40 protein-coding genes are annotated in these 57671 nt (G+C 59.2%); 24 read left to right on the top strand and 16 right to left on the bottom strand.

Annotation, left to right across the window (positions count from 1 at the left end; genetic code table 11):
- Positions 1-39 precede the first annotated feature (39 nt).
- Genes ACKWJN_RS16090 through ACKWJN_RS16055 form a run of 8 tightly spaced genes read right to left on the bottom strand, consistent with a single transcriptional unit; the run spans position 40 to position 7377 of the window.
- Entirely contained in the window at positions 40-1005 is a 966-nt protein-coding gene (locus ACKWJN_RS16090) for a PDR/VanB family oxidoreductase (RefSeq protein WP_408598598.1), read from the bottom strand.
- Complete coding sequence (locus ACKWJN_RS16085; RefSeq protein ID WP_408598597.1) at positions 1002-2051, bottom strand: Rieske 2Fe-2S domain-containing protein; 1050 nt, start codon at positions 2049-2051, stop codon at positions 1002-1004. The genes ACKWJN_RS16090 and ACKWJN_RS16085 overlap by 4 nt, the downstream gene beginning before the upstream one ends.
- 28 nt (positions 2052-2079) lie before the next feature.
- A complete protein-coding gene (locus ACKWJN_RS16080) occupies positions 2080-2826 on the bottom strand; it encodes an ABC transporter ATP-binding protein (protein ID WP_408598596.1) in 747 nt (248 codons plus the stop codon).
- A complete protein-coding gene (locus tag ACKWJN_RS16075; RefSeq protein ID WP_408598594.1) occupies positions 2819-3586 on the bottom strand; it encodes an ABC transporter ATP-binding protein in 768 nt (255 codons plus the stop codon). The genes ACKWJN_RS16080 and ACKWJN_RS16075 overlap by 8 nt, the downstream gene beginning before the upstream one ends.
- Positions 3583-4551 (bottom strand): branched-chain amino acid ABC transporter permease, encoded by a 969-nt coding sequence (locus tag ACKWJN_RS16070; protein WP_408598592.1) that lies wholly within the window; start codon positions 4549-4551, stop codon positions 3583-3585. The genes ACKWJN_RS16075 and ACKWJN_RS16070 overlap by 4 nt, the downstream gene beginning before the upstream one ends.
- Positions 4551-5414, bottom strand: a complete 864-nt coding sequence (locus ACKWJN_RS16065; RefSeq protein WP_408598590.1) for a branched-chain amino acid ABC transporter permease — start codon at positions 5412-5414, stop codon at positions 4551-4553. Before ACKWJN_RS16065 ends, ACKWJN_RS16070 begins: the two co-directional genes overlap by 1 nt.
- A complete protein-coding gene (locus ACKWJN_RS16060; RefSeq protein ID WP_408598588.1) occupies positions 5411-6577 on the bottom strand; it encodes an ABC transporter substrate-binding protein in 1167 nt (388 codons plus the stop codon). The genes ACKWJN_RS16065 and ACKWJN_RS16060 overlap by 4 nt, the downstream gene beginning before the upstream one ends.
- Before the next feature lie 29 nt (positions 6578-6606).
- Entirely contained in the window at positions 6607-7377 is a 771-nt protein-coding gene (locus ACKWJN_RS16055) for a GntR family transcriptional regulator (RefSeq protein ID WP_408598586.1), read from the bottom strand.
- 193 nt (positions 7378-7570) lie between these two features.
- Here ACKWJN_RS16055 and ACKWJN_RS16050 point away from each other — a divergent pair, with 193 nt between their 5' ends.
- The 12 genes from ACKWJN_RS16050 to ACKWJN_RS15995 all read left to right on the top strand — a co-directional run bounded on the left by ACKWJN_RS16050 (position 7571) and on the right by ACKWJN_RS15995 (position 19968).
- The gene (locus ACKWJN_RS16050) at positions 7571-8542 is read left to right on the top strand and encodes a Bug family tripartite tricarboxylate transporter substrate binding protein (protein ID WP_408598585.1); all 972 of its coding nucleotides are present in this window, start codon (positions 7571-7573) and stop codon (positions 8540-8542) included.
- 67 nt (positions 8543-8609) lie between these two features.
- Positions 8610-9980 carry an MmgE/PrpD family protein gene (locus ACKWJN_RS16045; RefSeq protein WP_408598583.1) on the top strand — a complete coding sequence of 457 codons (1371 nt, stop codon included), beginning with the start codon at positions 8610-8612 and terminating at the stop codon, positions 9978-9980.
- Between the two features lie 13 nt (positions 9981-9993).
- Positions 9994-10908 carry an L-threonate dehydrogenase gene (gene ltnD, locus ACKWJN_RS16040; RefSeq protein ID WP_408598582.1) on the top strand — a complete coding sequence of 305 codons (915 nt, stop codon included), beginning with the start codon at positions 9994-9996 and terminating at the stop codon, positions 10906-10908.
- The gene (locus tag ACKWJN_RS16035; RefSeq protein ID WP_408598580.1) at positions 10905-11810 is read left to right on the top strand and encodes an alpha/beta fold hydrolase; all 906 of its coding nucleotides are present in this window, start codon (positions 10905-10907) and stop codon (positions 11808-11810) included. Before ltnD ends, ACKWJN_RS16035 begins: the two co-directional genes overlap by 4 nt.
- Before the next feature lie 43 nt (positions 11811-11853).
- Entirely contained in the window at positions 11854-12834 is a 981-nt protein-coding gene (locus tag ACKWJN_RS16030) for a TRAP transporter substrate-binding protein (protein WP_408598578.1), read from the top strand.
- Between the two features lie 110 nt (positions 12835-12944).
- Positions 12945-13457 (top strand): TRAP transporter small permease, encoded by a 513-nt coding sequence (locus ACKWJN_RS16025; protein ID WP_408598576.1) that lies wholly within the window; start codon positions 12945-12947, stop codon positions 13455-13457.
- On the top strand, positions 13454-14746 hold the full coding sequence (locus ACKWJN_RS16020) for a TRAP transporter large permease (RefSeq protein WP_408598574.1): 1293 nt from the start codon (positions 13454-13456) through the stop codon (positions 14744-14746). The genes ACKWJN_RS16025 and ACKWJN_RS16020 overlap by 4 nt, the downstream gene beginning before the upstream one ends.
- A 12-nt stretch (positions 14747-14758) precedes the next feature.
- Positions 14759-16039: a 3-oxo-tetronate kinase gene (gene otnK / locus ACKWJN_RS16015; protein ID WP_408598572.1), complete on the top strand. Its 1281-nt coding sequence runs from the start codon at positions 14759-14761 to the stop codon at positions 16037-16039.
- A 17-nt stretch (positions 16040-16056) separates the two neighbouring features.
- Positions 16057-16752, top strand: a complete 696-nt coding sequence (locus ACKWJN_RS16010) for an aldolase (RefSeq protein ID WP_408598570.1) — start codon at positions 16057-16059, stop codon at positions 16750-16752.
- A gap of 78 nt (positions 16753-16830) precedes the next feature.
- The gene (gene otnI, locus ACKWJN_RS16005) at positions 16831-17667 is read left to right on the top strand and encodes a 2-oxo-tetronate isomerase (RefSeq protein WP_408598568.1); all 837 of its coding nucleotides are present in this window, start codon (positions 16831-16833) and stop codon (positions 17665-17667) included.
- Positions 17668-17756: 89 nt separating this feature from the next.
- Positions 17757-19190 carry an aldehyde dehydrogenase family protein gene (locus ACKWJN_RS16000; protein ID WP_408598566.1) on the top strand — a complete coding sequence of 478 codons (1434 nt, stop codon included), beginning with the start codon at positions 17757-17759 and terminating at the stop codon, positions 19188-19190.
- A 16-nt stretch (positions 19191-19206) separates the two neighbouring features.
- Positions 19207-19968 (top strand): SDR family oxidoreductase, encoded by a 762-nt coding sequence (locus ACKWJN_RS15995; RefSeq protein ID WP_408598565.1) that lies wholly within the window; start codon positions 19207-19209, stop codon positions 19966-19968.
- A 2-nt stretch (positions 19969-19970) separates the two neighbouring features.
- On the opposite strand, the gene ACKWJN_RS15990 is transcribed toward ACKWJN_RS15995, so the two are convergent.
- Genes ACKWJN_RS15990 through ACKWJN_RS15975 form a run of 4 tightly spaced genes read right to left on the bottom strand, consistent with a single transcriptional unit; the run spans position 19971 to position 40277 of the window.
- Positions 19971-21188 (bottom strand): glycosyltransferase family 4 protein, encoded by a 1218-nt coding sequence (locus tag ACKWJN_RS15990; RefSeq protein WP_408598564.1) that lies wholly within the window; start codon positions 21186-21188, stop codon positions 19971-19973.
- A gap of 18 nt (positions 21189-21206) precedes the next feature.
- Positions 21207-22802, bottom strand: coding sequence for a hypothetical protein (locus tag ACKWJN_RS15985; RefSeq protein ID WP_408598563.1), 1596 nt, complete (start codon positions 22800-22802; stop codon positions 21207-21209).
- A gap of 22 nt (positions 22803-22824) precedes the next feature.
- Positions 22825-27147: a beta strand repeat-containing protein gene (locus ACKWJN_RS15980; protein ID WP_408598561.1), complete on the bottom strand. Its 4323-nt coding sequence runs from the start codon at positions 27145-27147 to the stop codon at positions 22825-22827.
- A gap of 41 nt (positions 27148-27188) precedes the next feature.
- Entirely contained in the window at positions 27189-40277 is a 13089-nt protein-coding gene (locus ACKWJN_RS15975) for a beta strand repeat-containing protein (protein ID WP_408598560.1), read from the bottom strand.
- Positions 40278-40676: 399 nt separating this feature from the next.
- Between ACKWJN_RS15975 and ACKWJN_RS15970 the strand changes: the two genes are divergently transcribed.
- From ACKWJN_RS15970 to ACKWJN_RS15955, 4 genes are read left to right on the top strand one after another with little or no spacing between them, the layout of a single operon-like run.
- Complete coding sequence (locus ACKWJN_RS15970; protein WP_408598559.1) at positions 40677-42395, top strand: type I secretion system permease/ATPase; 1719 nt, start codon at positions 40677-40679, stop codon at positions 42393-42395.
- Positions 42392-44119 (top strand): type I secretion system permease/ATPase, encoded by a 1728-nt coding sequence (locus ACKWJN_RS15965; protein WP_408598558.1) that lies wholly within the window; start codon positions 42392-42394, stop codon positions 44117-44119. The genes ACKWJN_RS15970 and ACKWJN_RS15965 overlap by 4 nt, the downstream gene beginning before the upstream one ends.
- A gap of 25 nt (positions 44120-44144) precedes the next feature.
- Positions 44145-45482, top strand: coding sequence for an HlyD family type I secretion periplasmic adaptor subunit (locus ACKWJN_RS15960; RefSeq protein ID WP_408598556.1), 1338 nt, complete (start codon positions 44145-44147; stop codon positions 45480-45482).
- 4 nt (positions 45483-45486) lie between these two features.
- The gene (locus ACKWJN_RS15955; RefSeq protein WP_408598554.1) at positions 45487-46860 is read left to right on the top strand and encodes a TolC family outer membrane protein; all 1374 of its coding nucleotides are present in this window, start codon (positions 45487-45489) and stop codon (positions 46858-46860) included.
- Here the strand turns inward: ACKWJN_RS15955 and ACKWJN_RS15950 are convergent.
- The 4 genes from ACKWJN_RS15950 to ACKWJN_RS15935 all read right to left on the bottom strand — a co-directional run bounded on the left by ACKWJN_RS15950 (position 46848) and on the right by ACKWJN_RS15935 (position 51058).
- Complete coding sequence (locus ACKWJN_RS15950) at positions 46848-47666, bottom strand: amidohydrolase family protein (protein WP_408598552.1); 819 nt, start codon at positions 47664-47666, stop codon at positions 46848-46850. The two genes, ACKWJN_RS15955 and ACKWJN_RS15950, sit on opposite strands and share 13 nt — an antisense overlap.
- Positions 47667-47681: 15 nt before the next feature.
- Positions 47682-48521, bottom strand: coding sequence for a shikimate dehydrogenase (locus ACKWJN_RS15945; RefSeq protein ID WP_408598550.1), 840 nt, complete (start codon positions 48519-48521; stop codon positions 47682-47684).
- 8 nt (positions 48522-48529) lie between these two features.
- Positions 48530-49669: an ABC transporter substrate-binding protein gene (locus ACKWJN_RS15940; protein WP_408598549.1), complete on the bottom strand. Its 1140-nt coding sequence runs from the start codon at positions 49667-49669 to the stop codon at positions 48530-48532.
- A gap of 132 nt (positions 49670-49801) precedes the next feature.
- Positions 49802-51058: an ATP-binding protein gene (locus tag ACKWJN_RS15935; RefSeq protein WP_408598547.1), complete on the bottom strand. Its 1257-nt coding sequence runs from the start codon at positions 51056-51058 to the stop codon at positions 49802-49804.
- Between the two features lie 212 nt (positions 51059-51270).
- Here ACKWJN_RS15935 and ACKWJN_RS15930 point away from each other — a divergent pair, with 212 nt between their 5' ends.
- From ACKWJN_RS15930 to ACKWJN_RS15895, 8 genes are all read left to right on the top strand, one after another.
- Positions 51271-52065 carry a transporter substrate-binding domain-containing protein gene (locus ACKWJN_RS15930; RefSeq protein ID WP_408598545.1) on the top strand — a complete coding sequence of 265 codons (795 nt, stop codon included), beginning with the start codon at positions 51271-51273 and terminating at the stop codon, positions 52063-52065.
- A 13-nt stretch (positions 52066-52078) separates the two neighbouring features.
- Entirely contained in the window at positions 52079-52750 is a 672-nt protein-coding gene (locus ACKWJN_RS15925; protein WP_408598543.1) for an amino acid ABC transporter permease, read from the top strand.
- Positions 52743-53393: an amino acid ABC transporter permease gene (locus ACKWJN_RS15920; RefSeq protein ID WP_408598541.1), complete on the top strand. Its 651-nt coding sequence runs from the start codon at positions 52743-52745 to the stop codon at positions 53391-53393. The genes ACKWJN_RS15925 and ACKWJN_RS15920 overlap by 8 nt, the downstream gene beginning before the upstream one ends.
- On the top strand, positions 53380-54135 hold the full coding sequence (locus tag ACKWJN_RS15915) for an amino acid ABC transporter ATP-binding protein (protein WP_408598539.1): 756 nt from the start codon (positions 53380-53382) through the stop codon (positions 54133-54135). Before ACKWJN_RS15920 ends, ACKWJN_RS15915 begins: the two co-directional genes overlap by 14 nt.
- Before the next feature lie 300 nt (positions 54136-54435).
- On the top strand, positions 54436-55428 hold the full coding sequence (locus ACKWJN_RS15910) for an ABC transporter substrate-binding protein (RefSeq protein WP_408598537.1): 993 nt from the start codon (positions 54436-54438) through the stop codon (positions 55426-55428).
- Positions 55429-55442: 14 nt separating this feature from the next.
- Positions 55443-56300 (top strand): ABC transporter ATP-binding protein, encoded by an 858-nt coding sequence (locus tag ACKWJN_RS15905; RefSeq protein WP_408598535.1) that lies wholly within the window; start codon positions 55443-55445, stop codon positions 56298-56300.
- Positions 56297-57097, top strand: a complete 801-nt coding sequence (locus ACKWJN_RS15900; RefSeq protein ID WP_408598533.1) for an ABC transporter permease — start codon at positions 56297-56299, stop codon at positions 57095-57097. Before ACKWJN_RS15905 ends, ACKWJN_RS15900 begins: the two co-directional genes overlap by 4 nt.
- An 18-nt stretch (positions 57098-57115) precedes the next feature.
- A partial coding sequence (locus tag ACKWJN_RS15895; RefSeq protein ID WP_408598531.1) for an amidohydrolase family protein occupies positions 57116-57671 on the top strand: 556 nt, incomplete at its 3' end.

Here is a 57671-nt window from a genome sequence, read left to right as displayed (position 1 = left end):
TTTTCTGAAAGCATTTCCTAAAAAATATGTGAGTCAAAGTCACAAATCCAAAACCAACACGGGTGATTTGGAGCGAGAGCAACAAGGCGTGAACTGGTCGTTGGCCTCTTGTTCTTCAGGCGTCAAATACATGTCTTTGTGATCAGGAACACCGCTCAACACACGCACCAAGCAAGTGCCGCAGACGCCTTGTTCACACGCAATGGGCACATCAACACCTGCTTTGTGCAAGACCTCAACCACCGTTTGGTGGGCCCCCACCTGAAACTCTTGTCCTGAACTGGCGATCTTGACGGTGAACGTCGCATCCGAGGCGTCATGCACCACCTGGGCACCAAAAAACTCAAAATGCAATTGGTCTTCAGGCCAAGAATGCGCCCGTGCTGTGGCCAACACCGCATCCATGAAGCCCTTGGGTCCACACACATACAAATGCTGTCCCGCCTGGGGCGTTCCAATGACGTCAGCCAAACTCAGGGGTGGTTCTTGAGGGGCATCATCCCAATGGGTGTGCACACAAGCGGCAAAGGCTGAGGAGGCGAAACGTTGGGTGAATGCCGCCTTTGTGGCTGAACGCGCGAAATAATGCAACGCAAAGTTGGCACCTTCAGCCGACAGTTGCTCGGCCATCGACATCAAAGGCGTCACGCCAATGCCACCGGCCAACAACAGGTGCCGCTTGGCATCGGTCGCCAAAGGAAAGTGGTTCTTGGGCGCGCTGATCTCCAACACATCCCCCTCCTTCACACTCGCATGCACCGCCTCTGACCCGCCGCGTGAGGCGGGATCGCGCAACACCGCAATGACATAACGTTGTGCGTCACTGGGCGGATTGCACAGGGAATATTGGCGCACCAACCCCGACGGCAAATGCACATCAATGTGCGCGCCAGCCGTGAAGGCCGGCATGACCACACCAGGAACCGGCAACAACTCCAAAGAACAAATGCCGTCGGCTTCGTCGCGTTTGTGCGCCACGCGCACCTTCAAGATTTGCTGAGTCATGCTGCACCTTCAACAGCCACGCCCTGCTCTTGCGCGATCAAGCGGTCCAGCACGCGACGCGATTGCACACCGCCGGCATCGATGTTGAGTTTGAGCAACTCGCGCGTCGGGTAGGCCAACAGATTTTTTTGTTGCAGCTGCAGCATCTCTAAGTCTTCGCTGAAAATTTTGCCTTGGCCTTCGCGAATGCTCGCGGTCAGCTCTGCATCGTTGGGCTTGAATTTGCGGGCCATGCCCCAGTGGTACCAAATCGACGTTTCGGTTTCGGGCGTGATGAAGTCCACCACCACGCTCGAAGCCTTGACCTCTTCGGGCGCGTTGTAGCCACCCTTGCCAGCCAAGGCCACGCCCACTTCAATCATCACGTGACTCGGGGGCGAGAAGCGGCAAATTTGCCAACGGTCCACCGGCTGGTCGTCGGGCAGGTCATTGCCCCGCAAGGCCAGCTTCCAAAACGGAGGTGCCGAAATGTTGTCCATGAAACGGCTGGTCACCACCAAGTCGCCCTCGGTTTTGGTGGTGCAAGGCACTTCGTCAATCTCTTTTTGACCAATGCTGTTGGCGTGCACATAGGTCTCGTGCGTCAAGTCCATCAGGTTGTCAATCATCAGCCGGTAGTCACAGCCGATGTGGTACAGCCCGCCGCCGTAGGCCCAAGCCGGGTTGTCGAAAAACTCAAACACCGGCATCTGGCTTTCGTCAGCCAAACGCGCGTCGCCCGGCCACACCCAGACAAAACCGTAGCGCTCCACCACAGCAAAGCTGCGAATCGCAGGAAAAGCACGCACACGCTGCCCGGGCATCGACACCGTTTTGCCGTCACAGCCCATGACCAAGCCGTGGTAACCACACACCAACTGGCCTTCACACACAAAGCCCAAAGACAAGGGCGCGCCACGGTGCGGGCAAAAGTCTTCCAAGGCAGACACCTTGCCACCCTCGCCACGGTAGAACACCATGCTCTCGCCGCAGATTTTTCGCCCCAAAGGCTTGTCGGTGATTTCCGCGGTCGAACAGGCCACGTACCAGGTATTTTTCAAAAACATAGCGACTCCTTGATTCTTCATTCAGTGCTCAAGCCAACTGCGGGGCATCCACACGGGCCACGCCCAACAATTGGTCCAATAACTCGGGGGCAGCCAACAGGCTTTCTGCGCTGCCGGTGTGCACCACATTGCCATGGTCCAACACCACGGCGCGGTGGCTGATGGCCAAAATGGCCTGAGGATGCTGCTCCACGATGATGGCCGAGAGGCCTTCTTCGCGGGTGATGCGTGCAATCGCCCGCAGCAACTCTTCCACAATGATCGGCGCCAAACCCTCCAAGGGTTCGTCCAGCAACAGCAAGCGCGGGTTGAGCACCAAGGCCCGCCCCACCGCCAGCATTTGCTGCTCACCGCCTGACAGTTGTGTGCCCAAATTGGTCTTGCGCTCGGCCAAGCGCGGGAACATCTCGTACACCCGTTCTGGCGTCCATGGCTTGGCGCTGTGGCCTAGGCGCCCGGGGCGCACCACGGCGGTCAAGTTTTCGTGCACCGTGAGCGATTTGAAAATGCAACGCTCTTGGGGCACCCAGCCAATGCCGGCAGCTGCGCGCTGGTGTGAGGGCATGTCGCTCAAGACATCGCCACCCAACACAATGCGCCCACCGTGCTGGCGCGTGGCACCGGCCAAGGTGTCCATCAAGGTGGTCTTGCCGGTGCCGTTGCGGCCCAACAAAGCCAAGGTTTCGCCCTCAGCCAGAGAGAAGCTCACCCCATTCAAGACCACCGCTTCGCCATAACCGGCGCTCAAGTTGTCGACTTGCAGCAAATCAGACATGTGCATTCTCCCCGTGGCCCAAATACACCGCCTTGACTTGGGCGTCGTTGGCAATCTCCTGCGGTGTGCCCTCGGTCAACACCGCGCCGTTCACCAGCACGGTGATGCGATTGGCAAAACCGAACACCAAGTCCATGTCGTGCTCAATCAAGAGCACCGACACATCGCTGGGCAAGGCCGCCACGGTTTGCAGCAGCTCTTCGCGCTCGCCAGCGGGTACGCCTGCCACGGGCTCGTCCAGCAACAACACGCGCGGCTCACAAGCCAAGGCAATGGCCATCTCCAGCAAACGGCGCTTGCCATAGGCCAAATGTTCTGTGCGCTGGTTCATCACCTCACGCAAGCGGAACATGGCCAGCAACTCCTCGCAGCGCGCCACCACGGCCTCGTTGCTGCCCAACACTTGCCACCAGCGGTTGCCCAAGCCCCGCTGCTGAGACACCACCATGGCCAAAGTCTCCAGCGGCGTCATGCTGTTGAAGAGTTGGTTGATCTGGAACGTCCGCACCATCCCACGGCGCACCCGTTGGTGCGGCGCCAGGTGGGTGATGTCCTCCCCCTCCAGCGTGATGCGGCCTTCGGTGGCGGGCAACACCCCCGTCATCAGGTTGATCAAGGTGGTTTTGCCTGCCCCGTTGGGGCCAATCAAGGCGTGGCGCGCACCCCGCGTCACTTGCAAGTTCACATGGTCGGTGGCCGTGATGCCACCAAACCGCTTCACCAAACCCTCGGTCTTCAAGACGATCTCTGGCGTACTCATGCCGCACCGCCTTTCTTGGCAAACCAGGTCCAAGGCCGAATCAGGCGCTCACGCCCCACCAGCACCAAGACCACCAAAAACAAACCAATCCAAAACGTCCAGTACTGTGGCGTGATGCTGGAGATCACATCGTGCATGAGCTTGAACACCACCGCCCCCATCACGCCACCATACAGCCAGCCCACACCGCCAATCACCAGCATCAGCATCACATCGGCAGAGCGCTCCAAAGAGAACACATCCAACGAGGCAAACCCCGTGGTCTGCGCCATCAAAGCACCCGCGGCTCCCGCCATGCCCGCTGCCACGGTGTAGACCACCGCCAAACGCGCATGCACATGAATGCCAATCGCCATGGCACGCAAACGGTTGTCACGCACCGCCATCAGCGTGGCGCCCCAGGGCGAATGGATCAAGCGACGCGCCAACACAAACAGCAAGAGCAGCACTGTCAGCGAATACCAAGCGGCCGTTTGGCCCATCAAATCGAACTCAAAACGTCCCAGCACCGGGCCCAGCACCACGCCCTGCAAGCCATCGGCACCACCGGTCAACCAGTCCAGCTTGTTGGCCAGTTCCAACAGGATCAAAGCCATGCCCAGGGTCACCATCAAGCGTGTCAAATCGCTGCCCCGCAAAATCGTCATCGAGCACAAAGCGCCCAAGCCCGTCGCAGCCACGGTGCCCACCAGCAAACCCACCAAGGGGTCAGGCATCACCAGCTTGGCAAACAGGGCTGCGGTGTAAGCACCAAACCCCAAAAAGGCCGCATGCCCCAACGACACGATGCCGGCATAGCCCAACACCAAATCCAGCGACACACCAAACAGCGCGACGATGGCAATCTCGTTCACGATCAAGGCGTGCTGGGACAAGCCCCAAGGTGCTGCAAAAGCCAGCGCCCAAAACAGCGGCTCCCACGCCTTGAAGCGTGCGGTGTTCAACAAAGAGTCACGTGCAGTCATCACTTGCCTCCTTGGCGAACAAACAAACCTTGGGGGCGCCAAATCAAAATCACCAACATCAGCGAATACACAATGAATGCGCCCAACTTGGGCACGTAATATTTACCCGCCACATCGGCAATGCCCAACAGCAGCGCGGCCAGCAACGGCCCCGTGATCGACGAGGTGCCACCCACGGCTACCACGATCAAGAAATACACCATGAACTTGAGCGGGAACGTGGGGTCCAGACCCAACACCTCAGCACCCAAGGCACCGCCCAAACCGGCCAGCCCTGAGCCCACCGCAAAGGTGGCCGCAAACACCACGTTGACGTTGATGCCCAAACCTGCGGCCACCCGCGCATCGTCCACGCTGGCGCGCAAACGGCTGCCAAAACGTGTGGCCGACAGCACATACTGCAAACCCAAAGTCAATGCCGCACACACCGCAATGATGAACAAACGGTAGTGGCCCATGCCCAAGGCGCCGTCCCACAGCTCGGTGCGGCCTTTGAGCCACTCCGGCAGCTGCATGATCTGCTGCTGCGAGCCAATGAAAAAGTCCACCGACGACACGGCCATGAAAGCCAAGCCAATCGAAAACAGCACTTGGTCCAAGTGCGGCTTGCTGTACATGGGGCGATACAGCGTGCGCTCCAGCACCGCGCCCAACAAGGCCGTGCCGACAAAAGCCACCGGCAAACACACCAAGAACGGCACGTCAAAGCGTTGCATCAGCACCACCGTGAGGTAGCCGCCCGCCATGGCAAAAGCCCCGTGCGCGAGGTTGATGAAATTCATCAAGCCCATCGTCACCGACAGCCCCACCGCCAAAATAAAAAGAAGCATGCCGTAGGCGATGCCGTCAAACAGAATGGTCACTTGGCTTTTCCTGGATCTTTGACATCTTTGAGGGTCGAGAACTCTTGGTTGTAGAGCTGCCCATTGACCTTCTCCACCTTGCGAATGTAGATGTTGTGCACCGCGTCGCGGGTTTGCGCGTCAATGAACATCGGGCCGCGTGGGCTCTCAAAAATCTGGCCTTTCATGGCGTTGAGCAAGGCCTCGCCCGAACCGGCTTTGGTGGCTTTGGCCGCCTCGTAAATCACGCGCATGCCGTCGTAGCCCCCCACCGCCATGAAGTTGGGGCGCAAACCGTTGTTGGCTTTCTCAAAAGCGGCCACAAATTTTTTGTTCAAAGGCGAGTTGTGTGACGCCGAGTAATGGTGCGAGGTCACCACGCCCAAGGCCACATCGCCCATGCCGTTCAAGATGTCGTCATCGGTGATGTCGCCGGTGCCAATCATCTTGATGCCGGCTTTGTCCATGCCGCGCTCGGCAAACTGCTTCATCAAAGCCGCGCCCGCGCCGGAGGGCACAAACGCAAACAAGGCATCGGGCTTGAGGTCACGCACTTTTTGCAAGAAGGGTGCAAAGTCAGGGTTGCGCAAAGGCACCCGCAAGGTCTCCACCACTTGGCCCCCGTTGAAGGTCAGGCGGTCTTTGAAAAACTTCTCAGCGTCCATGCCGGGGCCAAAGTCGGACACCAAAGTCACCACGGTCTTGATGTTGTTGGAGGGGGCCCAATCGGCCAAAGCCACGGCGGCTTGGGGCACCGTGAAGCTGGTGCGCACGATGTAAGGCGACGCTTCGGTGATGCTCGATGTGGCGGCCGCCATCACCACCAGCGGTGTTTTCGATTGGGTGGCAATCGGCGCCGTGGCCAAGGCCAAAGGCGTCAGGCCAAAACCAGCCAGCACATTCACCTTGTCGTTGACCACCATCTCTTGCGCAATGCGACGGGTCACGTCCGGTGCACTGGTGTCGTCTTTGACGATCAGCTCCACCTTTTTGCCCGCCACCATGTCGCCGTTTTGCGCCATGTACAAACGTGCAGCGGCTTCAATTTGTTTGCCGGTCGAGGCAAAGGGCCCGGTCATGGGCAAGATCAAGCCGATCTTGAACTTGTCCTGCGCCAGCGCGCTGCCCACACAGGCCACCAGCGCTGCGGCTGTCACGGCGTTTAAGAAAACACGTTTGTGCATGGATATCTCCTGTTGAATTTAAAAAACCATCAGTGGGGTCGGCGAATCAACCGCCCCCCGGGAACCGAGTCGGGACTGTGCATGGCCTCGCGCAAATTGCGCTGCGCCAAGCGGGAATGTTCGCGCATGATGGCCTCGGCCCGTGCGCCTTCGCGGCAGGCAATGGCGTCCAACACTTGACGGTGCTGGTCTTGGGCCACGATCAACATGTCACGCGCTTGCGGACTGTTGGCCTGCGCCAGCACAAAGCCGGAAGGTGAGGCAAACGGCATGCTGGCCACCCGCTCAAGCTCGGGCCGCAAAAATTCACTGCCACACAAGTCGGCCAAGATCTGGTGAAAGCGCCCGTTCAGCAGCACGTAATGGGAGAAGCCCTCATCCGTCAACTGCGAAGCTTGCAGCACCGCATCAATTTGGTCCAGGCACGCGCTGGCTTGGGCCATGGCCTGCGGATCGGCGCCGCGTTGCGCCGCCCACTGGGCGGCCAAGCCCTCGATGGCGCCGCGCAATTCAATGGCATCGGCCGCGTCGCGCTCAGAAAACGTGCGCACCGCATAGCCACCGCTGGGCCAAGCTTGCAACAAGCCCTCTTGCGCCAAACGCATCAAGGCCGCACGAATGGGGGTGCGCGACACCCCCAAGCGTTCGGCCACCGCCAATTCGGTGATGCGTGCACCGGCGTCCAACTCGCCTGCCAAGATCATGTCGCGCAACTTAAGTTGCACTTTGACAGCCTGCGACCCACCCTCTTCTGGGGGCAGCACAAGCGACACAGCATTTGACGTAGACAAACCGTTCATGGCGCAGCATTGTATACATTGAAGTCAAATTTCCGCGTCAGACACCGCCATACCGGGGTAAACACCCGATTTATGTATTCAATCCAAGCCAAAATCGGGCGCTTCATGTCACCTGCGGTACTGCACATCACCGCTTGACTGAGCCAATCGGGTCACACTTGAGGCTTCGCCCCACCACCCGACGGAGAAAGCCATGAAACGACGCGAACTGATCGCGGCCCTGCCCCTGGGTTGGGCCCTGGCCAGCACCGGCCACGCCCAAAGCGCCTATCCCAACAAACCCATCCGCTACATCGTGCCCGTGTCGGCTGGAGGCGGCTCCGACATGATTGGCCGGGCCGTTTGCGAGCGCTTGGGCAAGGTCATGGGCCAACCCATCGTGGTCGACAACCATGGGGGCGGCGGCGGCATCATTGCAGCCCAAATGACCGCCAAGTCCCCGGCTGACGGCTACACCCTGATGCAAGGCTATGTGGCCACCCACGGCACAGCGCCTGCCACCCGCAAGCTGCCCTATGACCCGCTGAAAGACTTCACCGCCATTGGCATGATCGGCAGCACCCCCAATGTGTTGTGCGTCAACGCCGCCTTGCCCGTGACCGACATCAAGGGCTTTCTGGACTACGTGCGTAAAAACCCCGGCCATGTGTCCTACGGCTCCTCCGGCGCGGGCTCCCTCACCCACATGACGGCCGAGTTGTTCAAGCTGCAAACCGGCGCCTTCATGGTCCACATTCCCTACCGTGGCATTGCGCCTGCCACCACCGACTTGATTGCCGGACAAACCCAAGCCATGTTCCCCGGACTGGCCGCCGCCTTGCCGCACATTCGCGGCGGACGCATCCGCGCCTTGGCCGTGACAGGCGCGCAGCGTCACCCGCAGCTCAAAGACATTCCCACCATGGAAGAAGCCGGTCTCAAAGGCTTTGACGCCCAACAGTGGTACGGCATCGTTGGGCCTGCTGGCATGCCAGCGCCCATCGTCAAGCAACTCAACGAGGCCCTGGCCAAAGTGTTGGTCCAGCCCGACTTCAAAGAAAAGCTCTCGGGTGAAGCGGTCGAGTTGCAAGCCATGAGCCCCGAAGCCTTCACGGCTTACATCAAAACCGACATCGCGCGTTGGACTGCACTGGCCAAAGCGCGCGGCATCATGCTCGACACCTGAGGCAAGTCCTGCCTCTTACACTCACCCGTTTTTTCAACCTTTTCTGTCACCTCTCACTCAGACTTGTATGGCCATCAACACCACCGTCGCTGCCGACCACAACGCCCCGCCCGTCACCCAAATTTTGGCCCAGTACGTGGCCACCCACCCCTCCAAAGGGTGGTCTGATGCGGTCGACCACGAAGCCCACCGCACGTTCATGAACTGGCTCGGCTGCGCCGTGGGTGCTGCCAACCACGCCGCCGCCCAAGCGGCCTTGGCCGCTGTGCAAATGTTGGAGCCGTCGCCCCAAGCCAGCATCGCCGGGCGCAAAGAGCGCGTCGACATTGGCAGCGCCGCCCTCATCAACGGCATCACCTCGCACACCTTTGACTTTGACGACACCCACCTCAAAACCATCATCCACCCCGCCGGCCCCGTGGCCTCGGCGCTGCTGCCTTTGGCCGAGCACCTGGGCTCCAGTGGCCGTGAGGTGATTGACGCTTTGGTGCTCGGCATCGACGTGGCCTGCCGCATGGGCAACACCGTCTACCCTGAACACTACGACCGCGGCTGGCACATCACCGGCACCACCGGCGTGCTGGGTTCAGCCGCCGCCTGCGCGCGCTTGCTCAAGCTCAACACCGAGCAAACCGCCATGGCACTGGGCATCGCCGCCTCGCAACCGGTGGGCTTGCGCGAACAGTTTGGCACCATGACCAAACCCTTCCACCCGGGTGGTGCTGCACGTGCAGGTTTGATGTCGGCCCTGCTGGCCAAACAAGGCTTCACCGCCAGCCCCAAAGCCCTGGAAGCCCCGCGTGGCTGGGCCCAGGTGATGTCCACCAAGTACGACTGGAACGAAGTCACCCACGAACTCGGCGAGCGCTTTGAAATCAGCTTCAACACCTACAAGCCTTTTGCCTGCGGCATCGTGATCCACCCCAGCATCAACGCTTGCGTGCAATTGCGCGAGCAAGGCGTCAAAGCCGAGGACGTGGAACGCATCGAATTGCGCGTGCATTCGCTGGTGCTGGAACTCACAGGCAAAAAAGAACCCAAAGACGGCTTGCAAGGCAAGTTCAGCGTCTACCACGGCTGTGCCGCAGGTCTGATTTTTGGCCGTGCCGCCGAAGAAGAGTTTGACGACCATATCGTCACCCGCGACGACGTGGTGGCCTTGCGCAACAAAGTGCAAGCCACGGTGGACAACAGCATCCGCGAAGAAAGCGCTGACGTCACCGCCATCCTCAAAGACGGCCGCAAAGTCCATGTGTTTGTCGAGCATGCCATCGGGTCGGTGCAACGCCCCATGACCGACCAAGCCCTGGAAGCCAAATTCCACGGCATGAGCGACGCCGTGATTGGCGCCGAAAAAACCCATGCGCTGATCCAGGCCTGCTGGAACTTGGGCCAAGCCTCTGACCTGCGTGGTTTGGCCGCTTTGACCCACCCTTGAGCGAAAGCACACCATGAGCACCACACCCGCCCTGAAAGTAGGCCTCGTAGGCCTGGGCGCCATGGGCAGCGGCATGGCCGCCTCGCTGCGCCGTGCCGGCCATGACCTTCATGTCTTCGATGTGCGCCACGAGGTGGCCCAAGCCTTTGTGCGCGACGGCGGTGTCGCCTGTCCCTCGCTGGCCGAGCTGGGTGCCGCCTGTGATGTGGTGGTCTCGGTGGTGGTCAACGCCGCACAAACCGAAGAGGTGCTGTTTGGCAAAGACGGCAACGGCATGGGTTGCGCCGCCACCATGAAGCCCGGCAGCGTGTTTGTCATGTGCTCCACCGTCGACCCCAACTGGTCGGTGGCCTTGGAAGCACGTTTGGAACAACTCGGCTTGATGTATGTGGACGCGCCCATCTCAGGCGGCGCCGCCAAAGCCGCCAGCGGCGAGATGACCATGATGACCGCCGCCCAACCCGAGGCCTATGCCAAATGCGAGGCCTTGCTGCACGCCATGGCGGCCAAGGTCTACAAGCTCGGCGACAGCGCAGGCGCGGGCAGCAAAGTCAAAATCATCAACCAATTGCTGGCCGGTGTGCACATTGCCGCTGCGGCCGAAGCCATGGCACTGGGCTTGCGCGAGGGCGTGGCCCCCGACGCCTTGTACGAGGTGATCACCCACAGCGCAGGCAACAGCTGGATGTTTGAAAACCGCATGGCCCATGTGCTGGCGGGCGACTACACGCCGCTGTCTGCGGTGGACATCTTCGTCAAAGACTTGGGTTTGGTGTTGGACATGGCGCGGGCCAGCAAATTCCCGCTGCCGCTCTCGAGCACAGCGCACCAAATGTTCATGCAGGCCTCGACCGCTGGTTTTGCCCGCGAAGACGACAGCGCCGTGATCAAAATCTTCCCTGGCATTGAATTGCCCCAGAAGTCATGAAAACCGTCGACACCCTGGTGCTGCGCATCGCCTACGAGGAGTGGAACCCCGAGGCTGAGCACGCCATCGTCTTGCTGCACGGCTGGCCCGACAGCACCCGCTGCTGGGCCGAGGTGGCGCCTGCGTTGGCCGCCGCTGGCTACCGCGTCATCGTGCCAGCGCTGCGCGGCTTCTTGCCGACCACGTTTTTGAAACCCGACACGCCGCGCACCGGCCAACTCGCGGCCTTGGGCCGTGACTTGGTCGAGCTGGTGCACGCCTTGGACTTGCAACAGCCTGTGTTGGCCGGGCACGACTGGGGCGCACGCGCTGCAGCCAATGCCTGTGGCCTAGCGCCCGGCATCGCCAGCCATTTGGTCATGATGTCGGTGGGCTACGGCACCAACAGCCCCGACCAAACCTTGAGCCTGGCACAAGCCCGCAACTACTGGTACCACTGGTACATGGCCACCCCACGCGGCGCCGACAGCGTGCACCACGACCGCCGCCGCTTCACCCAAATGATGTGGGACACCTGGGCCCCTGAGGGCTGGTACAGCGCGCCCGAGTTTGAAGCCACCGCCGATGCGTTTGACAACACCGACTGGCCCGAGATCGTGCTGCATTCGTACCGCCACCGCTGGGGCCATGCGCCGGGCGACCCCGCCTACGCAGGCGACGACGCCACCCTCAATCCCGCCCCGGTGTTGTCGCTGCCCACCTTGGTCTTGCACGGCGGCGCCGACAGCTGCAACCACCCCGACGGATCGGCCGGCAAAGAACACTTTTTCAGCGGTCCTTACCAACGCCAAGTGATCCCCGATGTGGGCCACTTTCCGCAGCGCGAAGCCCCTTTTGCCGTGGCACGCGCGATGCTCGACTTTTTGCAATCGCACGCGAAAACCACTAGCCATCGTGCTTGAGCGCTTGGCGATAATCCACACCACTTCAACAGGAGACCTTTGCATGACAACTCGATTCAACACCACCGCCTTGAGCGCCTTGCTCGTGGGCCTGCTGGCCGCCACCGGCGTGCAAGCCCAAACCGTGCTGAAAATTGGTTACCCCACCACCCAAGCCTCGCACTACGGTGTGGGCAGCACCGCGTTTTGCGACGACATTGAAAAAGGCACCCAAGGTCGCTACAAATGCCAGCAATTCCCCAGCAGCGCCTTGGGCGGTGAGCGCGAAATGATCGAGGCCGTGCAACTGGGCACGCTCGACTTCGTGAACACCTCCACCGGCCCCGTGGGCAACTTTGTGCCCGAAGTCAAAATTGTCGACATCCCCTTCTTGTTTCGCGATTACGACCACGCCCGTCACACCCTGGACGGCCCCATTGGCCAAGACATCCTCACCAAGTTCCCAGCCAAAGGCTTGGTGGCCTTGTCATGGACCGAGAACGGCTTTCGCCACATGACCAACAACAAGCGCGCCATCGTCAAGCCTGAAGATGCTGCGGGCCTGAAGATGCGCACCATGGAAAACAAGGTCCACATGGACGGCTACCGTGCCTTTGGCATTCAGCCCACCCCCATGGCCTTCCCTGAAGTGTTTGGCGCATTGCAGCAAGGCACTGTGGACGGTCAAGAAAACCCCATCCCCGTGATCTTGGCTTCCAAGTTCTCGCAAGTGCAAAAGCATTTGTCGCTCACCGGCCACGTGTACTCGCCCGCCCTGTTGATCACCTCACCTCGCGTGATGAACAAGCTCAGCGATGCCGACAAAAAGGTTTTCTACGCAGCCGCCAAGAGCGCCACCGTGGCTCAGCGTAAGAAGGTCAACGACGACGAAGCCACTGGCATCGCCCAACTCGAAAAAGAAGGCATGACCGTGGTGCGCAAAGTCGACGGCCCCGCCTTCCGCAACTCGCTGCGCACGGTGTACGCCGAATACTCCAAAGAGTTTGGCGCAGACAACATCCGCAAAATCCAAGACGTCAAATAAGTCCTCAGGCCTCACACGAGGCCCAAGGCTCAGGCGGGGGCGCGAAGTGCCTGGCACTTCACCTCCCGCTTTTTTGATGGTCCTTTCAATCGCACACACCCACCGCTGCCATGAAAACTTTTGAACGCTACTTTTTAGCCACCAACCGATGGATGCTCATCGTCATGCTGGCGGTGATGTCGGTCATCATCTTTGCCAACGTGGTGCTGCGTTACACCACCAGCCAGTCCATTGAGTGGGCCGAAGAAGTGGCGCGCCACATGATGATTTGGTTGACCTTCATTGGCTGCGGCCCGGTGCTGCGCTACGGCGGCCACATCGCGGTCGAAAACCTGCAAGACAGCTTGCCTCGTCCGGTGGCCATCGCCATGCGCGCCGTGATTGCGGTGTTGCTGACGGGCTTGTTTGTGTTTTGCATTTGGTTCGGGCTTGAATACATGGACCGCACCCAATACCAACAAACCCCGGCCACGCAAATTTCGTTTGCCTACATTTACGCGGCCTTGCCCATTGGCATGGCCATGACCTTGATCCATTGGCTGCTGATCGTGCGCGACTACGTGGTCGACCGCCAGTTCCCTTCCGACGCCCACTTTGACGCCACCGCGAGTGCCTCCCTATGAACGCCAGTGTCATCCTCCTCATCTCGGCCTGCATCTACTTGGCCATCGGCGTGCCGGTGGCGTTTGCGCTGGGCCTGTCCACCGTCACCGCCTTGCTGGTGTCGGGCAACTTCCCACTCATCGTGCTGTTGAAAGAAACCTTCACCGGCATCGACAGCTTTCCGCTCATGGCCGTGCCATTTTTCATCTTGGCCGCTGAGCTCATGAGTGGCGGATCGCTCACCGAGGTGCTGCTCAAATTTGCAGGCCAGTTTGTCGGTCACAAACGCGGCGGCTTGGGCTACACCAACGTGGTGTCACTCACCTTCTTCTCGGGCATTTCAGGCTCGGCCTTGGCCGACGCCGCAGGCCCGGGCTCGATGCTGATTCGCATGATGGACAAGGCCGGTTATGGCCGCGCCTATGCGGCGGCACTCACCGCGTCCACCGCCATCGTGGGGCCCATCATTCCACCCTCGATCATCATGATCATCTACGCCTTGGCCGACGACAACGTGTCGGTGGGTGCCCTTTTTGTGGCAGGTTTGATTCCGGGTGTGTTGATCGCCGTGGCCATGTGCGTGGTGAACTGGTACGTCTCCAAACAACGCAACTACAAAGGCGATGACGAATTTCCCACGCGCAGCGAAATGTGGCAAACCACGTGGAAGGCCATGCCCGCCATCTTGTTGCCCGTCATCATCTTGGGTGGCATGCGCGCAGGTTGGTTCACCCCCACCGAGGCCTCGGTCGTGGCGGTGTTCTATGCACTCTTGTGCGGCAAGTACGTGTACCGCACCTTGGAATGGAAGGCCGTGCCCGACATCTTGTCGCGCTCGGCCCTGTTGACCGCCTCGGTGCTGTTGATCATTGGCATGTCGGCCTCGTTTGCTTGGGTGCTCACCATCGAAGGCGTGCCGCAAATCGTGGCCACTTGGATTGCCGACATGCAGTTGAGCCCTTGGACGTTCTTGATCGTCATCAACGTGTTCTTGCTGCTGTTTGGCATCTTCATCGAGCCGCTGCCCGGTGTGATGGTGCTGGTCCCCATCTTGGCACCTGTGGCGGCCAAAGTGGGCATCGACCCGATCCACTTTGCCATGGTGGTGATCTACAACTTGACGCTCGGCATGATCACGCCCCCGGTCGGCGGTTTGCTGTTTGTCACCTCCAACGTGTCGCGTGTGCCTTTGTCTGACTTGACGCGCGAACTCACCCCCTTCCTCTGGGCCCATGGCGCCGTGCTGGTGGTGCTGACTTTTGTGCCAGCGCTCAGCAACTGGCTGCCCCATGTGATGGGCTTCAAGTAAATCGCACGCGCCATGACACACCCCATCCGCTTAGGCTGCATCGCCGACGACTTCACCGGCGCGACCGACTTGGCCAACAACCTGGTGCGCGCTGGCATGCGCGTGGTGCAAACCATCGGCGTGCCCACCGAGCCCTTGGGTGCAGAAGTGGACGCGGTGGTGGTGGCCCTCAAGTCACGCACCATCCCAGCGGCGCAGGCCATCGCGCAATCGCTCGAGGCTTTGCGCTGGCTGCAAGCCCAAGGCGCCGAGCAGATTTACTTCAAATACTGCTCCACCTTCGACAGCACCGCTGCGGGCAACATTGGCCCGGTGACCGAAGCCTTGATGGCCGCGCTCGACACCGACTTCACCATTGCCACTCCGGCCTTTCCCGACAACGGGCGCACCGTGTTCAAAGGCTATTTGTTTGTCGGCGATGTGCTGCTCAACGAGTCGGGCATGCAACACCACCCGCTCACACCCATGCACGACGCCAACCTGGTGCGCGTGCTGCAAGCACAGTCGCAAGGCCAAGTGGGTTTGATCGACCACCGCTGCGTGGCGCAAGGCGCGCCGGCGGTGCTTGCACGCATGGCCGAACTGCAAGCCCAAGGCGTGCGTCTGGCAGTGGTCGACGCCGTCAGCAACGACGACTTGTTGCGTTTGGGCCCAGCGCTGAAACACCTGCCCTTGGTCACCGCCGGTTCAGGGGTGGCCATTGGCCTGCCCGCCAACTTTGGATTGCGCGCCAACCCCACGGCCAGCCAGTTGCCGCCCGCCAGCGGCACACAGGCCATCGTCTCGGGCAGCTGCTCCACGGCGACGCGTGGCCAAGTGGCGCATTTCATCGCCACGGGCCGTCCCGCGTTTGCACTCGACCCCTTGGCGCTGGCTCGCAGCCCCGAGGCCGCAGCCGAGGTGGTGGCGCAAGTCTGCGCCTGGGCCGCACCGCACCTGGCCTCAGGCCCGGTGCTGGTGTATGCCACGGCCGAGCCCGAAGCTGTGAAAGCCGTGCAAGCGCAACTCGGCGTCGACGCCGCAGGGGCTTTGGTGGAACACACCCTGGCCAGCATCACACGCGGCCTGCTGGCCCTGGGCGTTCGGCAATGGGTGGTGGCCGGTGGCGAAACCTCGGGCGCTTGCGTGCAAGCGCTGGGCGTCACCCAAATGCAAATTGGCCCACAAATCGACCCGGGCGTGCCGTGGTGCCTCGCGCACACCTCAGCCGGGCAAGTGCACCTCACGCTCAAGTCGGGCAACTTTGGCAGCGCAGATTTCTTCACCAAAGCGCTGGCGCAACTCCAGCCCTGACCCGTCACTGAACCGCCATGACCGAAACCCACGCCCGAGAAGAAATCTGCCGCATCGGCCACAGCCTGTTTGCACGCGGCTACGTGCATGCCACGGCAGGCAACATCAGCGTGCGCTTGGACGACGGTTTCTTGATCACCCCCACCGACGCTTGTTTGGGCTTTCTCGACCCGGCACGCTTGGCCAAGCTCGATGCACATGGTCAGCAGCTCAGCGGCGACAAGGCCAGCAAAACCATCGCCCTGCACACCTGCATCTATGCCGCCGCGCGGGCGTTTGATGCCCACACCGCCTGCGTCATCCACACCCACAGCACCCACTGCGTGGCGCTGACTTTGCGTGCAAGCGATCAGACCCAGCCGCAAAGCACCTTTGCCCAAGCCCCCGAGTTGCTGCCCGCCCTCACCCCCTACTTTGTGATGAAGGTGGGCCACGTGCCCGTGATCGACTACCACCGCCCAGGCGATGCGCAAGCCGCCGAGGCCGTGGCACGCACCATCACCCGCTACGGTGAACAAGGCACGCCCATTCGCGCCGTCATGCTTGCGCGCTTAGGCCCCAACGTGTGGCACGACACGCCCGCCGCAGCCATGGCCACGCTGGAAGAACTCGAAGAAACCGCCCGCTTGGCCTGCATGCCCACCACCGACACGCACGCACTCAACGCCGCCCAGATTCAAGCGCTGCGCCAAACCTTTGGCGCACGTTGGTAGTGCTGCCCAGGCACGACGCCACGCGCACCCTGAACGCCTTCGTCTATTTTTCTTGACGCTTCACACCGCCCAAAGACCATGCCTCAATTCGCCGCCAACCTCACCATGATGTACACCGAGTTGCCGTTTCTCGACCGCTTTGAAGCAGCGGCAGAAGACGGCTTTACAGCGGTGGAGTATTTGTTTCCGTATGCGTTTGAAGCCAGCGAGTTGTCGGCTCGCCTCAAAGCCCATGGCTTGCAGCAGGTGCTCTTCAATGCGCCGCCCGGCGGCACCGACGCGGCCAGCATCGACGCAGCGTGGGCGAGCAACACCCGTGGCATCGCCAGCATTCCAGGGCGCGAGGCCGAGTTTCAAGCCGGTGTGCACTTGGCCCTGCGCTATGCCGAGGTGCTGCATTGCCCACGCATCCACCTCATGGCGGGTCTGCTGGGTGAGGGCCAAAGCCGCACCAGCAACTTGCCCACCTACACCAGCAACCTGCGCTGGGCAGCGACCGAAGGGGCCAAAGCGGGCTTGGATGTGTTGATCGAGCCCATCAACACGCGCGACATTCCGGGTTTCTTTTTGAACCGCCAAGACCACGCACACGACATCATCCAGACCGTGGGTGCCGCCAACCTCAAAGTGCAGATGGACCTGTACCACTGCCAAATCGTTGAAGGCGATGTGGCCATGAAAATTCGCCAATACCTGCCCACAGGCCGCGTGGGCCACTTTCAGATTGCGGGCGTGCCCGAGCGCCATGAGCCCGACCTCGGCGAGATGAACTACCCCTACCTGTTTGACGTGATCGACGAGGTCTCGCAAGCCTGCGGCTGGCAAGGCTGGATCGGCTGCGAGTACCGCCCGCGTTTGGGCGGCCAAGCCGGTGGCACGTCGGCGGGTTTGGACTGGCTGCGCGCACGCCGCTGATGGCTGGATCAGCCACGCTCCCAGCCACACCTACGTCGCACACACCGCACCCGCTTCACCTTTCACAAGCCACTCACTCGTCACGCACCATGTCACAGCACTTCATCCACAACCAATGGGTCTCAGGCGCCTCGGGTGAATCCATCCCCGTGATCGACCCGTCCACGGGCGAGACCTTTGCCACCATCGCACGCGGCAACGCACAAGACATCGACCAGGCCGTGGTTGCGGCACGCCAGGCTTACCAAGGCGCTTGGGGTGCCTTCACCGCCGCCGAGCGTGGCCGCGTGTTGATGAAGCTCGCCTACACCCTGCAAGACCATGCCGAAGAACTGGCCCAGCTCGAATCGCGCGACTGTGGCAAACCGCTCAAGCAAGCACGCGCCGATGCGGCAGCCATCGTGCGCTACTTCGAGTTCTATGCCGGGGCCGCTGACAAGCTGCTGGGCCACACCATCCCCTACCAAAACGGCTACACGGTGCTCACCTTGCGCGAACCGCATGGCGTCACGGGCCACATCGTGCCGTGGAACTACCCGCTGCAAATTTTTGGCCGCAGCGTGGGCGGTGCGCTGGCTGCAGGCAACGCCTGTGTGGTCAAACCCGCCGAAGACGCTTGTCTGTCGTTGCTGCGTGTGGCCGAACTGGCCGCCGAAGTGGGCCTGCCCCCCGGCGCCCTCAACATCGTCACCGGCTACGGCCATGAAGCGGGCGATGTGCTGGTCAAGCACCCCGGCATCGACCACATCTCGTTCACCGGCTCACCCACCATTGGGCAACTGGTGGTGCGCAACGCGAGTGTGAACTACACGCCTGTGACACTGGAACTCGGTGGCAAGTCGCCACAAATCGTATTTGCCGATGCCGACTTCGACGCCATGGTGCCGGTGGTGGTCAACGCCATCGTGCAAAACGCCGGGCAAACTTGTTCGGCCGGCAGCCGCTTGCTGGTGCAACGCTCGGCCTACGAGGAGGTGCTGAGCCGTTTGAGCCAAGCCTTTGGCCAACTGCGCTGTGGACCCGCGCACATGGACCTCGACTGCGGCCCGCTGATTCGCCACAGCCAACTCGAACGCGTGCAACACTTTTTGCAGCAAGTGCAGCAAGACGGTTTGCCTGTTGCGGGCCAAGGCCAGGTGGTGGCGCAAGCACCCGCAGGCGGTTTTTACCAAGCCCCCACGCTGGTGCGTGACGTGCCGGTGCAACACCGCTTGGCGCAAGAAGAAGTGTTTGGCCCCGTGTTGGCTGCCCTGCCCTTTGACGACGAAGCCGATGCTGTGCGCATCGCCAACGCCACCGACTACGGCCTGGTCGCCAGCATCTGGACCCGCGACGGTGCACGCCAAATGCGTCTGGCCCGCCAAGTGCGCTCAGGCCAAGTGTTCATCAACAACTACGGCGCCGGCGGCGGCATCGAGCTGCCCTTTGGCGGCGTCAAAGCCAGTGGCTGGGGCCGTGAAAAAGGCTTCGAAGCCTTGTACGGCTTCACCGTGCTCAAAACCATTTCCATCCGTCACGATTGATTCAAAGGAACCCACCATGCGCGTGCACAACAAAGTTATTCTCGTCACCGGCTCAGGCAGCGGCATTGGCGAAGGCATTGCCCACCGCTTGGCCCAAGAAGGCGCCGTGGTGGTAGTCAACGACATCCACGCGCAAGCAGGCCAGCAGGTGGTGAACGCCATCGTGGCGGCAGGTGGCCGCGCATCGTTCTGCGCGGCAGACATGACGCAGACCGCACACGTACAAGCCTTGGTGGCGCACGCGGTGCAACAGCACGGGCGCTTGGACGTGGTGGTCAACAACGCCGGTTGGACCCACCGCAACCGCCCTGCACTCGAAGTGAGTGAAGACGAGTTTGACAAGTGCTACGCCGTCAACATGAAGAGCATTTATTTGTCCACCGTGCACGCGGTGCCCGTGTTTCGCCAACAAGGCGGTGGCGTGTTCATCAACATCGCATCTACCGCCGGCGTGCGCCCACGCCCGGGTTTGACTTGGTACAACGGCTCCAAAGGCGCGGTGATCATCACCAGCAAATCGCTGGCGGCAGAGCTCGGCCCCGACAACATCCGCGTCAACTGCATCAACCCGGTGTTCAACCCCGACACAGGTTTGTCCGCCGAATTTGCGGGCGGCCCCATCGACGATGCGCGCCGCGCCAAGTTCATGGCGTCCATTCCACTGGGACGTTTCTCAACAGCGCTGGATGTGGCCAATGCCGCGCTTTACCTCGCCAGCGAGGAAGCTGCCTTCATCAGCGGTGTGTGCATTGAGGTGGATGGTGCGCGCTGCGTCTGAGCTCAGCGCAACAGGGCCAACCACTGGGGCAAGCACACGGTCTGCAAATCAAACTGCGCGACCATGGCTTGGCGCGCTTGCTGGCGCATGGCGGTGAATCGCTCGGGGTGCGTCAGCACCTCACACACGCGCCGAACCAAGCCGTCTGCGTCAAAAAAATCAAACAACAACCCCTGCTGCTGATCTTCGATCACCTCAGCCACCGGTGCCGTGTTCGACGCCACCACGGCGCATCCCACCGACATGGCCTCCAGCAAAGACCAAGACAGCACAAACGGATAGGTCAGGTACACATGCACGGCAGACACCTGCAGCACTTGCACGTAGCTGCGGTAAGGCAGTTTCCCTAAAAAGTGCACGCGGCTCCAATCCACATCGTGTTGCAGCTGTTGGCTGTACATGGCGCGGTAACTTTGCCCTGCTGGCAAACGTCGCCCATAACTCACCTCATCGCCGCCCACCACCAACACCTGCGCGTTGGGCCGCTCAGCCAGCAGTTTCGGCAAGCTGCGCATGAACACATGAAAACCTCGGTAAGGCTCTAAGTTACGCGCCACATAGGTGATGATTTCTTGCCCCGCCTGAAAGACCCGCGAGCCCACTTGGAACGCGGCATCGGGATTGGGGCACAGCGTGGTGGTGTCCACCCCTTCGTGCAACAGCTCAATCTTGCTGGCAAATTCTGGCGGGTACTGATGCCGCTGCCATTGCGTGGGTGACACGCCCACATCACAGGCTTGCAACGCATGCAACTGCGCACTGTTGCGAACGCGCAGCTTGAGTTGGTCATCAAAGCTGGAAGCAAACTCTGGATCAAAGTTGACGTCAGCCCCCACACTTCGGTAATAAAACTCAAAGTACTGGATGTGTTTGGCTTGCGGAAACACATCGCGCAAAAACAAAGCCTCGCCCCAGCCAGGGTGCGCCACCACCACATCTGGCTCAAAGCCCTGTTGCTTCAAACCCAACACGGTGCGAGCCACGTCTTGCCCACGGCGAACTTGCGCTTCAAACCCAGCCACGTAGTGGTGTGTGTGTTGTGACGATTTATTCAGCGCTTGGTAGGCATGCAACTCAATGCGGGGGTGCACCACGGGCCGCCCTTTGATGCTGGCCGCGTCCCCCACACACACCACGCGGTGCTCGGCTTGGCTGGCCAAGGCACGCACCACATGAAGAAACTGCCCAGGAAAATTCTGGTGAACAAACAGGTAATTCATGGGTGGCCTAGGGCCTGATCAAAAGCGCAACAACACAGGCCCTTGGGATGACAACAACGTGAACACAGCTTGGCTGTCTTTGTTGATGTAAGCAATGCCGTTGTAAGTCACAGCGGCTGACACGCCGGGACACGTCTCGACCACCTGGGCATTCACCAACGCTTTGGCTTCGCTGCGCAAAGTCAATTGGCCGGTGTAGCTGCAACCCGTGGTCACGCTTGAACCGGTGAGTGCGCCTGTGGAAGAAAAAGTCCAAGCCATGGTGCGGCCCGAGTTCACGCCACTCCATGTTTTGGCAAAACTGCCATAGGTGGCCGCCGTGGCGTACACATTGGCATTGGCCGCAGAAAATTCGTAGGCCTCACGCTTGGCGCCCGTCAAAGAACCTTTGAGCTTGGCACTGTCCAAACTGGCCGTCATGGCCACTGGGGCTGTGGTGGCACTGCCCACCGTGTAGCCCAACCCTGTGCCGCTCAACATGCCACCATTGACCGCCAGTGTGGCCTTGACCACGCGCGGCACCGTGCCATTGACCACCACCCACGCAGTCCCATCACCCAACACCACCGCACCGGCAGTCAAGTCGCCAAAGGTGCCTTCCCAAAATCCCACCATGTCGCTGATTTTGGCCAGCGTGGTGGAAGCGGCTTTCTTTTGTTCGGTCAGCACCGCATCAATGTTGGCCGTGTCTGCCAAGGCCACAGGCACATCGTCTTTGACGCGGCTGGCCACTTGATCGCTCACGCTTTTGGTGGCTACGGCATACAAGCTGTTGGTGTCTGCTGATGAAGTTATAAAAGTTTCTTTATCGATGGCTTTGATTTTGGTATTGACATTGGCAACAGCTGCTTTTAAGTCTGACCGAGCGGCTTCAAACTTACCTGCATCAAAACCAGAAATACCAGCCATGTTGACTTTGGTCTTCCCTGCGATATCGTCCACCACCGAAGCACTAGAGAAATCAATATTTCCTGAAGAGTCTTTTACTTTTTCGGCTAAGGCCTTGAAAGCAGCGTTAAAAGCACTTCCGGAATCAGCCCCAGTGCTACTTGCTCCAGCAGCAATAGCAGATATTGCTGTGTAGACCTGCATCGATCCAGTTTCAAATCTCCACTGTTTTTCCTTGTCGGCATCAGTAGTGCCTTTAAAAGGGTTGTACGTTTTAAAGTCTGGCGGCGCATCGGCACTGGTGTAACCAAGCGCCGTCGCAACTTGATCTGTTGAATAGCCAGCCGCAAGCATTGAAGAGAGGATGGTGGTGGCCACGGACACCACGGTGGAGCCCGCCGGTGCTTTGAGCACCGTGCCTGCAGCCAGACTGTTGCCACGGTCGTCTTTGGTGGTCGCATCGGTCACCACCAAAATGGGCATTGGGCTGGTCAAGCTCAAGGTGAACGTGCCGTCTGCATTGGTGCGCACTTGGTTGGCCGCGCCATCGTCACACAGACCATTTCCATTCACGTCCGCACAGGCAATCGCGCCATTCAGTGGCCCCTTCAAGGCCACGCCGTTCAAGGTGATCGCGCCGCTGCCGCCGCCGCCGCCGCCGCCGCAAGCCGCCAACAAGGCGGCACTCAAAAGGGTCAGCGCGTGTGCAATGTGTTGTTTCTTCATGAACAGCATTCTTTAAAATGAATTAAAACCAAAAATCGGTATCGGGCAAGGTGGTGGGCATGCCCACCAAGCCAGGCGTCAAATGACCCACCAAGCCGGTGTCCACAATCACGCCGTTGGCGGCATGGTCGCTGTCAAACGCGCCCCCATCGGTCACCACAAAATCAAGCCGCGTGGTGTTGCCCACTTGGGTGGTGCTGCCGCCGTTGATGTCAGCCGCCAGGTTGACCCAAGCGCCCGCGCTGTTTTGCTGCCAATAGCCGTTGACGGCCAAGCTGTTGGCCACCAACAGGCTGAATAGCTCTGCTTTGCCACTCGTCACCACGGCATTGAAGGCCAACACACCGCCCGGTTCGGTCATGCCGGCAGGCGGCGAGAGCGAGCCCAAGCCGGTGCCGTTGGTCAAGCCCGTGATCTTGGTTTGTGCATCCACCGGCGGCACACCTTGGGTGGACTGAGCCACCAGCGTCAGCGTGGCCGTGCTGGCCACGTTGCTCTGGTAGGCATCGGCAATGCCGTCGCCGTTGGCGTCACCCGTCTCTGCGCTGTTGGCCACACCGTCGCCATCGGTGTCGGCGGCACTGGCGGCAGCGGTGATGGCCAAGGGATAGCTGGCCGTGGTTGTGTTGGTCGCGTCTTTGAGCGTCATGGCCAGGGCAGCATTACCCGCCGCAGTGCCCACAAAGTTGGCTTTGGCCAAAGCGGTGTTGATTTGCGCCGCGGTGCCACTGAGCTGAATCCCCGCTGTGGTGGCATCGGCATCGGTCAAGCCCAGCACCGTGCCATTGGTGGCCACCAGACTGAGCGACAGGTTGGTGCTGTCGATGTCAGCCACCGTCACGTCGTCCAACGAGAACACCACCCCTGCGCTGTGCGACTGCGCGTTGGCCGGCACACTGGCAAAGGTGGGCGCGTCATCCACCGCGTTGATTTTGAGGCTCAGGGTGTAGTCAGCCGCAGACAAAGCTGTGCCATCCGACACCTTGAACGTGAGGCTGGCATAGGCATCGCCACTGGCATTGAGCGCTGGCGTGAACACCAGCTTGTTGGCCGTGATGTCGGCCGCGGTGATGACTTGGTTCAACGTCACATCCGTGCCGTTCAATTGCAGCTTGCCCGCGGTGGGCAAGGTGGTGATCTTCACACTCGCCAACGTGTCACCCGTGTCAACGTCGGTGAACCCAAAATTCGACAAAGCAAGCGTCAGGCCTGTGTCTTCAGTGCCGGTCACCGTGGCATCGGCCGAAGTCGGCGCATCGTTGACGTTGGCAACCGCAGTGGTGGCCGCAGAGGTCACACTCTCTGCAGTGCCTTGTCCATCGGTGTAACTCGCCGCCACCGAGATGACTTTGCCCACGTGGGATTGCGCCAAGGTCAACGTGTTGTTGGTGGCACCGCTGAGGTTGACCCCATCGGCCTTCCACTGGTAACTCAGCGTGCCCATGCCATCGGCATCGGCCAAGGTGCTGACGGCCGTCACAGTCTGTCCTTGGGTAGCCGTGCCACTGATCGTCAGGCTGCCCGTGGGTGCATCGTTCACCGCCGTGAGGTTGAAGCTCAGCGTGTAATCTGAGGTCGACAAGACCGTGCCGTCAAACACTTTGTATTTCAAGCTGGCGGCCGCAGTGCCGTTGGCATTGGCCGCTGGGGTGAAGACCAGTTTGTTGGCCGTGATGTCGGCCACAGCAATGACCTGGTTCACCGTCACCGCGTCGTTGCCCAAACGCAGTTGCCCGGCGGTGGGCAAGGTGGTGATGGTCACACTTTGCAATGCATCGGTGCTGTCTGCGTCGGTGAACCCAAAGTTGGCCAAGGCCAGGGTCACGGCCGTGTCTTCGGTACCCGTCACGGTGGCGTTGGCCGAGGTGGGGGGCGTGCTGACGGTCAAGGTCAAGGTTTTGGGCAGCGACGGCTCGTCCTTGCTGTCGACCACGGCAAAGCTGAGGGTGTCGGCATAGGTGCCCGATTGCGCCGTGTTGGGGGTGTAGACCAACTGCGACAACTCAGACAGCAACATCTTGTAGCCGTCCCCCACCGGAAACGACGCACCATTGAGTTTCAAGGTGCCTTGTGTCGGCAGTGTGTAAATCACCACCGCAGACAATGCGTCCCCCGAGTCCACGTCGGTGAAGGGAAAGTCCGCCAAAGCAAACGTATGGGTGGCGGTCTTGGCCATCAACAAAGCCGCATCGGCCGAGCTTGGCGCAGAGTTGGTTTTGACCACCGCGTTGGTGGCGTTGGATGTGACGGTCTCCAACTTGCCCAAACCGTCGTAGTAGCTCACATGGACGCGAAGCAAATTGCCCGCATCGGCCAGCACCGGCTTGTAAGACGCTGTGGCCGAGCCCGTGATGTCGGTCCAATTTGCCCCGCTGTCCACGCTGCGTTGCCAAGCGTAGAGCAAGGTACCCAAGGTGTCGGCATCTGCCAACGTCGAGGTGTCTACCGTGAACGATGTGCCTTGCGTGACCAAGGTGGTGGGCACTGTCGCAGCACCTGAGGGTGCGTGGTTGCTGGGGTCAGAAATAGCGATCGACAGCGGTGTGATGGCGTTGCCGTCGTATGACGTGTCGGGACTGACCACTGTGAAGGCCAACGTGTAGGCCACATTGCTGCCCTCCACCTTGCCGTCGTTGTTGGCTTGCACGGTCACAGTTTGCACCGTGGCGTAATTGGCAGCTGTGAAAGTCAGCGTTCGCGCCGACAACACCAACTGGTTGCCACTGTCGAGCAAGTTGACTTGCACATCGGCCGTTGGAGCGGTCTTGAGCGAAATGCCAATCGACTCTTGGTACGTGGCATCGCTGCTAGCGGCACCTTCGGTCAAACTCAGGTTGCTGTCTGTCGTCACGTTCACGCCCACGGCGTCAGACACCACGCGCAAGGTTTGCTGCACTTGCGAGCTCACACCCGAGTTGTCTGGGGCATTGGTGCTGTCAAACGCCATCACCTTGAGCTTCAAGTCACCCAGCGCCGAACCGGTGTAGACATAGGCGGTTTGCAACTGCGCAGCCGTCATCGAGGTGCCGTTGGTGTAGGTGGTGGCTGTCCCGGTCGCGGGCTCCAGCTTGATGGTGCCCGCCGCACTGCTGTTCGTTGCCGCAGCCAACCACACCTTGTAACTCAAGGTCTGGCTGCTGTCGGCATCCGATGCCGAAAACAGCGTGCTCAAGGCCACTTTATGAACAGTTTGCCCAGCATCTTTGGCGTAGGTGTGAACCGCCTTGTCGCTCAAGGTCAAGTCCAACAAATCCAGCGGATTGGCCGAGGTGTAGCTGCCAACTTGAATGATCGGGTTGTCGTTGAGGTCCAGGCCGGTGCCGGTGGCTTTGAGGGTGTAGCCACCGGTGGCCACGCCCGAGCTCAAGCTGTCAGCGGTGACCTTGACCACAAAGGTGTTGGTCTGCGGGTACTTGGTGGCATCAATGGTGAATGCCAGTTGCCCTTCCACTTGGCTGTCCAAGGCCAAACCTCCAGCAGCTTGGGCAGACTCCAATACGCCGGTGTCTTTGTTCCACACCGAAATATTCACATGGAACTTGGTCTTGGTGGAGTTGGCGTCTGATGCGAAAGTGATGGTGAAAGTGGACGCTTTGGCCGTGGTCAGCAACCACACATCGGCGTCAGTGGCGGAGTCGATGGTGCCCTGATGGGTCACCCCAGCCAACAAGCGAGAGTTGTCGTCGCGCGCATCGGTGTTGGTGTTGTTGTTGGCGGTTTCCGCCGAGGCTTGCACGTTCACTTGCACCGCGTAATCGGCATCGGTCCACGCCAAGGGGCTGACCTTGAGGTAGTAAGTGCCGTTTTGCGGAATCAGCGCTTGCAACGACGTCAAGCTGCCCGTGGCCAACATCTGGGCAGGGTCAAACAACACCGACACATTGGTGGTTGAGGTGAACGCTTTGTCCACCGTCACCGTGCTGGTGTCGCCCGACTTGCCATCCACCGACAGCACGGTGTAAATGGTCGTGTCGGACGCGCTGGAGTTCAGCGTGAACTGGCTGCCAGACGTTAACGCTGCGCTCAGGCCACTGACGATCACTTGGGTGTCGCTGGTGCCTTGCTTGGCCAGCAAGGTGCCACTGGCCGTGCTGCTGAGGGTGCGCAAAAAGTCACCATTGGCATCCAGCAAATCGGCACGCCAACGGGCGGTGTTCGACAGCAGGCTGCTCTTGAACTGCAAGGTCAGCAAGCCCGCAGCGGCGGTGAACTTGAAGTAGTCCACATCGCCAGAGCTGGACAAGGCCCCCGTGACCCAATCGCCTGCACTGATCAAATTGGCTGCGGATGCCACGTCGTTGGGGCTGCCGTTGCCGCCGATCAGCGACTCTGATTCATATGCCATGTTCCGTTCCTCTTTTTTTATTCAAATCGTTGTTCAAGGTTTTAAATGGCATGCACCATTTCGAAGTTGCCGCTGACCAAATCGGTTTGTGTCACGCCCACCAACAAGATCGAGTTGCCGCCGCCTAAGTTGAATGACACGTCAGAACCTTGCTGGTTGGCACGGGCCAAAATTTCGGCCACGGTGTCGACGCCAATGCCATTCAAACCATCGGTGTCGTTGGCACCCAAGTTGATGGTCAGCACCGAACCGCCTGCACCGGCCACAAAGCCGCGCACGTCATCGGTACCACTGCCGTCAGCCAGCACCACGTGGTCGCCTGCCCCCACCTGGAACGACTCGTTGGCACTGGTCGACACCAGCAAATCGGCCAAGTCGGTGCCCATCACTTTCAAGATGGTGGCGTAGGTCTCGTTGGACACTTTGCTTGAGAGCGTGGGTGCCAGTGACATGGTGGCGTCGTCAAACACCAATTTTTCGATGTGACGCAACACATCGGTTTGGCTTGAAGCGGTGTTTTTGACTTCGGTGTAATGGTCTGAGCTGATCCCCAGCACACTGGTCGCACTGTCGGCGCCCAAAACAGCGCCGGTAGCCAGAACGGTGACGGTGTCACCCGTTGCAGTCACATCGAAGGATTGACCCACACGCAACACACTCAATTGACCCGAGGGTGCGGCCACCAAAGCTTTGTCCAAGGTCAAGCTCCAGGCCTTGCCGGTCACGGTGCCTGAATCGTTGGTCAGGTTGGACGAGATGGCTGCAGAGATTGTGTAGAACTCCGTGTTGCTCACCTTCACGACCATGCCTTTTTGCAGGGTGACGTTGGTGTCGGTGTTGAGGGTCAAGGCGTTGCTACCCACTGTCGGCGTCGAACCTGAAGTCGTCGAGACCGATCCAGACAACTTGAACGCCGCCTGGATGGCACTGGCCAAAGCGGTCGCCGTTTCTGCTGTGGTGGTGCCCTTGGTGACTTCAATGGCTTGGTCGCCCAAACTCAGGTACACCTTGGCAGTGGTTGGCAAGGCGCTGAGCGTCAACACGGTTTTCTGCACCGCGTTGACGGTGAAGTCGGCCTTGTTGCCCACCTCCACCACACGGTCTTCGGTGTTGTTGATGTTGGCCCCACCGTCGATGGTGTCGTTGCCTGCACCCGGTGAGAACACATCACCCCAATCTCCGCCGACCAAGCTGTCGTTGCCATCGCCTGAATCCATCACATTGACCAAGCCCTTGTTCACAGCGTCGCTGGCCACCGAGATGGTGTCTGCGCCCGATGTACCCGTCCAAAACACGGTGTCGACTTTGTTGTCGCCATTGGTGTCCACCGATTTGGAAGTCACACTGGTTTGGTTCAAGTGAATCACTTGATCGGCAAAGACCAGGTCTTCAATTTTGGTGAGCAGGTCAGTGCCGTCTTTGTTACTTCTGTTGTCGGTCACCCGAACGTATCCGCTGGCGGAAGCTACATTGCTCCAACCACTGGTGCCATTCGCACTGAACGCCACGGTGTAATCGGAATACTTGCCAGAGAACTTCACGGTGTCGGTACCCGCCCCCCCGTCGATGGTGTCGTTGCCCGCATCGCCTTGGAAGATGTCATTGCTGCCACGGCCCGTCAGCGTGTCGTTGCCGTCACCGCCAAACATTTGATAACGCACACCAGTGGTTGGGTCTGAGCTGGCGAAGGTCAAGGTGTCGCCCAAGTAAGAACCTTGGATCGTCACCAAATCCACCACACCGTCGCCGTTGGTGTCGGCAGTGACCACTTGTTTTTGCAAGCGCACAAAGCCATCGGCAAACTGCAAGGCTTCAATGCCTGTCAAGGTGTCGGTGCCTTCTGCAGTGGACGTGACGGTGTAGGTCCCATCGTCCGTACCTGGCGTCACGGTGTAGCTCGCTTTGTTGCCCACATACTCGGCCACATCGGGCAAGGCTTTGCCAAATGTGTCTTTGCCATCGGCCCCACCATCGAGCACGTCGTCTCCTGCGCCGCCTTTGAGGGTGTCGGCACCTGCCCCACCGGTGAGGGTGTCGTTGCCCTCTGCACCAATCAACTGGTCGTTGGTCACGTCACCCACCAACACGTCATCGCTGGCGGTGCCAATGATTTGCATTTGGTCTGGACGACCATCGCCGTCAATGTCTATTGCTGTGCGGGTGGTTTTGAGGTTGACCCAGCTGTCATTGAAGCTCAGGGCTTCAATGCCACTCAAGGTGTCCACACCCAAGCCACCGTCGGCATCGGCCAATTTGTCTGACACGCGCACCATCAAATTGGGCGAATCCACTTTGCTGCTGGACCATGTTTTGCCGTCGGTGCTGTACTCGATGGTGAAGCGAGACACCGCGCCGTCGTAGCGCGCCACGTCCAGGCCCGGGTTGCCCCAGGCATCACGGCCGTTGGCACCACCCACAATCGAGTCGTCGCCCAAACCGCCATTGAAGTAGTCAGGGCCATCGCCACCGATCAAGGTGTCATTGCCCTCATTGCCATTCAAGTTGTGGCTGACACCCGGATAGAGGTCGGCCGACACGTCAATCAGATCACCCAGCAGCGAACCATTCACACCGACGTTGGTGACCTTGTCGGTCTTGGGGTCGCGGTTGATCCAGGTGTTCACACCCAATTGGATCCAGCGGTCTTTGAAGCCCACCTGCTCAATGTTCACCAAGGTATCCGTGCCCGTGCCATCGGCACGGCTGTCGGTCACAGTGACGGAGCCATCTTTGTTGGCGGTGATGGTGTAGGTGTCAAACGAATCGTCGTACTGCACGGTGTCGCCACGCACATTGCCCCATTGGTCTTTTTCACCGTTCGAACCACCGTCAATGGAATCGTCGCCCGCATCGCCATGGATCCAGTCGTTGCCAGCACCGGCAATGACGGTGTCGTTGCCGCTGCCAGTGCGAATCGAATCATCACCCGCAAAGTTGTAATCGGTGGCAATGCCCGAACCAACACCAATGAAGTCAGCCCCTGAGGTGCCTTCCACGCCCGCACCCACCACGGGCCGCAGGTTGTAGTCGATCTTGTTGTACTCCTCGCTCCATGCGCGGTTCAGCCACACCTGCATGCTCAGCGGAATCCAACGGTCGTTGAACGAAATCGAATCCACATGGGTCAAGGCGTCCACCCCGCTGCCATCCATGTCAGACGGCAAGCGGTCTGCCACCAGCCAACCCGAAATGGTGGTGGCAGCGGCCGACTTGTTGGCCACCAAAGCATCCAAACCTTTGGCCAACCCCACCAGGTCCAGCTTGGACACGATGGCGCTGCTGCTGGTGACCGTGCTCTTGGCATTGCCTGTACCCACCGTATAGGTCAAGCTGGCGTCTTTGCTGCTGGTCACCACCCACACACCGGCTTTTTGGCTCAGGCTCACATCCAACACCACATAGCGGCTGAAGTTGCCTTCAAAGCGCACATTGTCTTGCACCTTGTTGCCCCACTGGTCGGTGGTCGAACTGCCGCCGCCATCCACATAGTCGTCGCCTTTGCCGGTGGTGATGCTCTCGCCTCCGGTACCACCAATGTACACGTCGTCGCCTTCTCGCAACTCCACGTTGATGTTGGTGGCAGCCAGCTGCTGGGCGGTCTTGCCCGACAACTCCACGAGTTTGGCAAAGCTCAATCGGTCGTTGGTGTTGGTGCCACGCAATTGGGCCCAGTCGAGCTTGCCATCGTTGTTCCAGTCGTTGGTTTGCGCTGTGACGGCAAAGTCAATCGCTTGGTCGCGGAACTGCACCGACTCGATGTTGAACAACACATCGGTGCCGTCGCCGCCAAACTCAGAGTCCACCATGTCTTGCACCAACAGGCCAGAGCCGTGTTGGCCGTCGAACAGGTCGACATTCTTGAAGGCCAGAGTCAGCACATTGACAAAGTCATCTGGTACCGAGGCTGCAAACGTCAAGGCGCCATGGGTCACTGTTGCGGCCTGCACACCGTCGATCAAAATGTTGCCGCTGGCTGAGGTGCCTGTGACGCTGACACTGAAGCGGTTGTAGCGCGCCAAGTCACCGCTGAAACGCGCTGTGTCTTGGTCTTGCCAGTTGTTGCCCGACGTGCCGTTGCTGCCGCCGTCGAGTACATCGTTGCCTTCGCCACCCGTCAAGTCGTCGCCATTGCCACCACCCAGCAACACATCGTTGCCGGCATTGCCGCGCATGGAATCGCGGTTGGCCGTCACCACGGTTGTGTTGGCTTTGGTGGTGCTGGTGGTGGACCCCACAATGATGTCGCCAAACACGGTGCCATCGCTGTTGACCGTGGTCACGCCTTGCATGTCGGTCCATGAATTGGTTTGCACGCCCACGCTGACCCAGCGGTCGTTGAAGGACAGGTTTTCAATGCCGTCCAACCAATCAGTGCCGAGTGAGCTGGCATCCACGCTGGGCAGCTTGTCTTTGACTTGCAACCAGGTTTTGCCATTGGCATCGACCACATTGGAAATGTCAAAGCGTGTGAACGAAGCCTCGTAACGCGCTGTGTCGGTGCGAGCCCAACCGTTTTGATCGGCTACGGCGTTGGCGCCCCCGATCAAGGTGTCGTTGCCAGCCCCCCCGTTGAGGTCGTCGCCACCTGCGCCAGCGATCAGGACGTCATTGCCATCGCCACCTTGCAAGTTGTCGTTGCCATCCCCGCCTTCGAGCAAGTCGTTGAGCACCGTGCCGTTGATGCTCAGGTTATTGGTTTTTGCGTACGTGTCGTACCAACTGTAGACCTGAGGCGTCAAGGTGTATTGCTTGTCGTTGAAAGAAATGACCTCGACATTGACCAACAAATCTTTGCCCGTGCCACCCAAGGCATCGGGGTAAGAGTCTTTCACGGTCACGCCGGTCACCACACCCGTCGGATCTGCATCGGCTTGGGCTTGGGTCACTACGGTGTAAGTGCTGGAGTCTCCGGCCCCCGAGATACGCACTTTGACAAAGCTCACCTCGTAACGATCGGCATTGCCTTGGTAACGAACTTCGTCTGATTTTTCCCAACTGTTGCCAGGCAAAGATGCGCTCTCGACACCACCATCGACCGTGTCATCACCGCCACGTGGGTCCATGTAGTCACGGTTGCTCGTCCCACGAATGACCTCACTTTGGGACGTACCCGAAATGGTGTTTTGCACCACGCGATAGGTCGTTCCGTCGGATGCAGTACCAACATTGGTCCAGGTCGACATGGTTTGCACCAAATCCACCCGAGCCCCGTTGAAATTCAAATGTTCAATATGGGTGATGCTGTCCACACCGTAGCCCACACCCGACAACAAACGGTCGGCCGCGTAAGCCGATGCTTTGAGGTGGCCGTTGGCAAAGTCTGAGGAACTCAGGTCTTTGATGGACGCAAAGTCCACCACCAAGAAACTGCCGCCATCTTGAGGAATGATGTCAAAGCGCGCCTTAGGGGCGTTGTAGTTGACAGAGTCGCCGCTGTTCCATGGGTTGGTTGGGTCGGTGATGTCTGCACCACCGTCAATGGTGTCATTGCCTGCGCGGCCATCGATGGAATCGTTGCCATCCGAGCCTGTGATGGTGTCATCACCACTTCCACCCGACAGGTAATTGTTGTTGGGCGTGCCCGTCACGGTTTGGCCAGCCTGCAACGAATTGGGTGTACCTGGGTTGCTCAGGTTCATCCCAAAATCATTGAAATTCAAGTTCTCCACATGGGTCAAGGTGTCGGTGCCTTCACCGCCGTAGGCATCGGCCAGCAAATCTTTGACTTGAACGGTGTCACCATCGACGTAAGCTTGGTCGCCAAATTTATTGCCGTCTGCGTCAAAGGTGGCAACTTTGACACCATCACGGATCAGTGAAATCTCATAACGGCGCACACCATCGCTGTAATTGGCGGAGTCAGCCCCGGCACCGCCATCGAAAACATCGTTGCCCGCTCCTCCGTTGAAGCGGTCTTCACCCGCCCCTCCTTGAGCAAGGTCAGCAAATGAGGTTCCTATGAAATCAATCAAACTTCCATCTTTGTTGTAATCGTTGATTTGGATTTGCAACGGGACATCGCCATCGTTGAATACCAAGCGTTCCACATTGAACACAATGTCAGCGCCCAAACCGCCCAAGCTGTCTGGCACCATGTGGGTGACTTTGAAATACACCAGATTGGGCGTACCCGTGACCGTGCCGGCGGTGTCGACCAAGCGCTCGATGGTGAACTGGCTCTTAGGGGCGTCGAAGTGAGCCACGTCATAGCTGCTCCAAGTGTCCCAAGGGTTGGTCGGTGTGGGGTTGCCACCACCGTCAATCGTGTCGTTGCCAACGCCGCCGGTTAGATCATCGCGTTGATTGCCGCCCTGTAAAAAGTCATTGCCCTCTTTGCCATCTGCCGAGAATGCGGCATTTGCATCGGTTGCTTTGATCACGTCGCCAAAGACAGTCCCCGTTGCATAGTTACCCGACACATTGACTGTCAGTTGCAAGTTGGAGCCATTGAAGTCAATGCGCTCAATGTTGCGCAACACATCTCGCCCGTCGCCGCCTTGGTCGTCGGGGTATTTGTCTTGTACGACCACAAAACCCAGCGGATCATAGGTTTTGGTGCTCACAAAAGCCGGGCCCGAGCTCGGGTTGGCCGTCAGGGCGTAACCCGTGCTGTTGTACTTCGACTGTGTGGTGTCTGCAAGGTCTTGGGCCGTGGCCACACGGAACAGGGTGATGTCGTAGCGGGACATCTTGCCCGTATAGCTGACCGAGTCCAAGTTGCCCCAGCTGTCGTTCGGGTTGGTGCCTTGGGCGCCACCATCGATGACGTCATTGCCCTTGCCGCCTTGGAACCAGTCACCACCCGCACCGCCATACAGGGTGTCGTTGCCGTCCCCGCCATTGAGGTTGTCTCTGTTCGAGTAAAAACCGTTGACAGGGGCTGACAACGTGGCCAAGTCATGGTCTCGCGCGTCGATGACTTCGCTCAGCAAGCCGCCGTTGTAATTGTTATTTCCAATGTAGGTGCCGTTGGCAGATGAATCAGGTACCCATTTGTTGATGTTGGGCGCCAAGTCGACCGTGTTGTCTTGAAAGCGCAGTTGCTCCACGCCCACGATGTAGTTCACACCATCACCACCCGTCACATCCGGCATGCGGTCGATCACGCGAACAATCGTCTGCGGTGGGTTGCTGGGATAGCCCGCATCGATTTTTGCTTTCAGGGCCAGCAACTCGGTTTGGGTCGACCCGGTGTTGTTGGGGTCGCTCAAAGAGGCGTAGCTCAGGGTGTCGATCTTGTAGCGTTTTTGCACGCCAGAGAACTGGACCACGTCCATGTTGTCCCAGCTGTTGGCGCTGGTGCCGTTGGCGCCGCCGTCGAAAAAGTCATTGCCTTGCGCATCAACCATAGTGTCGCCACCCGCACCGGCATACACCACGTCATGGCCTTTACCGGTATTGATGTAGTCACGCTCTGAAAAGATCTTGATGAACCCTTGCTTGAGGACATTCCCTGTTTGTTGCCCCTGGGGATCCACCGCATAAATCTGCATGGCGTTATTGCCGCCTGATGGGATGCTGTTCAAGTAAACACTGGAGGACTTCAACACGCCGTCGGCGTCTGCCGTCAAGGCAATTTCTGTCTGCATGCCGCCTGGCATGTACATGCCAGAGTTCATCGATGCCGTTGAACGGAAGGTGACGTTGTCCCCATCGATGTAGCCCAACACGGCCACAAACTTGGCCCCTGCAGCAGGCTTGGTGCTCAAATTGGGGTTGAAGGCCAGCAAGCTGTTCGACGACGTGGTTTGCATCACAATCGAATTGCTCTTGGCATCGGTCAAGGCCTTGGCGCCTATCGCATCGGCGTTGATCGCATCATCAAAGTCTGTGCCATTGATGTTGTTGCTCCATGAGTTGGGGTTGTACTCCACCACCAAGCTCATCTGTGTGTCGCTGAACTGAATGCGCTCCACATTGCTCAACACATCGGTGCCAAAGCCCCCAAACGCCACGTCCAGCTTGTCTTTGACGATGAACTTGTCGCCTTGCTGCGTGATGATGAAACGCTTTTGTGCGGCGTCGAAATGCGCCACGTCCCAGTCTTGCCACGAGTTGCCAGAGTTGCCATTGGCGCCGCCGTCGAGGGTGTCGTCCCCCTCGCCGCCCCAGATGTCGTCTCGGCCTTTGCCCGTGGAGATGACGTCATCCCCTGCACCAGCCTGCACGTAGTCTTGGACACCCGCAGCGGTTTCAACCGTGGTGGTGTCGATGGTGTCGGCAAAGTCGGTGCCGTTCCAGTTGATGTTGTTGATGGCGGTGGTTTGTTTCCACTGACCATCCACCATGCCCCACTGGTAGTTGACTTGTTTGACGACTTGCAAATTCACTTGCTTGTCGGCAAAACGCAGCACCTCGATGTTCTTCAAGGTGTCGGTGCCGTCGCCAGCATCGCCCTTGCTGTCGGCCACAGTGAAGCTGCCGTCCTTGGCACGGGTGATGGTGTAGCGGTCAGCATTGCCCGAATACTCGGCCACGTCCACGCCGTTTGAACCATTCGGGTCCCAATACTGGGTGTCGACCAAACGGTTGTCACCGCCATCAAGGTAATCATTGCCTTTGTCACCGCGCAAGGTGTCGCCACCAGCGCCGCCCATCAAGGTGTCGTTGCCATCGCCACCTGTCAATCGGTCTGATCCCTTGAACAAATCTGCAGAGGCCGTGTCAAGCGCCCCCATGGCATCAGCGAATGCGGTGCCATCCATGTTGACGCCACTGACCTTGTCGGGATTGTTGGTGTTGGTGGCGGAATCCCAATGGTTCATCCACACATTGGGCGTGAGACGCAATTGCTTGTCGCTGAAATTCAACACGTCCACATTGAAGACCGTGTCCGTGCCATCGGGCGAGCCTGAACGCAAATCTTTGACGATGAAGTAGGCCGTATTTTTGGTGCCTGTGACCGTGCCATCGGTGTCCACCAATCGGTTGATCGAGTAGCGGTTTGAAGGGCCCGAGTAATACGCCCGGTCTTCCACTTGGTAGGTGTTGCCGTCTTTGACAGCCAACAAACCGGCCAAGCCGGTGGAGCCACCGTCGATGGTGTCGTTGCCGCCCTCGCCCCGAATGTCATCGCCTCCAGCACCGGATTTGATCATGTCATTGCCGTCACCTGCGTTGATCCAATCTCGCACAGAGGGCGATGAGTTGGCGTTGAGCGCAGTGGCATCGATCACATCGTCAAACTCTGTGCCGGTGATGTTGTTGGAATAATCGGAGCGGTTGGTGGCCCAAAAACTGACCTGCAGTTTTTTCGTGGTGTCGCTGAAAGCAATTTGCTCGATGTTGCGCAAGGTGTCTTGCTCACCCGTGGCGAGGTTGGTGATCAGGATGTCTGAGCCACTGCGGGTGAGTTTCCAATCGGTCGACTTGGTGTCCCAGTAAGCGGCCATGTCATAGCTGCCAGCGCCGCCATCCAAGGTGTCGTTGCCGTTACCGCCTTGTAAGGTGTCGTCGCCTGCGCCCCCCAGCAAGACGTCGCTGCCGTCACCACCATTGAGTTGGTCGTAACCATCGCCACCATCCAAGCTGTCGTTGCCCGCGCCGCCATTCAAGCTGTCGTTGCCCGCACCACCGCTCAAGGTGTCGTTGCCGCTGCCGCCTTGCATGCTGTTGTTTTGTGCATTGCCAATCAAGGTGTGGTTGCCAGCATCCGTGCCCATGATGCTGAAGTTGCTGCTGGTCAGGCTGATGTCGACGGTGGTGTTGCCTGCTTGCGCGATGGCGACGCCAGATTCACTCGACATGAACAAAGTTTGAACATTGCCCGCAGCATCTGTGGCCGATTGGTGGGTGCGGTCATTGGGGAACACCACAATCGATTCGTCTGAGGCCAGTGGGGTGGCAAAGGTGAAGGTGACAACTTTGCCCACTTTGCTGGCGGTGTAGGTGGCGTCTGGCTGTTTGACTTGTCCCTTGAAACGCTGCAACTGAATGCCAGCCGCATCAAATGAGGCCACGTCTTCGTTGAACGACACCGTCAAAGAAGTTGATGTGAGTTTGGCGTCATAGACCCAAGGCCCATAAACGTCTGCCAACTGAACCACGCCCAAACCTGGCGCAGTGCCCAAGGTCACATTGATGAGACCGGCGAGTTTGACGGTTGTGTAATTGCCATTGCCTGCGTTTTGAAACACAACCAATGAATCCGCTTTGCCATTGCTGTCTGTGTCGGCGACCACAGCCACGGTGGTTCCCACATCGGTGAGGTTTTTGGCCAGGTAACCCAGCACATCGGTTTTGCTGGAAGTTGGGTTGATCAATATGTCTTTGCCAAAACGATCTTTGAACGTGATGATGCCGGACTTGATGCTGTGCTGGGCAATTTGTCCCACCGCAACGCCGGTCACCACGGAAGTGGTGTCGGCCGCAATCAAGGCCGTGTTCAAAGCCAGCACGTCGTTGGTGGACGTGGTGTCTGAGGTGTCTGCAGAGGCCGTGTCGAAGCCTTCCACCACATCACCCTGTTGGTACATGCCCACTTTGACGGTGTCACGGGCACGAACGGTTTCGCGCACGTCGTAATAGTCTTGCCCGTCGCCCCCATCCAGCGTGTCCTTGCCCTCACCGCCCACCAAGGTGTCGTTGCCATAACCGCCATCGAGACTGTCATTACCGCCCAGACCTGAGAGCACGTCGTTGCCACCCAGGCCACTGATCGTGTCCTTATCCGAGGTGCCCGAGAGCGTGTCGTTGGCGTCAGAACCCACAATGCCGCTGTCGTTTTCTGGATGCGACACCACGATGACTGGCAGGGTGTCAAAACCAACGTTGCCTTTGGCGTCGGTGATTTGCACTTTGATGAGTTTGTTGCCACCGGCGCTCGCCCAGTTGGTGGTGGCGGCATACGAGGTAGGGTCTTGCACCGCCACATACACAGTGGAGGCGAGTTCTTGAACAATGGCCACTGTGGCATTGCTATTGAACTTGACCAACAAAGAATCGCCGTTCTTGCCTACGTGGGTGCTGTCGATGGTGCCGATCACTTGCCAAACCGTACCGGCAGTTTTGATGCTGTATGCCGAATAAGTGGTGCCACCTTCAGTCGTTGATTGACCATAGTATTGGGCGTCGGACGAGTAGCTGACCTCTCGGGTTGTCGAATCGACCTTGAATACACCGGTGGATGTGCTGATGCCCAAACGCATGGCGCTGTTGGCGCCTTGCACGAAAGACACCTCCATCGAGCCGCCTGCCAAATCGCCTTCTTTGTCGGCCACTACCATTCTGTCGCCGCCCCATTTGTTGGGGTTGTAGACGTTGATTTCTGCTCCCGTATTTCCTGCGAACCTGGTGCCGTTCGGATTGAGCAACTCATCCAGCACATTCAAGGTGCGCTGAATGTCCACCGTGGGCGCGCTGGACTCCTCGACCGATTGCGGCGCGATGGTTTTGGTGAACTCAACGGCCGAGCCGTTGGCTGCTTGGCTGAGCGAAAACTTCACATCCAGCGTGGCAGGAAAACCGCTCCAGTCTTGGGTTGGCGAGCCCGTGGTTTTGTTGATGACCGAAAAACCGATGTTAGAAATCAACATTTCGACAATGTCAGAGGTGGCTTTGTCGTTGAATGTCACGCTCAACTGGGTGCCGTCTTGTGACGCGGTCACGGTGCCAATTTGCACGTAGGTGAGCTTGCTGGTGGGCACGGAGTTGATCGGGTCGTTTCTTTCAAACAGACTCAACCCAGAAGTAGAGGTAGCACTTGTGCCGGTTGTTGTACCCGTCACTGCGGTGGTGCCTGTACCAGTTGAAGTCCCTGTCGTGCCAGTTGCTGCGGTTGAGGTTGCTGATGTGCCGCTCGTACTTGCAACATTGCTGCCTGTGTAGGTGGCGTCCACTGCGTAACTCAAAGTTCCCGCTGCGGTATTCCATGAGAAGACCGTGGAGCGCCCAGTGATTTTGACAACCGCCACAGAGGGGTTGTTGGCTGTTTGGGGCGTGGTGATTTGAACTGACAGCACCCCGCCATTGAAGTTGGCATTGGTCGACACCACATCAATTTGGTTGGTGCCTATTTGGGGATTCACCACGTTGTGGGTTGCTGCGCTGATGGAGAAGAAACGTGCGCCCGAGTTGTTGGCATCTTCGTTGACGGTTTTCACCGTCGCGTCGTAGGACACACTCAAACTGTTGTCGCTCAACTTGACGGTGGTGAGGTTGCTTGCATTCCAACCTTTGGCAACAGACAAGTCAACCGGTACGGCCCCTCCTGAAGCACCCCCTGAGGCACTGCCGGAATTGTTGCTCTGAGAAGAAGAACCAGAAGAAGATGTGTCCGAAGAAACAATGGCAATCGCTTGAGTGGTCGTGTCGATAGGCACATAAATGCCAATCACTTTTTGGTTGCTGTCAAAGTTAGGAATGACAGTAATCTTCTCTAGGGCGGTCGCCCCTTGGTGCGTGAACACCAGGGCATTGGCCGTGTTGTTGGGCAACGCATCGGTCAAGGTTTTGTCGTAAGTCCAAGAGCTCGTGACTGCCGAACCACCCGTGGCCGATGGAGCTGTCACCTGCAAGATATCGGGTTTCGCGGCTTGCGCGGATTGAGCCAACACCATGGAACTCACGCCCAAGGTGGTGGTCACTTTCAGGTTGGCCACGTATGTTGCGTTGGTTGGAACGGCCGCTTGTGAATCTGTGATCAAGTCTGCGTAGTAGTACCCCGTTTTGGCGGCTGGCACCACCGTCGAACTTGTATCCACAAAACTTGAACCACCTGAACCACCTGAAGTACCTAAAGTACCTGAAGTACCTGAGGTGCCTGAAGTACCTGAGGTGCCTGTTGTGCCTGTTGTGCCTGTTGTGCCTGTTGTGCCTGAGGTGCCTGAAGTCGTATCCACCGACAGGTGTTTCAAAGCCCCAGTGTCATCTAATGGCAAGTAAAACCCTACCAAGTTGGTTGGGTCGCTTGGGTCGTAATACGCATCCAGCTGGATGTCACCCGCAGTTTTATAGGTGGTATCCCCATCGTGCCATGTAAATACGAAAGAGGTCACAAGTCCTGCGCTGTCTTTGACCGTGCTCTTCAAACTCCAATTGCTGTACAAGGGCTGAGTTGTATTGCTTGGATTCGCATACTTGACAGCAATCAAGTCAAATTTGCTGTCGGCATTCGTATCGACAAATGCCATCCCCAAAATGCCGAGCTGTGTGTTCGTTGTTGGGATTTTGAAACTGGCTGCATAGGAAACGCCAGTCGTAGCTTCTACGGCTGCTTTCGTGGTGCTGTCGAAAGTTAAATCAGCATAATAAAAACCTGGTTTGGAATCGACGGTTGCATTGAATGCAGTATTGATAGCCATGAAATTTCCCCGTAAAACATACACAATTACCGGAGACTATAGCTAGCAAAAACATAAAAATAATGAAAGAGTGATAAGGAACAAACCCTGTTAATTGAAAGAATTAACTATTGATTTTTATTCATCTCAAATAGTTAATTTTAAAAATAAATACACAAAAGTACTCATGTATCTGAGCAACAAACGCCTCGGGTATGTGATCAGCAGCCCCTTATCATGCTGCCTCCCATGCAAGCACCCAGCTCCCCTTCTTGGCTATCTCAACAGTGGCCGCAAGCCATGCCCATCTTCAGGCGTGTGCTGTATTTCGGTGCGCTCACCAATCTGCTGGCCCTGATGCCATCGGTCTACATGCTGGAGGTGTATGGCCGTGTGGTGAGCAGCCGCAGCCACATGACCTTGGGCATGTTGACCTTGCTGGTGATCGCCGCTTATGTCTGGCTAGAAGTGTTGGAATGGGTGCGCTCTGACATGCTGCACCAAGCGTCTGCCAAGCTCGACAACGTGGTGGCGCCCCAGGTGTTTGACGCCATGTTTCAAAGTCAGCTGCGGCGCACACGCGGTGGTGCGGCCTCTGGCACCCAAGATGTGGCGGTGCTGCGCAGCTTCATGGCCTCACCTGCCATGGTGGCTTTGCTGGACGCGCCTTATGCCCTGATGGTGATGTTGATTTTGTTTGCCATCAACCCTTGGTTGGGTTTGGCCTCGGTGTGTGTGGCCTGCGTGGTGATGGGGGTGGGCTGGTTGACCGATCGCGGCACACGCACGCCCCTGCAAGAGGCGCACCGCACCTCCAGCGTGGCGCAAAACTTTGCGGCTGGCGCCATGCGCCAAACCGATGTGATGGCGGCCATGGGCATGCAACACGATGTCTATGCGCTGTGGAAAGAAAAGCAGGACGCTTTTTTGCTGGCCCAAGCACTGGCGTCTGACCATGCAGGTGTGGGGGCGGCCACCTCCAAGTTCATTCAAACTCTTCAAAGCTCATTGATGTTGGGCTTGGGGTGTTGGCTCACCCTCAAAGGCAGCTTGGACCCAAGTGGCGGCATGATGATCATGGGCTCTATTTTGGGCGGGCGGGCGCTGGCCCCGATCACGCAAGTCATTGGCCAGTGGCGTCAAGTGGCACAAGCCCGCGCGGCGCTGGCCCGGCTGGACAAGTTTTTAGGCCCTGCACTGCCCGAACAACCCGCCATGCCACTGCCCGCGCCCACAGGCGCGCTGGCCGTGCAAGCCTTGTCGGTGCAAGCGCCTGGCACACAACACGCGTTGTTGCGCGGCATTCAATTCACCCTCACCCCTGGCGAGATGTTGGCGGTGTTGGGCCCCTCAGGGGCAGGCAAGACCTGCCTGAGCCGTGCCTTGGTGGGCGTGTGGCCCGCTGCCGCAGGCAAGGTCCGCTTGGACGGGGTGGACGTGTTCAGTTGGAACAAAACCGAGCTGGGACCGTTTGTGGGTTACTTGCCGCAAGACATCGAGTTGTTCGATGGCACCTTGGCCGAGAACATCACGCGCTTTGGCACACCCGACCTGGTGCAGCTCCAAGCAGCGGCACTTGCTGTGGGTCTGGACCGCTACATCGCCAGCTTGCCCCTGGGGTTTGAGACGCCCGTTGGGTTGGATGGCGGGCAACTCTCGGGCGGGGTGCGGCAGCGTGTGGGTTTGGCGCGGGCGTTGTACGGCAACCCGGTCTTGGTGGTGCTGGACGAACCGAATGCCAGTTTGGATGAGGCGGGCGATGAAGCCTTGCTGCAAGCCATCACGCACACCAAACAGCGCGGGGCCTCGGTGGTGTTGGTCACGCACCGCCCGCAAATCTTGACACTGGCCGACAAGTTGCTGATCTTGCGTGAAGGCCAAATGCAAGCCTTTGGCCCGCGCGACCAAGTGATGGAAGCATTGCAACAAGCCATGGCCAAAGCTCGCGCAGCAGGGGGTGGCGCATGATGAACCGCATGCAAGCCCTGCGTGAAAGCTTCAAGGCCTTGCCCACGGCCTTGAAAACTGCCCTGGCGCAGACACAGCGAGAGTTTGTGACGGTGGGCGTGTTCAGCATGGTGATCAATTGTTTGATGCTGATGCCCAGTTTGTACATGTTGCAAATTTACGACCGGGTGATGATCAGCCAAAACGACATCACCTTGCTGGCCAGTACCATCTTGCTGGTGGCGGTGCTGGCCTTGGTGGGTGCGGTAGAAGTGATGCGCGCACGGCTGTTGGTGCGCACGGGCATCAAGCTGGACCAAAGTTTGTCACCGAGTTTATTCAGCGCATGTTTTGCTGCGCAACAGGCCAAAGCCCAGAGCAATCCGACCCAGGTGTTCACCGATGTCACACAGATTCGCCAGTTTTTAACAGGCAATGGGGTGTTTGCATTTTTTGATGCGCCTTGGTTTTTCATTTATTTGGGCGTTTTGTTTTTGCTCCATCCCATGTTGGGATGGTTGGGTTTGGGCTGTGCCGCGGTGCTGCTGGGTCTGGCGTGGCTGGGCCACCGCTTGACCGCCGCCCCAAGCAAAAAGGCCTTAGACGCTGGCATTGAGCTCAACGCAGACCAATTGAGCAAGTTCAGAAACGCCGAGGCCATTGAGGCCATGGGCATGCTCACGCGTTTGCGCGCCAGCTGGTGGCAGCGTTACCAAGACCAAGCCCATGCGCAAGCCCATGTGGACCATGTGAGCCACACTTTGTCGGCGGTGAGCAAGTTCTTTCGGTACACCCAGCAATCGTTGTCCTTGGGCGTGGGGGCTTTGCTGGTGATTCGCGGCGAGTTGAGCCCAGGCGCCATGATCGTGGCCAATATGCTGATGACGCGGGCGCTGCAACCGCTGGATTTGATGGTCAGCTCGTGGCGCATGCTCATGACCACACAGGCTGCCCTGCAGCGGGTGGTGAACTTGTTCAATGCGCACCCAGAGCGCAAGCCCGGGCACTTGTCGCAAACACCTTTTGGTCAGATTGAATTCAAAGCCGTTTCGGTCACGGTGCCAGGGCGGACAGAGCCAATCCTCAACCAGGTGTCACTGGTCATTCCGGCGGGTCGCGTGGTGTGCGTGGTGGGCCCTTCTGCCAGTGGCAAGTCCACTTTGGCCCGCGCCATCTTGGGCCAATGGCCCGAGCACAACGGTCAAATTTTGTTGGACTCTGCGCCCATCGAACACTGGAACAGCCAAAGCTTGGGCCAGCATGTGGGCTACTTGCCCCAAGACGTGCGCTTGATGGACGGCACGCTGGCACAAAACATCGCGCGCTTTGCACAACTGGACTCCGAGAGAGTGGTGGCAGCAGCCAAAACAGCAGGCATCCATGCCATGGTGCTGAGCTTTGCCAAAGGCTATGACACACCCGCCGGTGAAGCGGGCCACCTGTTGTCTGCGGGGCAACGCCAGCGCTTGGCGCTGGCACGTGCCTTGTACGGCAACCCCACCCTGCTGGTGCTGGACGAACCCAATGCCAACCTGGACGACCCGGGCGAGCAAGGTTTGTTGCAAGCGGTGACACAGCTCAAAGCCGAAGGCAAAACCGTGGTGCTGATCACGCACCGACAACCCATCCTCGACATCTCGGATCTTTTGCTGGTGATGCAAGCCGGAGGGGTGGCGCATTTTGGCCCCACCGCCGAGGTGTTGGCGCAGATGCGCCCCACCAGCACACCCACCTCTGCGGCATGAACGGCCAGCTCTTGAATTGAACACCATGCACACGCCACCCCACTCGCCCCCGCCCTCGCCTTCGCAAGAACTCGCCTCGATGAGCCAAACCCGCTCGGTCACCCACTACGGTTTGTGGTCACTGGTGATTGGCTTGGCGGTTGTCTTGGCTTGGGCCATCTGGGCGCCCATTGACGAAGGTGTGCCCGCGCAAGGCCTGGTCACCTTGGACACCAAACGCAAAGCGATTCAGCATTTGCAAGGCGGCATTGTCAAAGAGGTGTTGGTGCGCGAGGGAGACGCTGTCAAAGAAGGCCAAGTGCTGATGACCTTGGAACAGGCCGTGGTGCGTGCCAATTTGGAATCTGTGCGTCAGCACTACCAAGCCCTGCGTGCCGCAGAAAGCCGTTTGCTGGCCGAGCAGCAAGGCCTGTCCAAGATCACCTGGCACCCAGACCTGCACAGCGCACGCGGCGACGCGCTGGTGGCACAACACCAGCTGATTCAAGAGCAACTCTTTGCGTCCAGGCGCTCGTCCTTGCAAGCCAGTTTGGCGGCTTTGGCCGAAAGTTTGGCCGGGCAAGAGGCCTTGCTGTTGGGCAGCCAGCGCATGCTGAGCGAGCGACGCACCCAGCTGCGTCTGGTGCAAGAAGAGTTGTCGGGCATCCAAGACCTGGTCAAAGAAGGTTACATGCCGCGCAACAAGGAGCTGGAACTCAACCGCAACCAAGCCGAAGTGTCGAGCGTGATTGCTGACATCGAGTCCAACAGCCAACGGCTGTCGCGCTCGACCGAAGAAGTGCGCCAACGCATGAAGGTCACGCGACTCGAGTACCAAAAAGAAATTGAAAACCAGTTGGCTGAAATTCGCCGCGAGGTGCAAGCCGATGCCGAAAAACTCACCGCCGTGACCCAAGACATGGAGCGCACCGACATCCGTTCTCCGGCCGCAGGCCAGGTGGTCGGCTTGTCGGTGCAGACCGTGGGAGCCGTGGTGGGACCGGGCCAGCACCTGATGGACATCGTGCCAGAGCGCGCACCGCTGATGGTGGAGGCCCGCATTCCGCCGCACGTCATTGACCGCGTGAAGCCGGGCTTGATGACCGACATTCGGTTTTCGTCGTTTGCCCACTCGCCCCAGTTGGTGGTGGAAGGCGAAATGAAGTCCATCTCCGGCGACTTGCTGACCGACACCGAAAGCCACCAGTCGTATTACTTGGCTCGCATTGACATCACCGACAAGGGGAAACAAGCGCTGGCTTCGCGCGCCATTCAGCCCGGCATGACGGCGGAGGTGGTGATTCGAACCGGCGAGCGCTCGATGCTGACGTATTTGATGTACCCCTTGGTGCGCCGCTTGGCCCAATCGATGAAAGAGGAATAAGCGCATGGCCCACCGCGTTCGCTGCGCCTCTTACCTCGCTCGCTGCACGGCCCTGGCACTGTGCGGCATGGGCTTGCATTGGCACGCCAGCGCGCTGGACTTGACCCAGACATGGAGCCAAGCGCGGCAACAAGACGCCACGTACCGAGCGGCCATGTACAGCGTGCAGGCCACGCGCGAAGCCATGCCGCAGGCGGTGGCGCAGTTGCTGCCCAATATGTCGTTTTCGGGGTCAAACAACAAAATCAACTTGAACAAAACAGAGAACGGCGTGACCCAAGCGCCCTTCGCCTACAACAGCGCCAACAGCACGCTCACGATCCGGCAAACCCTGTTCAGAAAAAATCAGTTCGCCCAGTTTGAACAAGCGCAAGCGCAATGGGTGGGCAGTGTGGCCGATGAGTCACGGGCCGAAATTGAGCTGCTGACGCGCATCACGGGGTATTACTTTGAGGCCTTGTATTCTGAAGACGTGGTCGCTTCCACCGAAAAACTGTTAGAGGCCACCCAAGGCCAACTCAAAGCGGCACAACGCTTCTTTGACAAGGGCCAAGGCACACGCACCGATGTGGATGAGGTGCAAGCCCGCTTGGACCAGGTGATCGCGCAGTCCCTGCAAGTCAAACAGCAGCTGCTCTACAACAAACACCAATTGGAAACCGCGCTCAACACGCCGGTGGACCACCTGGCACGGCTAGACGCCGCGCAGTTCACCGTGCAAGCCCCTGCCTTTGACTTGCAGCACTTCATGAATTTGGCCGAAGTGGACAACCCAGACTTGGCCTTGGCCAAGGCCAAGGTAGAAGTGGCGCGCCTGGAAGTGGTCAAAGCCGAGTCGGGGCATTTGCCCACGGTCGATTGGGTGGCACAAAAGTCACTCAGCAAAAGTGAGAACTTGATCAACCCACTGGCCACGTACCTGACCTACCAAACGGGCATTCAAGTCAACGTGCCGTTGTTTTCTGGGGGCTACACCCAATCAACGGTGCGGCAATCACAGGCTTACTTGGACCGTGAGCGCGAGAACCTTGAGCAAGCCCGTCGCACGCTCGCCTTGCAGGTTCGCAAGGAATACCAAAACATCACCGAGGGTTTGCTCAAGGTGCGTGCGCTGGAGCAAGCCTTGCGTTCGGCCCAGCAGTTGGTGGTGTCGTCACAGAAAAGTATCCAAGCGGGCGTGCGCACGCAAACCGATTTGTTGAATGCACTGCAACGTGAAGCCGAAGCCAAACGCGACTTGTCACAAGCGCGTTACCAGTTTTTGATGGCCCAACAAAAACTGGCGGTGCTGACAGGTGCCACGCCGCTCAACGCCACCGAAGAGATCAACCGCTGGTTGGTGTCCGATGCGAAACCGCCAGTGGCTCAATCAAACTGAAACAACCTCTTGGGGTTGTCCCACATGAGTTGCTGCAACTCGTGCGGCTGGAAACTGCGCGCCGCCCGCTTGAGCAAGGTGCCGTAGTCCAAACGGTATGGCGCTTTCAAATAAGGCCAGTCTGAGGCCCAAATGCAACGCGCCATGCCAAACGCCTGCACCAGTTGCGCCACATGGGCATCCACATCGTCAAACGGAAACAGCTGCTGCGAGAACTTGGCGTAGCCAGAAATCTTCACCACCGCCTGCCCGCTGCGACCCAGCGCCAACAGCGCTTGCACGCCCGGTGCTTGCAGGCCATCGCTCAAGCGCGGACGCCCACAGTGGTCAATCAGCACCGGCACTTGGGTGCGCCCGATCATGGGCATGAGCTCGACCAGCTGGTCGGCCTCGACCTGAAATTGCGCCCACAGCCCCAGGGCCGCCATGCGTTGCAGCAAGGGCTCGATGGCTTGGTAGTAAGCCAAGCCGTGCAAAGACACATTGAACGCCACCCCCACAATGCCCTGGGCTTGGAGCGCTTGCAGCTGCTCGCTGGTTGTGTCGTCGGCCAACACCGCAATGCCTTTGAAGCGCCCTGCCCCTTGGGCGATGGCGTCCAACAAACAGCGGTTGTCAAACCCGTAGCCCGAGTTGGGGCCGACCAGCAGCGCGTGTTGTACGCCATAGGCATCCATCACGTGGGCAAAGTAATCGGCAGTGCCAATCTCTTGCCCCTGCGGGTGGTAGGCCACGTCGCTCGCGTACGCAAAGCGCTGTGGGTCTAGCACGTGGCAGTGGCTGTCTATTTTGGGCAACTCAAACATCGACACGCCAGCGCCTTAGAACGTGGCCGCAATGGCTTGGTGCAAGGCGGGGGTGATCTCAGGCATGACGCCAAACCAGGCATGGAACGCAGGACGCGCTTGGTTGAGCAACATGCCCAGGCCATTGACCGTGGTGTGGCCCCGCGCACGTGCGGCGGCCAGCAACGGTGTTTCCAGCGGAATGTAAATGGCGTCCGACACCAAGGCGGTGGCAGGCAGCGCATCGAGTTGCACATCCAGCCCAGGCTGACCGTGCATGCCTTGGTTGGTGGTGTTGACCAGCAAGGCCACGCCCGCCATGGCGTCGTTGCGTTCGCGCCAGTCGTACACCTTGACACGATCGCCCAGCAAGGCAGCTAAGTCGTCGGCCTTGCTGCGCGTGCGGTTGACCAAGCGCACTTCAGGCGCGCCTTCGTCCAACAGGCTGAGCACCACGGCTCGCGCCGCACCGCCCGCGCCCAACACCAGCACCGGGCCCGCATCGCCATGCCAATCGGGCTTGGCATCGCGCAGGCTTTGGATGTAGCCAAAGCCGTCGTTGTTGAAGCCGTGCAAGCTGCCGTCGGCTTGCACGACGATGGTGTTGATGGCACCCATGCGTTGGGCGACCGGGTGCACCACGTCCATCATGGCCATGGCGTTGACCTTGTGCGGGATGGTGATGTTGCACCCGGCAAAGCCCAAGGCAGGCAAGCCACGGATGGCGTCGGTCAATTTGTCGGGTTGCACCGCCAGCAAGGCGTAGGTGCCCCGCAAGCCGTATTGGGCAATCCAATGGTTGTGGATCACGGGTGAGCGCGAATGGGCCACGGGCCAGCCCATGACGCCCGCCAAAACGAATTTCTGATCAGACACAGATCACCTTATTTTTTGTTAACCGGAGGAAGGATATCGCTCACCACTTGCTTGCCGCCGACCACACGGGTCATGTAGCTTTCGCGGTCGAGGTCGCCGTTGGCGTCAAAGCTGACATCCAACAAGATACCGGGATGGTCTTTGGCCGACAAGCTGATGCCGCGCATCGCCACGGCAAAAGCCTTGGGATCGAACTTGCCAATTTTCTCTGTGACGGCTTTGACGATGTAGATGCCGCTGTAGCCCTTCAGGCCGTTGTGGTCTGTGCGGCTTTTGAATTCGCGCTGGTAGGCTTCGTCAAATTTACGCACCGTGGCTTGGGGCGCATCGGCGGTCAAGCCCACGTGGGCCACGGCACCATTGGCACTGTCACCTGCGAGCTCAATCACTTTTTGGCTGGTCAACACGGTCTCACCAATCACTGGCTTGTTGTAGCCCTGCTTGCGCAACTCGCGCAGCAAACGTGCGGCTTCTTCTTCGTTGGTGTAGACAAACACCGCGTCGCTGTTGCTCTGGCGCGCTTTGAGCACGGGGCTGCTGAAGTCCAACTGCCCGGGTTCGGTGGAAATGTCAGATGCCACCTTGATGCCACGTGACTCCAAAGCCTTCATGATCAGGTCTCGCCCGCCCTTGCCAAAGTCGTTGTTGGTGTAGATCACGTCCACGCTTTTGGCTTTGACGTTGTCTCGGATGTAGTTGGCAATCTTGGGCATGGCCGAGGCTTGCGTGAACGAGGTGCGAAAGATGTAGGGGTTGCCTTGCTGGGTGATGGCCGCCGCCTCACCGCCGGTGAAGTTGGGGATTTCGGCGCGACGCGTCTCGGCCATGCTGACCAAGATCGAGCCCGAGAACACCGGCCCCATCACCACATACGCGCCATCGTCGGCTGCCTTTTGGGCCAAGCCTTTGGAGACGCCAGGGTTGGACTGGGTGTCAAACGCTTGGTAATCGATCTTGCGACCCAAGATGCCACCTGCGGCGTTGATCTCTTTGACGGCCAGCTTGATGCCATTGTCAAAGTTGGTGCCCGAGGTGGTGCCCGTGCCCGTCAACTCCACCAAGCCAACGATCTTGACGGTTTGTTGGGCCATGGCCATGCTGGCCGTCAAGCAAGCCAGCAACGTGGCAGTTTTGAAAATTCGAACCATGGGTTTGTCTCCTGTTGATTGGTATGAGAAAGAGGGAATTTAACAGACCGTCTGAGCTGTGCGTGCGGCACACCGACGCACCAAGAGCCTAAGCACCTCGCCAGCGTGGACTGGCCCAACTGGCCTTGGGCTTCATAGCAAATTCCAAGGCAAAGCCAGCACATCGTCGCTGATCCAGCGAGGTTGATCGACGGCGCACAGCATGAGGCCGTGGCCAATGCGTTGGTCAGGATGGGCTTTTCGAAAGGCTTGCAGGCCCAGGGTTTGTTTGCGGGTGGGTTGGCTGGTGAGTTTGATCTCCATGGGGTGCAGCCAGCCATCCCGTTCGATGATGCAATCGACCTCCGCACCCGTACTGGCCCGCCAGTGGTAAAGGTTGGTGCTGCCCCCGCTCAAAGCCAAGGTTTTGCGGATTTCGCTGACCATGGCGGTTTCAAACAAAGCCCCAAACAAAGGGTGTGCGCCCAAGGCTTGGGGGCTGCTCATGGCGGCGTGGTGGCAGGCCATGCCCGTGTCCACCAAATAGCCCTTGGGGCTTTTGCTCACCCGCTTGATGCGGTTGGCAAAGAAGGGAGGCAATTCAAACCACTGGTAGGTGGCTTGCATCATGCGCAGCCAGCGCTGGGCGGTTTTGGGGTTGATGCCGATCTCGCGCCCCAGTTGGCTGTGGTTGATCTCTTGCGCAGTGAGGGCACTCATCAAACGAACAAATCGGCCAAAGTCATGCCAATCGCCCACCTCGCCCGCCAGCCGCGCATCGCGTTCCACATAGGTGCGGTGGTAGCCTTGCCAAAAATCGGGCACCAGCGCCAGCTCTAGCGTTTGAGCCTTGGGCATGAAGCCGCGCCACAACCACTCTGGCAAGCTGCCTGCAAAGCGCGCTGCACTGCGGCTCCAAGCCACGAAGTCTTGTTGCTCGCCTGACTCTTGCGCGGCAATCCAGCGCGAAAGCCAGAGGCTGGCTGCGGGTTGTGCTTGTTCGCTGCTCAATTCCGACAGGCTCAGGCCCGCCAAGTCCAAAAACGCCACCCGCCCCGCCAGACTCTCGGCCAACGTGCTCATCACTTGCCATTGCTGCGAACCAGTCAACAAAAACTGGCCCGGCTTGGCGTGATTCGCATCGACCGTCCGCTTGATGCTCGCCACCAATTCGGGGGCAAATTGAATTTCATCCAAGATGAGAGGAGCAGGATGGTTTTTGAGGAACAACTCGGGTTCTCGACGTGCCTGCTCTACGTCCAGGCTGGCATCAAAGACCACGTAGTCCAGCGCCGGAAACACCTGCTTGAGCAACGTGGTTTTACCCACTTGCCGGGCCCCTGTGACCACCACCACGGGGAAGGCGGCAAACAAGCTTTGCAGGTGATGAGCGGCATGGCGTGGATACATAACCGTGCATTTTAGCTTCATCAATGCTAAATTTCACGTTTAATTCAGATTTCGGTCAAGGCAGCGGTCCAACGATGCGCTGTCCCCAAGTGAACACACGGCCAGCGCAGGGGTAAAGACTGGAGGATGGCACGCTATTCGCTAGTCCAATCGCAGGCTTGTGCGCCTCATCCAGCGCATCGACCATCCCTCATTCAAACAAGGAACGAACCATGAAAATTTCAAAACGTTTGCTGTTGTCTCTCACCGCTTCACTGTGCTTGGGCAGCATGTGGGGCAGCGCCCATGCGCAGTCGGCGCTGGACGGCATTCAAAAATCCAAACTCATCAAGATCGCCATCCCCACCGACTTTCCGCCGTATGGCTTTGTGGGCATCGACCTCAAGCCCCAAGGCTTGGACATCGACATGGCCAACCACATCGCCGCCAAGATGGGGGTGGGCATTGAGCTGCTGCCGGTGAGCAGCGCCAACCGCATTGCGTATTTGCAAACCAAGAAGGCCGATTTGGTGATCTCCACCTTGGGCAAAAACCCAGAGCGCGAAAAAGTGATCGACTTCACCGCGGCTTACTCGCCCTTCTTTCAAGCTGTCTTTGCGCCCAAGTCGCTCTCCATCAAAAGCATGAACGACTTGGCGGGCAAAAGCATTGCGGTCACACGGGGTGCCATGGAAGACCAAGAGCTGACCAAGGTGGCCCCGGCCAGCGCCGACATCAAACGCTTTGAAGACAACAACGCCACTGTGTCGGCCTTTGTCTCGGGCCAAACCCAGCTCCTGGCCACAGGTGCCTCGGTGGCGGGCAACATGATGCAACGCAACCCACAACTCGGTGCCGAATACAAGTTGCTGCTCAAAGACAGCCCCAACTTCATTGGCGTGGCCAAGGGCGAAGACGCGCTGCGCCTGAAGGTCAACGCCATCATTGCCGAGGCCAAGAAGTCCGGCGACATTGAAAAGATGGCCCAGAAGTGGCTCGGTCGTGGTGCAGGCCAGTTGCCCGACTGAAGGCTGACCCACCATGCAAATTGAACTGGACTTTGCAGCCGTCTTGTCCCAGTGGCCGCTGCTGGCCAAAGGCGTGGCCTGGACGCTGGGGCTCACCGCCATCTCGGCCCTGCTGGGCGGCTTGGCCGGTGTGGGCTGCGCCTGGGTGCGCACCCAAGGTGCGGCCTGGAGCCGCGCACTGGTGGGTGTGTATGTGGAGTTGTTTCGCAACACGCCGTTCATTGTTCAGCTCTTTTTCATCTTCTTTGGCTTGCCCGCCATGGGGGTGCGGCTCACGCCAGAATGGGCCTCGGTGATTGCCATGGTGCTCAACCTCGGGGCCTATGCCAGCGAGATCGTGCGCGCAGGCATTCAGGCCACACCGCCCGGCCACATCGAAGCAGCTTACAGCTTGGCACTCACGCGCATGCAAACCTTTGTCTGGGTGGTGCTGCCGCCCGCCTTGCAACGCGTGTGGCCCGCGCTGGTGAGCCAAATCATCATCGTCATGTTGGGCTCGGCGGTGTGCGGGCAAATCTCCACCGAAGAACTCAGCTTCGCGGCCAACCTGATTCAAAGCCGCAACTTCCGCGCCTTTGAGGCCTTCATCGTGGCCACCGTGATCTACCTGCTCTTGTCCAGCGCCGTGCGCTGGGCGCTCAACCAGTTGGGCCAGCGCTTCATCTTTGGAGGCCGCCATGGTTGAGTTCTCCCTGTGGGACATCGTGCGCAACTTGCTGCTGGCCGCGCGTTGGACGGTGGTGCTGTCGCTGATCGCTTTCGTGGGCGGCGGGCTGGTGGGCCTGTTGCTGTTGGTGCTGCGCACCACCCACAGCAAAGCCTTGCGTGTTGGCGTGTCGGCCTATGTGCAAGTGTTCCAAGGCACCCCCCTGCTGATGCAGTTGTTCTTGGCCTACTTTGGCATGGCGCTGCTGGGCTTTGAAACCTCGGCCTGGACCGCCGCTGCGGTGGCGCTCACGCTCTACAGCAGCGCCTTTTTGGCCGAGATCTGGCATGGCTGCGTGCGCGCCATACCCAAGGGCCAATGGGAAGCCGCGCAAAGCCTGGCGCTGAGTTTTGGTGAGCAACTGCGCTGGGTCATCTTGCCGCAAGCCGCCCGTGTGGCGGTGGCACCCACGGTGGGCTTTCTGGTCCAAGTGGTCAAGGGCACGGCGCTGGCGTCGGTGATTGGCTTCATCGAACTCACCAAGGCCGGCACCATGATCACCAATGCCACCTTCAAACCTTTCATCGTCTACAGCTGTGTGGCCTTGTTGTACTTCGCCCTGTGCTACCCCATCAGCCTGTACGCCCGTGTTTTAGAAAGCAAGCTCCATGTCACACGCTGATCCCCATGCGCCTTTGGCCGTCCACATCCAGGGCTTGCGCAAGTCCTATGGCACCCACGAGGTGCTCAAGGGCATTGACCTGCAAGTCCAAGCGGGTGAAGTGATGGCCATCATTGGCAAAAGCGGCTCGGGCAAAAGCACCCTGCTGCGCTGCATCAACGGCTTGGAGGTGTTTCAACACGGCACGCTCACCGTGCAAGGCCAGGCCTTGGTGTACGACGACGCAGCGGCCATGCGCGCCTTGCGCCAGCAGGTGGGCATGATTTTTCAGTCCTTCAACCTGTTCCCCCACCTGAGCGTGGGCGACAACATCACGCTGGCACCTGGCTTGGTCAAGAAGACGCCCAAGCCCGAGTTGCAAGCCACCGCCCTTCGCTTGTTGGCACGTGTGGGCTTGTCAGACAAGTTGAACGCCTTCCCCGAGCAACTCTCCGGTGGGCAACAACAACGGGTGGCCATTGCACGCGCCCTGGCCATGGCGCCTGGCATTTTGTTGTGTGACGAAATCACCTCCGCCCTCGACCCCGAACTGGTGGGCGAGGTGTTGGCGGTGGTGGAGTCGTTGGCGCAAGAAGGCATGACCTTGCTGATGGTGACGCACGAGATGAACTTTGCACGCAAGGTCAGCGACCGCGTGGTCTTCATGCACCAAGGTCTGGTGCACGAAGTGGGCGCACCCGACACCTTGTTTGCCAACCCGCAAACGCCAGAGCTGCAACAGTTTTTGTCTTCGCTGCAATAAAAATTTCCAGCTCAGGGCCAGGCAGCGCGCAGCCACGCCATCTTGGTGCAAGCACAACCCAACTTGGTTCACGGCAGCGCCAAAGCCGTGCCGATGGGCTCAAGCACCCCCTCCAAAACATGGCACAGCCTTTGCAACCTTGCCAGTGGGGGTAGAAGCGTTCAGCCCATCGGCTTGCCCGATGTGCAGGAAATTGCCACCGACAACGAATGCCTTGGCAGGCAGCTTGTTTCGGTGTGCGCGGGCGCAACGCAAGGGCTTTGCCATGGTGTGAATCACGCCATTTTTGAAGAGGTCCACATGCCCATGCACACAGCCCCACGTCGCAGCTTCATTGCCAAGTGTTTGTTGCTCAGCGCTTTTGCGCTTCAAGGTCTGGCTCACGCCGACGACAAAATCACCTTCCTCACCAGCTGGTATGCACAGGCCGAGCACGGCGGCTTCTACCAGGCGCTGGCCACCGGCTTGTACAAAAAAGCCGGGCTCGATGTCACCGTCAAGATGGGCGGCCCACAAATCAACGGCATGCAACTGCTCACCGCAGGTCAGGCCGACTTGATCATGGGCTACGACTTTCAGGTCATGAGCGGTGTGGAAAAAGGCTTGCCGGTGGTGACCGTGGCCACCTCGTTCCAGAGCGATTTGCAGGGCATGCTGACCCACGACGATGTGAAGTCGCTGGCCGACCTCAAAGGCAAAACCATTTTGGTGGCCTCGTCGGGGCGTGCCAGTTGGTGGCCTTGGCTGAAAGCCAAATATGGCTACACCGATGAGCAGAGCAAGCCCTACACCTTCAACCTGCAACCCTTCTTTGCCGACGCCAACACGGCACAACAAGCCTACCCTTCGTCTGAGCCCTTCCAAGCCATGAAGGGCAATGTGCCCGCCAAGTTCTTCTTGTTTGCCGATGAAGGCTACCCCCCTTACGGCACCACCTTGGTGTCCACCACGGGCTTTGTCAAATCCAACCCCGACGCGGTCAAGCGCTTTGTGCGCGCCACCATGGAGGGCTGGGTGAGTTACTTCAAGAACCCCGCGCCTGGCAATGAGTTGATCAAAAAAGACAACCCCAACATGAGCGACGAACAAATTGCGTTTGCCATCAAGCAAATGAAAGACCTCAAGGTCTTGGGTGGTGGTGACGCAGCCAAGCTGGGCGTGGGCACCATGACCGAAGCACGCTGGAAAAAAACCTACGACTACCTGGTGAGCGAAAAATTGATCAAGCCTGAAACCCCGTGGCGCAATGCGTTCACGCTCGACTTTGTCAAAGACCTGCGCGTGATGCCCTGACCCTGAGACACACCATGACAGACCCCACACCCCTGCCCGAGATGGCGTCCCACGACAACCCGTGCGTGGACGTGTTGTCCGCGCACAAAACCTACGCCAACGGCACCCAAGCCCTGGCCCCGGTGAGCTTGAGCGTGCGTGCAGGGGAATTTGTCTCATTGATTGGCCCATCGGGCTGCGGCAAAAGCACGCTGCTCAACATGATGGCGGGCTTGCTCACGCCCACCGACGGACGCATCCGTTGGTGGCACTCAGGCTTTGACGCGGTGGGCCAGCCCGGCCGTCAGCTGGCCTTTGTGTTCCAAGAGGCCACGCTGATGCCCTGGTGCCGTGTGGCAGCCAATGTGCGTTTGCCATTGGACCTTGCCGGTGTGCCCGTGAGCGAGAGCACACCCCGTGTGCAAGCCGCGCTAGAGCGCGTGGGCCTGGGCCCTTACGCACAACGCTACCCCCGCGAACTCTCGGGCGGTATGCAGATGCGCGTGTCGATTGCGCGGGCGCTGGTGACACAGCCCAACCTGTTGCTGATGGACGAGCCGTTTGGCGCGCTCGACGAAATCACCCGCAACCGGCTGGACGAAGACATGCGTCAGCTCTGCATCGAACAGAACCTCACGGTGGTGTTTGTCACCCACTCGGTGTACGAAGCCGCGTTCTTGTCCGACCGCGTGGTGGTGATGGCCGCGCGCCCTGGGCGCGTGCATGCCTGCTACGACATTGCGCACAACGGACCGCGCGATGCGGCCTACCGCACCAGCGACACCTTTGGGCGCCACTGCACCGACTTGTCGGCCCTGCTCTACCAAGCCAGCCTGGCCAGTGGCACCGGCGAAGAAGGCACCACACCGGTGGCCACCGGGAGTGCCGCATGAACCCCTTGATTCGCTCCGACAAGTTCTTGACCTGGTTTGCTCCCGGCTTGGTGGGCGTGTTGTTGCTGCTGGCCTGGGAAGTCGCCTGCTGGCACTTGGCCGTGCCCGACTACATCGTGCCGCGCCCAAGTGTGATTGCCACCACCCTGCGGCTGGACTTTGTGATCTTGATGAAGTCGCTGTGGGTGACGATGCAAATCACCTTCATGGCGTTTGTGCTGGCCACACTCATGGGCACCTTGATCGCGTTTGTGTTTGTGCAAAGCCGTTGGATTGAAATCAGCTTCTTTCCTTACGCGGTGCTGCTGCAAGTCACGCCCATTGCGGCCATTGCCCCGCTGATCATCATCTGGGTCAAAGACACCATGTTGGCGCTGACCGTGTGCGCCACCATCATTGCCTTGTTCCCGGTCATCGCCAACACCACCCTGGGGCTGCGCAGCGTCAACCCGGGCTTGGCCTCGCTGTTTCGCATGCAGCGCGCGTCTAAGCTGCAAACCCTGCTGCGCTTGCAAATTCCTACCGCCCTGCCTTATTGGTTTGCGGGCTTGCGCATCTCCAGCGGCTTGTCGCTGATTGGTGCGGTGGTGGCCGAGTTTGTGGCGGGCACCGGGGGTCAAGGCGCAGGCTTGGCCTATCAAATTTTGCAGGCGGGTTTTCAAATCAACATCCCACGTTTGTTTGCCGCTTTGTTTTTAATTTCTGTTGCAGGCATTGCCCTGTTTGTGCTGATGCTGTTGGCGTCCAAGCGTGCCATTGGCCACTGGCACGACAGCGAAGCCACCACCGAAACGTGATCACCGAGACCCGACCCCATGACCAGCACCCTGATTCAAAACGCCAGCGCCATGCTGACCGGCGGCCCCGAGCCCCACGCACGCACCCGTGCCACCGATCTGCGCATCGAAGGCGACCGCATCACCGAGATGGGCAGCCTCACCCCGCGTGCGGGAGAGACCGTGGTGGACGCACGTGGTTGCGTGGTCTACCCCGGCTTTGTCAACACGCACCACCACCTGTTTCAGTCGGTGTTGAAAGGCGTGCCTGCCGGGCTCAACGTGCCGCTGTTTGAGTGGCTGCAATCGGTGCCCTACCGCTATGGCCCTTACTTGGGCGAAGAAGCGGTTGAGATCGCCGCCACCATCGGCATCGCCGAGTTGTTGCTGTCGGGTTGCACCACCGTGGCCGATCACCATTACCTGTACGGCACGAACATGGGCTACGACCCCAGCGCCACACTCTTCAACGTGGCCGAGCGTCTGGGCGTGCGCTTTGTGTTGCTGCGTGGGGGGGCCACCATGGGCCGCTCGTTTGCCACCGACGAGCGCCCGCCCTGTCTCTTATACACATCTGACGCTGCCGACGATAAGG

This window comes from Limnohabitans sp., from assembly GCF_046052825.1.
Classification (GTDB): Bacteria; Pseudomonadota; Gammaproteobacteria; order Burkholderiales; family Burkholderiaceae_C; genus Limnohabitans.
The sequence above is the reverse complement of the archived record's forward strand: the minus strand, read 5'-3'. Positions and strand labels throughout refer to the sequence as shown.

What these genes read in the sequence shown, in the direction of transcription:
- ACKWJN_RS16000 (WP_408598566.1), top strand. Translation starts at nt 17,757, where the DNA reads ATGTCACAGCACTTCATCCACAACCAATGGGTCTCAGGCGCCTCGGGT.
- ACKWJN_RS15915 (WP_408598539.1), top strand. Translation starts at nt 53,380, where the DNA reads ATGTCACACGCTGATCCCCATGCGCCTTTGGCCGTCCACATCCAGGGC.
- ACKWJN_RS15910 (WP_408598537.1), top strand. Translation starts at nt 54,436, where the DNA reads ATGCCCATGCACACAGCCCCACGTCGCAGCTTCATTGCCAAGTGTTTG.
- ACKWJN_RS15930 (WP_408598545.1), top strand. Translation starts at nt 51,271, where the DNA reads ATGAAAATTTCAAAACGTTTGCTGTTGTCTCTCACCGCTTCACTGTGC.
- ltnD (WP_408598582.1), top strand. Translation starts at nt 9,994, where the DNA reads ATGAGCACCACACCCGCCCTGAAAGTAGGCCTCGTAGGCCTGGGCGCC.
- ACKWJN_RS15985 (WP_408598563.1), bottom strand. Translation starts at nt 22,802, where the DNA reads ATGAAGAAACAACACATTGCACACGCGCTGACCCTTTTGAGTGCCGCC.
- ACKWJN_RS16035 (WP_408598580.1), top strand. Translation starts at nt 10,905, where the DNA reads ATGAAAACCGTCGACACCCTGGTGCTGCGCATCGCCTACGAGGAGTGG.
- ACKWJN_RS15935 (WP_408598547.1), bottom strand. Translation starts at nt 51,058, where the DNA reads ATGTATCCACGCCATGCCGCTCATCACCTGCAAAGCTTGTTTGCCGCC.
- ACKWJN_RS15965 (WP_408598558.1), top strand. Translation starts at nt 42,392, where the DNA reads ATGATGAACCGCATGCAAGCCCTGCGTGAAAGCTTCAAGGCCTTGCCC.
- ACKWJN_RS16020 (WP_408598574.1), top strand. Translation starts at nt 13,454, where the DNA reads ATGAACGCCAGTGTCATCCTCCTCATCTCGGCCTGCATCTACTTGGCC.
- ACKWJN_RS15990 (WP_408598564.1), bottom strand. Translation starts at nt 21,188, where the DNA reads ATGAATTACCTGTTTGTTCACCAGAATTTTCCTGGGCAGTTTCTTCAT.
- ACKWJN_RS16050 (WP_408598585.1), top strand. Translation starts at nt 7,571, where the DNA reads ATGAAACGACGCGAACTGATCGCGGCCCTGCCCCTGGGTTGGGCCCTG.
- ACKWJN_RS15960 (WP_408598556.1), top strand. Translation starts at nt 44,145, where the DNA reads ATGCACACGCCACCCCACTCGCCCCCGCCCTCGCCTTCGCAAGAACTC.
- ACKWJN_RS16030 (WP_408598578.1), top strand. Translation starts at nt 11,854, where the DNA reads ATGACAACTCGATTCAACACCACCGCCTTGAGCGCCTTGCTCGTGGGC.
- ACKWJN_RS15905 (WP_408598535.1), top strand. Translation starts at nt 55,443, where the DNA reads ATGACAGACCCCACACCCCTGCCCGAGATGGCGTCCCACGACAACCCG.
- ACKWJN_RS16045 (WP_408598583.1), top strand. Translation starts at nt 8,610, where the DNA reads ATGGCCATCAACACCACCGTCGCTGCCGACCACAACGCCCCGCCCGTC.
- ACKWJN_RS16055 (WP_408598586.1), bottom strand. Translation starts at nt 7,377, where the DNA reads ATGAACGGTTTGTCTACGTCAAATGCTGTGTCGCTTGTGCTGCCCCCA.
- ACKWJN_RS15955 (WP_408598554.1), top strand. Translation starts at nt 45,487, where the DNA reads ATGGCCCACCGCGTTCGCTGCGCCTCTTACCTCGCTCGCTGCACGGCC.
- ACKWJN_RS15980 (WP_408598561.1), bottom strand. Translation starts at nt 27,147, where the DNA reads ATGGCATATGAATCAGAGTCGCTGATCGGCGGCAACGGCAGCCCCAAC.
- ACKWJN_RS15900 (WP_408598533.1), top strand. Translation starts at nt 56,297, where the DNA reads ATGAACCCCTTGATTCGCTCCGACAAGTTCTTGACCTGGTTTGCTCCC.
- ACKWJN_RS16060 (WP_408598588.1), bottom strand. Translation starts at nt 6,577, where the DNA reads ATGCACAAACGTGTTTTCTTAAACGCCGTGACAGCCGCAGCGCTGGTG.
- ACKWJN_RS15925 (WP_408598543.1), top strand. Translation starts at nt 52,079, where the DNA reads ATGCAAATTGAACTGGACTTTGCAGCCGTCTTGTCCCAGTGGCCGCTG.
- ACKWJN_RS16090 (WP_408598598.1), bottom strand. Translation starts at nt 1,005, where the DNA reads ATGACTCAGCAAATCTTGAAGGTGCGCGTGGCGCACAAACGCGACGAA.
- otnI (WP_408598568.1), top strand. Translation starts at nt 16,831, where the DNA reads ATGCCTCAATTCGCCGCCAACCTCACCATGATGTACACCGAGTTGCCG.
- ACKWJN_RS16075 (WP_408598594.1), bottom strand. Translation starts at nt 3,586, where the DNA reads ATGAGTACGCCAGAGATCGTCTTGAAGACCGAGGGTTTGGTGAAGCGG.
- ACKWJN_RS15920 (WP_408598541.1), top strand. Translation starts at nt 52,743, where the DNA reads ATGGTTGAGTTCTCCCTGTGGGACATCGTGCGCAACTTGCTGCTGGCC.
- ACKWJN_RS15940 (WP_408598549.1), bottom strand. Translation starts at nt 49,669, where the DNA reads ATGGTTCGAATTTTCAAAACTGCCACGTTGCTGGCTTGCTTGACGGCC.
- otnK (WP_408598572.1), top strand. Translation starts at nt 14,759, where the DNA reads ATGACACACCCCATCCGCTTAGGCTGCATCGCCGACGACTTCACCGGC.
- ACKWJN_RS16080 (WP_408598596.1), bottom strand. Translation starts at nt 2,826, where the DNA reads ATGTCTGATTTGCTGCAAGTCGACAACTTGAGCGCCGGTTATGGCGAA.
- ACKWJN_RS16085 (WP_408598597.1), bottom strand. Translation starts at nt 2,051, where the DNA reads ATGTTTTTGAAAAATACCTGGTACGTGGCCTGTTCGACCGCGGAAATC.
- ACKWJN_RS15950 (WP_408598552.1), bottom strand. Translation starts at nt 47,666, where the DNA reads ATGTTTGAGTTGCCCAAAATAGACAGCCACTGCCACGTGCTAGACCCA.
- ACKWJN_RS15995 (WP_408598565.1), top strand. Translation starts at nt 19,207, where the DNA reads ATGCGCGTGCACAACAAAGTTATTCTCGTCACCGGCTCAGGCAGCGGC.
- ACKWJN_RS16025 (WP_408598576.1), top strand. Translation starts at nt 12,945, where the DNA reads ATGAAAACTTTTGAACGCTACTTTTTAGCCACCAACCGATGGATGCTC.
- ACKWJN_RS15975 (WP_408598560.1), bottom strand. Translation starts at nt 40,277, where the DNA reads ATGGCATTTGTCGATACGAATGCCGACAGCAAATTTGACTTGATTGCT.
- ACKWJN_RS15970 (WP_408598559.1), top strand. Translation starts at nt 40,677, where the DNA reads ATGCAAGCACCCAGCTCCCCTTCTTGGCTATCTCAACAGTGGCCGCAA.
- ACKWJN_RS16070 (WP_408598592.1), bottom strand. Translation starts at nt 4,551, where the DNA reads ATGACTGCACGTGACTCTTTGTTGAACACCGCACGCTTCAAGGCGTGG.
- ACKWJN_RS16010 (WP_408598570.1), top strand. Translation starts at nt 16,057, where the DNA reads ATGACCGAAACCCACGCCCGAGAAGAAATCTGCCGCATCGGCCACAGC.